Annotated in this window: 43 protein-coding genes, 1 tRNA gene and 2 pseudogenes (1 of these 46 running past the window's edge); 17 read left to right on the forward strand and 29 right to left on the reverse strand. The window is 72.5% G+C overall.

Going from position 1 to position 57,671, the window contains the following annotated elements; genetic code table 11:
• Positions 1–206: 206 nt before the first annotated feature.
• Entirely contained in the window at positions 207–395 is a 189-nt protein-coding gene (locus ABT232_RS20065; protein WP_351841687.1) for a hypothetical protein, read from the reverse strand.
• A 267-nt stretch (positions 396–662) separates the two neighbouring features.
• The gene (locus ABT232_RS20070) at positions 663–1,277 is read right to left on the reverse strand and encodes a TetR/AcrR family transcriptional regulator (RefSeq protein WP_351841689.1); all 615 of its coding nucleotides are present in this window, start codon (positions 1,275–1,277) and stop codon (positions 663–665) included.
• 171 nt (positions 1,278–1,448) lie between these two features.
• On the opposite strand from ABT232_RS20070, the gene ABT232_RS20075 reads away from it, so the two are divergent.
• Both ABT232_RS20075 and ABT232_RS20080 read left to right on the forward strand, forming a co-directional pair.
• Positions 1,449–2,381, forward strand: a complete 933-nt coding sequence (locus ABT232_RS20075; protein ID WP_351841691.1) for an alpha/beta fold hydrolase — start codon at positions 1,449–1,451, stop codon at positions 2,379–2,381.
• A gap of 100 nt (positions 2,382–2,481) precedes the next feature.
• Positions 2,482–3,720 (forward strand): PP2C family protein-serine/threonine phosphatase, encoded by a 1,239-nt coding sequence (locus ABT232_RS20080; RefSeq protein ID WP_351841693.1) that lies wholly within the window; start codon positions 2,482–2,484, stop codon positions 3,718–3,720.
• 57 nt (positions 3,721–3,777) lie between these two features.
• On the opposite strand, the gene ABT232_RS20085 is transcribed toward ABT232_RS20080, so the two are convergent.
• The 18 genes and pseudogenes from ABT232_RS20085 to ABT232_RS20170 all read right to left on the reverse strand — a co-directional run bounded on the left by ABT232_RS20085 (position 3,778) and on the right by ABT232_RS20170 (position 24,552).
• Positions 3,778–3,862, reverse strand: a tRNA-Leu gene (locus ABT232_RS20085).
• Positions 3,833–4,450, reverse strand: a complete 618-nt coding sequence (locus ABT232_RS20090; protein ID WP_351841695.1) for a MarR family winged helix-turn-helix transcriptional regulator — start codon at positions 4,448–4,450, stop codon at positions 3,833–3,835. Before ABT232_RS20090 ends, ABT232_RS20085 begins: the two co-directional genes overlap by 30 nt.
• Before the next feature lie 87 nt (positions 4,451–4,537).
• Positions 4,538–5,588, reverse strand: a pseudogene (locus tag ABT232_RS20095) (aldehyde dehydrogenase family protein); the annotation flags it as partial.
• Positions 5,589–5,658: 70 nt separating this feature from the next.
• Positions 5,659–6,717 carry a sugar phosphate isomerase/epimerase family protein gene (locus ABT232_RS20100; protein WP_351841697.1) on the reverse strand — a complete coding sequence of 353 codons (1,059 nt, stop codon included), beginning with the start codon at positions 6,715–6,717 and terminating at the stop codon, positions 5,659–5,661.
• Between the two features lie 60 nt (positions 6,718–6,777).
• The gene (locus ABT232_RS20105) at positions 6,778–8,178 is read right to left on the reverse strand and encodes an alkaline phosphatase family protein (RefSeq protein WP_351841699.1); all 1,401 of its coding nucleotides are present in this window, start codon (positions 8,176–8,178) and stop codon (positions 6,778–6,780) included.
• The gene (eboE, locus tag ABT232_RS20110; RefSeq protein WP_351841701.1) at positions 8,175–9,344 is read right to left on the reverse strand and encodes a metabolite traffic protein EboE; all 1,170 of its coding nucleotides are present in this window, start codon (positions 9,342–9,344) and stop codon (positions 8,175–8,177) included. Before eboE ends, ABT232_RS20105 begins: the two co-directional genes overlap by 4 nt.
• 3 nt (positions 9,345–9,347) lie before the next feature.
• On the reverse strand, positions 9,348–10,196 hold the full coding sequence (locus ABT232_RS20115; protein WP_351841703.1) for a TatD family hydrolase: 849 nt from the start codon (positions 10,194–10,196) through the stop codon (positions 9,348–9,350).
• A complete protein-coding gene (locus ABT232_RS20120) occupies positions 10,196–10,900 on the reverse strand; it encodes an EboA domain-containing protein (protein WP_351841705.1) in 705 nt (234 codons plus the stop codon). Before ABT232_RS20120 ends, ABT232_RS20115 begins: the two co-directional genes overlap by 1 nt.
• Positions 10,897–11,790: a sugar phosphate isomerase/epimerase family protein gene (locus tag ABT232_RS20125; protein WP_351841707.1), complete on the reverse strand. Its 894-nt coding sequence runs from the start codon at positions 11,788–11,790 to the stop codon at positions 10,897–10,899. The genes ABT232_RS20120 and ABT232_RS20125 overlap by 4 nt, the downstream gene beginning before the upstream one ends.
• Positions 11,787–12,662 carry an SCO3242 family prenyltransferase gene (locus tag ABT232_RS20130; RefSeq protein ID WP_351841906.1) on the reverse strand — a complete coding sequence of 292 codons (876 nt, stop codon included), beginning with the start codon at positions 12,660–12,662 and terminating at the stop codon, positions 11,787–11,789. The genes ABT232_RS20125 and ABT232_RS20130 overlap by 4 nt, the downstream gene beginning before the upstream one ends.
• 377 nt (positions 12,663–13,039) lie before the next feature.
• The gene (locus ABT232_RS20135; RefSeq protein WP_351841709.1) at positions 13,040–14,218 is read right to left on the reverse strand and encodes an inositol-3-phosphate synthase; all 1,179 of its coding nucleotides are present in this window, start codon (positions 14,216–14,218) and stop codon (positions 13,040–13,042) included.
• Between the two features lie 226 nt (positions 14,219–14,444).
• Positions 14,445–16,958, reverse strand: a complete 2,514-nt coding sequence (locus tag ABT232_RS20140) for a PQQ-dependent sugar dehydrogenase (RefSeq protein WP_351841711.1) — start codon at positions 16,956–16,958, stop codon at positions 14,445–14,447.
• Positions 16,959–17,080: 122 nt separating this feature from the next.
• Positions 17,081–18,079, reverse strand: a complete 999-nt coding sequence (locus tag ABT232_RS20145) for a sugar phosphate isomerase/epimerase family protein (protein WP_351841713.1) — start codon at positions 18,077–18,079, stop codon at positions 17,081–17,083.
• Between the two features lie 15 nt (positions 18,080–18,094).
• Complete coding sequence (locus ABT232_RS20150; protein WP_351841715.1) at positions 18,095–19,303, reverse strand: Gfo/Idh/MocA family protein; 1,209 nt, start codon at positions 19,301–19,303, stop codon at positions 18,095–18,097.
• Positions 19,304–19,379: 76 nt separating this feature from the next.
• Positions 19,380–20,426 (reverse strand): substrate-binding domain-containing protein, encoded by a 1,047-nt coding sequence (locus ABT232_RS20155; protein WP_351841717.1) that lies wholly within the window; start codon positions 20,424–20,426, stop codon positions 19,380–19,382.
• Positions 20,427–20,443: 17 nt separating this feature from the next.
• The gene (locus tag ABT232_RS20160; protein ID WP_351841719.1) at positions 20,444–21,460 is read right to left on the reverse strand and encodes an ABC transporter permease; all 1,017 of its coding nucleotides are present in this window, start codon (positions 21,458–21,460) and stop codon (positions 20,444–20,446) included.
• A complete protein-coding gene (locus tag ABT232_RS20165; RefSeq protein WP_351841721.1) occupies positions 21,457–22,974 on the reverse strand; it encodes a sugar ABC transporter ATP-binding protein in 1,518 nt (505 codons plus the stop codon). Before ABT232_RS20165 ends, ABT232_RS20160 begins: the two co-directional genes overlap by 4 nt.
• A 396-nt stretch (positions 22,975–23,370) precedes the next feature.
• Entirely contained in the window at positions 23,371–24,552 is a 1,182-nt protein-coding gene (locus tag ABT232_RS20170; RefSeq protein ID WP_351841723.1) for an ROK family transcriptional regulator, read from the reverse strand.
• Between the two features lie 229 nt (positions 24,553–24,781).
• Between ABT232_RS20170 and ABT232_RS20175 the strand changes: the two genes are divergently transcribed.
• Positions 24,782–25,609 carry an NAD(P)H-binding protein gene (locus ABT232_RS20175; RefSeq protein WP_351841725.1) on the forward strand — a complete coding sequence of 276 codons (828 nt, stop codon included), beginning with the start codon at positions 24,782–24,784 and terminating at the stop codon, positions 25,607–25,609.
• Positions 25,610–25,630: 21 nt separating this feature from the next.
• Here ABT232_RS20175 and ABT232_RS20180 read toward each other — a convergent pair whose 3' ends face one another.
• Positions 25,631–26,314, reverse strand: coding sequence for a GntR family transcriptional regulator (locus ABT232_RS20180; RefSeq protein WP_351841727.1), 684 nt, complete (start codon positions 26,312–26,314; stop codon positions 25,631–25,633).
• A gap of 238 nt (positions 26,315–26,552) precedes the next feature.
• Positions 26,553–27,500: a beta-ketoacyl-ACP synthase III gene (locus ABT232_RS20185; RefSeq protein ID WP_351841729.1), complete on the reverse strand. Its 948-nt coding sequence runs from the start codon at positions 27,498–27,500 to the stop codon at positions 26,553–26,555.
• A 331-nt stretch (positions 27,501–27,831) separates the two neighbouring features.
• Between ABT232_RS20185 and ABT232_RS20190 the strand changes: the two are divergent.
• From ABT232_RS20190 to ABT232_RS20200, 3 genes and pseudogenes are all read left to right on the forward strand, one after another.
• A pseudogene (locus ABT232_RS20190) lies at positions 27,832–28,220 on the forward strand (4Fe-4S dicluster domain-containing protein); the annotation flags it as partial.
• 21 nt (positions 28,221–28,241) lie between these two features.
• Positions 28,242–29,090 (forward strand): formate dehydrogenase accessory sulfurtransferase FdhD, encoded by an 849-nt coding sequence (gene fdhD / locus ABT232_RS20195; RefSeq protein ID WP_351841731.1) that lies wholly within the window; start codon positions 28,242–28,244, stop codon positions 29,088–29,090.
• A 231-nt stretch (positions 29,091–29,321) separates the two neighbouring features.
• Positions 29,322–31,196 carry an exo-alpha-sialidase gene (locus tag ABT232_RS20200; RefSeq protein ID WP_351841733.1) on the forward strand — a complete coding sequence of 625 codons (1,875 nt, stop codon included), beginning with the start codon at positions 29,322–29,324 and terminating at the stop codon, positions 31,194–31,196.
• A gap of 216 nt (positions 31,197–31,412) precedes the next feature.
• On the opposite strand, the gene ABT232_RS20205 is transcribed toward ABT232_RS20200, so the two are convergent.
• Positions 31,413–32,468: a bile acid:sodium symporter family protein gene (locus ABT232_RS20205; RefSeq protein ID WP_351841734.1), complete on the reverse strand. Its 1,056-nt coding sequence runs from the start codon at positions 32,466–32,468 to the stop codon at positions 31,413–31,415.
• Between the two features lie 144 nt (positions 32,469–32,612).
• Here ABT232_RS20205 and ABT232_RS20210 point away from each other — a divergent pair, with 144 nt between their 5' ends.
• From ABT232_RS20210 to ABT232_RS20220, 3 genes are all read left to right on the forward strand, one after another.
• On the forward strand, positions 32,613–33,476 hold the full coding sequence (locus ABT232_RS20210; RefSeq protein ID WP_351841736.1) for a LysR substrate-binding domain-containing protein: 864 nt from the start codon (positions 32,613–32,615) through the stop codon (positions 33,474–33,476).
• Between the two features lie 231 nt (positions 33,477–33,707).
• Complete coding sequence (locus tag ABT232_RS20215; RefSeq protein WP_351841738.1) at positions 33,708–35,534, forward strand: AMP-dependent synthetase/ligase; 1,827 nt, start codon at positions 33,708–33,710, stop codon at positions 35,532–35,534.
• Positions 35,535–35,650: 116 nt separating this feature from the next.
• Positions 35,651–36,487 (forward strand): aldo/keto reductase, encoded by an 837-nt coding sequence (locus ABT232_RS20220; protein ID WP_351841740.1) that lies wholly within the window; start codon positions 35,651–35,653, stop codon positions 36,485–36,487.
• A gap of 108 nt (positions 36,488–36,595) precedes the next feature.
• On the opposite strand, the gene ABT232_RS20225 is transcribed toward ABT232_RS20220, so the two are convergent.
• Together ABT232_RS20225 and ABT232_RS20230 are read right to left on the reverse strand one after the other, a co-directional pair.
• Positions 36,596–37,504, reverse strand: a complete 909-nt coding sequence (locus ABT232_RS20225) for a class I SAM-dependent methyltransferase (protein WP_351841742.1) — start codon at positions 37,502–37,504, stop codon at positions 36,596–36,598.
• Between the two features lie 190 nt (positions 37,505–37,694).
• Positions 37,695–39,428 (reverse strand): glycoside hydrolase family 6 protein, encoded by a 1,734-nt coding sequence (locus tag ABT232_RS20230; protein WP_351841744.1) that lies wholly within the window; start codon positions 39,426–39,428, stop codon positions 37,695–37,697.
• A gap of 444 nt (positions 39,429–39,872) precedes the next feature.
• On the opposite strand from ABT232_RS20230, the gene ABT232_RS20235 reads away from it, so the two are divergent.
• On the forward strand, positions 39,873–42,788 hold the full coding sequence (locus tag ABT232_RS20235) for a glycoside hydrolase family 48 protein (RefSeq protein ID WP_351841746.1): 2,916 nt from the start codon (positions 39,873–39,875) through the stop codon (positions 42,786–42,788).
• Between the two features lie 150 nt (positions 42,789–42,938).
• On the forward strand, positions 42,939–45,611 hold the full coding sequence (locus ABT232_RS20240) for a cellulose binding domain-containing protein (protein ID WP_351841748.1): 2,673 nt from the start codon (positions 42,939–42,941) through the stop codon (positions 45,609–45,611).
• 55 nt (positions 45,612–45,666) lie between these two features.
• On the opposite strand, the gene ABT232_RS20245 is transcribed toward ABT232_RS20240, so the two are convergent.
• Genes ABT232_RS20245 through ABT232_RS20255 form a run of 3 tightly spaced genes read right to left on the reverse strand, consistent with a single transcriptional unit; the run spans position 45,667 to position 48,726 of the window.
• Positions 45,667–47,571 carry a rhamnogalacturonan lyase gene (locus tag ABT232_RS20245; RefSeq protein WP_450871941.1) on the reverse strand — a complete coding sequence of 635 codons (1,905 nt, stop codon included), beginning with the start codon at positions 47,569–47,571 and terminating at the stop codon, positions 45,667–45,669.
• Positions 47,572–47,630: 59 nt separating this feature from the next.
• Positions 47,631–48,413: a class I SAM-dependent methyltransferase gene (locus ABT232_RS20250; protein ID WP_351841750.1), complete on the reverse strand. Its 783-nt coding sequence runs from the start codon at positions 48,411–48,413 to the stop codon at positions 47,631–47,633.
• A gap of 7 nt (positions 48,414–48,420) precedes the next feature.
• Complete coding sequence (locus ABT232_RS20255) at positions 48,421–48,726, reverse strand: 4a-hydroxytetrahydrobiopterin dehydratase (protein WP_351841752.1); 306 nt, start codon at positions 48,724–48,726, stop codon at positions 48,421–48,423.
• Positions 48,727–48,883: 157 nt separating this feature from the next.
• Between ABT232_RS20255 and ABT232_RS20260 the strand changes: the two genes are divergently transcribed.
• Positions 48,884–49,723, forward strand: coding sequence for a helix-turn-helix domain-containing protein (locus tag ABT232_RS20260; protein ID WP_351841754.1), 840 nt, complete (start codon positions 48,884–48,886; stop codon positions 49,721–49,723).
• On the opposite strand, the gene ABT232_RS20265 is transcribed toward ABT232_RS20260, so the two are convergent.
• Positions 49,705–50,130 carry a hypothetical protein gene (locus ABT232_RS20265; protein WP_351841756.1) on the reverse strand — a complete coding sequence of 142 codons (426 nt, stop codon included), beginning with the start codon at positions 50,128–50,130 and terminating at the stop codon, positions 49,705–49,707. The two genes, ABT232_RS20260 and ABT232_RS20265, sit on opposite strands and share 19 nt — an antisense overlap.
• Positions 50,131–50,382: 252 nt before the next feature.
• On the opposite strand from ABT232_RS20265, the gene ABT232_RS20270 reads away from it, so the two are divergent.
• The 5 genes from ABT232_RS20270 to narJ form a co-directional block, all read left to right on the forward strand.
• Positions 50,383–51,246: a Sco1979 family transcriptional regulator gene (locus tag ABT232_RS20270; protein ID WP_351841758.1), complete on the forward strand. Its 864-nt coding sequence runs from the start codon at positions 50,383–50,385 to the stop codon at positions 51,244–51,246.
• Positions 51,247–51,277: 31 nt separating this feature from the next.
• On the forward strand, positions 51,278–52,093 hold the full coding sequence (locus ABT232_RS20275) for an SAM-dependent methyltransferase (protein WP_351841760.1): 816 nt from the start codon (positions 51,278–51,280) through the stop codon (positions 52,091–52,093).
• A 78-nt stretch (positions 52,094–52,171) separates the two neighbouring features.
• Positions 52,172–55,867: a nitrate reductase subunit alpha gene (locus tag ABT232_RS20280; protein ID WP_351841762.1), complete on the forward strand. Its 3,696-nt coding sequence runs from the start codon at positions 52,172–52,174 to the stop codon at positions 55,865–55,867.
• Positions 55,867–57,462: a nitrate reductase subunit beta gene (gene narH / locus ABT232_RS20285; protein WP_351841764.1), complete on the forward strand. Its 1,596-nt coding sequence runs from the start codon at positions 55,867–55,869 to the stop codon at positions 57,460–57,462. The genes ABT232_RS20280 and narH overlap by 1 nt, the downstream gene beginning before the upstream one ends.
• Positions 57,462–57,671: the start of a nitrate reductase molybdenum cofactor assembly chaperone gene (narJ, locus tag ABT232_RS20290; RefSeq protein WP_351841766.1), read on the forward strand. It continues 285 nt past the right edge of the window; the window shows 210 of its 495 coding nt (coding positions 1–210); it begins with the start codon at positions 57,462–57,464; its stop codon lies off the right edge, out of view. The genes narH and narJ overlap by 1 nt, the downstream gene beginning before the upstream one ends.

Consider the following 57,671-nt stretch of genomic DNA (forward strand, 5'->3'; position numbering starts at 1 on the left):
CGCCCAAACACCCCCCCCCCCCCCCCCCCGGGCCGGCGGTGGGGGGGGCCGGGGGGGGGGGGCGCGCCCCCCCCCCCCCCCCCCCCCCGGGGGGGGGCCCCCCCCCCCGGGGGCCCCCCCCCCACGCCGGATGCGAGGTCCTGCACCGCGCCCTGCAAGAGGGCCGTAGTGCCAGACTGCTCCATTCAACTGCTCCCCTGGCTAGCTCAGCCCTTCTTGGGGCGAGGGGTCGGCGGCGAGAGAAGCAGCTTGATCGCGCCGCCGTCCAGCGCGAGGGCGGCACACTCCCGACTGTCGCGGTAGACACCGTCGGGCTCGGTGGGGTCGAGCGCCGCCTCGATGTCGGCGGCCTGGATCCCGATGACTTCCTCGGTGGCCTTTTCGATGGAAGGCATAAGCAACATCTCCCTTGACTCGCTGAACACCTTCACCCCCCAAGTTGACCGTATGGGGACAAATCATGCAAAAACCCCAATAAAAACATGATTCAGTTGTTCAACCACTCACCGGGAAGCTGACACCGAACAGGCATACGAATCAGGCCCGCACTTCATCACGCGCGCTCGCACGCCGAGTTCGCGCCGATGAGCGGGCACTCAACCGCCTTACAAGAAGGGCGATTTGGCTTGAGGGCCGCTCAACTCAACCGCTGATCCGATGAGTCACGGCCGCAACCGCGCCGTCAGCCCCTCGAAGTAACTGCGGTGCACTGCGGCCAGATCCACCTGCTCGGGGTCCAACAGCCAGAGCAGATGGGCCCCTTCGAGGAAGGCGGCGGTCTCCGCGGCCAGGACCGCCGGGTCCAGGTCCGCGCGGGCCGAGCCGTCGGCCGCGGCGCGGGTGAACAGGGAGACCAGGTGGGCGCGCAGGGCCCGGCCGCGGTCACGGAACCAGGTGTGCAGCGCGGCGCCGGGCTCCAGGTTCTCCGCGGTGAGCGTGGTGTGCAGGGCGGTCAACTGGCGTTCGGCGGCGGCCGTGTGCTCGGCGTCCCGGACGAACCAGCCGAAGGCCTCCTCCAGGGTGGGCTCGGACTCCGGTGTCGCGGACAGCCGTTCCAGGGCGCGCCGGTCGGCCTCCTGGAGGACGGCCCGCACGAGTCCGTCCTTGCTGCCGAAGTGGTGGATCAGCGCGGAGGGCGTGACACCGGCCCGCTCGGCGACGGCGGCCACTCCGGTGCCGCGCACCCCCTGCCGCGCGAACAGGTCGATCGCGGCGTCGACCATGGCGCGGCGTCGCTCCACGCCCCGCTTCTGCACCTGCCCCTTGACTCCGGCCACGGGCTCAGAGTGCCCGGCGGAGGGCCGGGGCGTCCAACTCGTCGGGCGCCGCGGGAGACAGCCGCGACGGCAGCAGCCACCACGCCGGGCGGAGACAGGTCGGCCGCGGAGGACGACCGGCCGAGGGAAAACCGGTGCGGACCGGAGACCGAGCCATTATCTTGAACGACCATGCAGGAAAATAATCTGGCGCACGAGTATCTGACCAGCCGCGAGCGGATCGTCCCCGTCGACGGCCTCGAACTGTGGGCGGAGGACTTCGGCGCCGCCGGCCACCCGGCGGTGCTGCTGGTGATGGGCGCGCAGGCACAGGGCGTGCAGTGGAACGACGGCATCGTCCGCCGTCTGGTCGACGCGGGCCGCCGGGTCATCCGCTACGACCACCGCGACACCGGACGCTCGTCCGTCGTCGACTTCGCCACGCGGCCGTACACCGTCGCCGACATGGCCTCCGACGCGCTCGCCGTCCTGGACGCGTTCGACGTCGAACGGGCCCACCTGGTCGGCGCGTCCCTCGGCGGCGTCATCGCCCAGCGGCTGGCCGTCACCCACCCGCACCGGGTGCTGACCCTGACGAGCCTGTCGTCCCAGCCCCTGGGCACGGACACGGTGGCGATCCTGCAGCGGGTGATGGCGGGCCTGCCGCCGCTGCCGGGCGAGCTGCCGCCGCCCAGCCCCGAGTTGCTCACCGCGCTCGTCTCCACCTTCCCCGATCCGGAGGCGGGCCTGGAGGAGTACCTCGCCACCCGGCTGCCGCTCTGGCGGGTGCTGCACGGACCGGTGCTGCCGTTCGACGAGGAGGAGTACCGCGCGATGGAGCGCCGGGTGTACGAGCGGGCCCGTGATCCGCGCTCCGGCCTCAACCACACCCACGCCGGGGCCGCCGGCTCGGGCTCCACCGCCGAGCTGGCCTCCGTCACCGCACCCACGCTGGTGCTGCACGGCACCGAGGACCCGATGTTCCCGCCGCCGCACGCCGAGGCCACCGCCGCCGCCGTCCCCGGCGCCCGCCTGGTCATGATCGAGGGCATGGGCCACACCCTGCCCACGGCCCTCGACGGCCGGCTGGCCGACGAGATCCTGCGTCACACGGCGGCCGCCTGAGACCCCGGCCCCCCGGCGCGGCGGTGCCTGGGGGCCAGGTGGCCCGTCTGCTCCTATCGTGGAACGACACAGTGATGTTCGGCGCCGAGGCGGGCAGGTCATGACGGAACCGCAGATCGACTATGCGGCGGTCTTCCGGGCCCTGCCCGGCATGGTGGCCCTGCTCACCCCGGACCTGGTGTACGCCGACGCCAACGACGACTTCGTACAGCTGTCCGGACGCTCCCGCGAGCAGTTGGTGGGCCGCTACATCTTCGACGTCTTCCCCGAGAACCCCGACGACGCGGCGGGCGGCGGCATGCGGGAGACCGAGGCGTCGATGCTGCGGGTGGTGGCCACCGGCGAGCGGGACACCATGGCGCTGCTCCGCTACGACATCGAGGACCCGAAACGGCCCGGCTTGTGGCACGTGCACTTCTGGAGCCCGGTCAACGCGCCGGTCGTGGACGCCGACGGGCGGGTCACCCTGATCGTGCACCGGGTGGAGGAGGTCACCGAGCTGATCCGCGCCTTCGGCGGACCGGGCGGCGACAGCAGCCGCGCTCGCGCGCTGGAGGCCGAGCTCTACACCCGCGCCCGCGAGCTCCAGGAGGTCAACGAACGGCTGCGCACGGCCCACGCCCGGGAACGCGAGGTCGCGCTCGCCCTCCAGGCGGCCCTGCTGCCGGCCCCCCGGCCCGTGGCGCACCACCGGGCCGCCGTCCGCTACCAGCCGGCTCTCGGCGGACTGAACGTGTGCGGCGACTGGTACGACCTGATGGAGCTGCCCGGCGAGCGCGACCGCATCTCCGTCGCCGTCGGTGACGTGGTCGGCCACGGCCTCGCGGCCGCCTGCGTGATGGGCCAGCTCCGCAGCGCGCTGAGCGCGGCGGCGCTCGTCGCCGACGGTCCGGCCCAGGCCCTGGAGGCCCTCGGCCTGTACGCCCGCTCCGTCGACGGTGCCGAGTCCACCACCGCGGTGACCGCCTTCATCGACTGGGACGACCACACCATCACCTACAGCAGCGCGGGCCATCCGCCGCCCGCCCTGCTCCATCCGGACGGCCGGGTGACCTTCCTCGACCAGGCCACCGACCCGCCGCTCGGCGCCCGCCCCGATCACGCGCCCCGACCGCAGACCACCACGACCTTCACCGAGGGCACCACGCTGGTGCTGTACACCGACGGTCTGATCGAGCGCCGTACCGAGGACATCGATGTCGGCCTGGCCCGGCTCACCGACGCCCTCGCCCGCCACCGGCACGGCGACCCGGAGGCCCTGGCGGACGCACTCCTCGCCGACCTCCTGGAGCCCAGCGGCGACACCGACGACACCGCCCTCGTCGTCATCCGGCTGTGAGCCGCGACAACGCGAAACGGTGGCCGGGATCTCTCCCGACCACCGTCACGTGATCTGTGTCCGAGGGGGGACTTGAACCCCCACGCCCGATAAAGGGCACTAGCACCTCAAGCTAGCGCGTCTGCCATTCCGCCACCCGGACCAGGTGTCTGCCGCCTTGCGGGGGTGTTCCCCGCGGCGACAGGCACAACAATACCAAGGTTTCGGAGCGCCTTTCACCTGCGTATCTGCACCTCAGGTGAGGCCCTGCGGGCTCGTCACGACAGGTGATGCCGCTGTCACTCGGCGGTGACGGCGTCCTCCGCGACCGCAGACGCAGGGCGCGGACCAGCGTCGACGCGGTCTCGGCGTCCAGCGGGGCGAGGAACCGGTGTTCCGCCGCCCGGCGGGCCGCTTCGGCGCGCAGCAGACAGTCCCGGCCCCGCGGTGTCGGCTCGACGATGTTCCTGCGCCGGTCGCGCGGGTCGCGCCGCCGCTCGACCAGCCCTTGATCCTCCAGTCCGTCGAGCAGCGCCGCCGTCGTCGTACGGTCGACGCCGAGCCGTCCGGCCGCCTCGGCCTGGGACAGCTCCTCGCCCGCGGCGAACACGCCGAGGACGGCCAGCTCGTGATGGTCCACTCCTTGTGCCGCCAGTGCCTCGGCCGAGGCGCGGGCCAGCTTGGCCCGGGCCTGTTCGAGGAGGCGGCCCAGGCGGGGTTCCGGGGGCGGGTGATGTCTGCCGGTGAGCATGCGCCGACTGTAACGAGAACCTGACGGTGTGTGGCGCCGAGGCCGGGCGGACCCTCGCCGGGAGCTTGGGGCCCGTCCGGCGCCGGGTCACGGCATCAGGTGGCGGTCCGGGAAGTTGCCGGGCAGCCGCTCCCCCGCCGGGCCCCGGGTCACCGCGCGGACCAGCAGCTCGTCGCCGGCGAACGCACCGCGCCAGGACCCGCCGAAGCCGCCGGACAGTTCGTCGCGGTCGCCGCGGGAGCGGGGGGTGCCGTGGCCGACGTTGAACGCGCGGATCTGCGGCGCCAGGCGGTCGTAGGTCGCCCGGTCGTCGGTGGACAGGGTGGCGACGAGCGCGCCGTTGGAGGCGTTCATGGCGGCCGGCAGCTCCGACCTCGGTGATGTGCCGTTTGCCGAGGTCGGCGACGGCCGTGGCGACGGCGGCACCGGTGTCGCGGCCGCCGACGAAGGAGACACAGCCGATCTCGGGCGCCCGCACCAGCGCCTCGGACAGCTCGCCGCCGCTGCCGCTGACCAGGGTGACGGGCAGTCCCTCGCGCGCGGCGAGCGCCGAGGCCAGGGTGAGGCAGGCGACCCCGCCGTCGGTCGGGGTCTTGGCGATGACGGCGTTGCCCGCGAGCGACTGGACCAGCAGGGCGTGCACGAGCACGCTCATCGGATAGGTCCAGCCGGCGATGTTGGACACCGGGCCGTCGAGCGGGGCCCGGCCGGTGAGCATCGGCTCGATGCCGTCGACGTACCAGCGCACTCCGTCGATGGCCCGGTCCACGTCCGCCCGGGCGAGCCGCCACGGCTTGCCGATCTCCCGGGCGAGCGGCAGCGCGAGGAGTTCGCGGTGCTCGGCGAGGGCGTCGAGGGTGGCGGCGACGCGGGCCCGGCGTTCGGCGAGCGGGACGTGCCGCCACGCCCGGTGCTGGTCGAGGGCGGCGCGTACGGCCTGGTGGGCGGTGGCCGCGTCCAGGCGTGGCGGGCCCGCCACGGGGGTGCCGTCGACGGGGGTGGTGGCGGGCAGGGGGCGGCCGTCCGCCTGCCAGGAGGCGTTCCAGAGGTTGAGGACGCGGTCGTCCCGGAACGCCTCGGGGGCGACGGTGAGGCAGCGTTGCCAGGCGTCGGCCCAGGAGGTGCCGGATTTGAGGGTGGGGAGGAAAGGGCCCGGCCCGGAGCCACGGCTCCGGGCCGGGCCCTTTCCGGCGCGCGGGCGCTCTCGGTCAGCACTTCTCCCGCAGCGAGTGCAGGTGCTCGCTGGACTTGCGGGCGAAGGCGAAGGACTCGACGGGGTTGTCGTGCTCGGCCTGCCAGTGGTGGGCGAACCGCTCGCCGCGCAGTCGGGTGACGGCGGACAGGAACCGCTGGTAGTCGATGTCGCCGTCACCGACGTCGGTCATGCGGTAGCCGTACTGCGTCGACGGGTCGTTCACGCCGTCCTTGACGTGGAACAGCGGGTAGCGGTGCGGCTGCCTGAGCACGTAGTCGAGGGGTTCGAACGGCGCGGGCGTGCCGTCGGGGCGCCTGCCGAAGCGGAACTGGCCGACGTAGGCCCAGAAGATGTCCATCTCCAGGAACACCAGGTCCGGGTCGGTCTCGGCGAGCAGTACGTCGTAGAGGCGGATGTGCGGTTTGTCGGTGGCGAAGGAGAACTCCTCGGAGTGGTTGTGCTGGTAGAACTTGATGCCGCGCGCCCTGGCCGCCGCGCCGTAGGTGTTGAAGTCCTCGGCGGCGCGCTTCCAGGCGTCGACGGTGGAGCCGTAGCGGAACGGGCCGGCGGCGGTGCCGATGTGCTTCAGGCCCAGCGCCTCGGCGTCGTCGAGGACCTTGGTGAGGTTGGTGGCGAAGGTGTAGGCGTTCGGGTCGTCGGAGTAGTAGCCGACGTGGCTGCCGATCGGGTTCAGGCCGTGGTCGCGGGCCAGCCGCTTGAGCTGGGCGAGGGTGATGGGGCCGGCCGAGCCCTGGGTGTAGCCGGCGAACTCGACCTCGTCGTAGCCGTACCGCTCCAGCTCGGCGAAGACGGGGGCGAAGCCGAGGGTGGAGACCTTGTCGCGGAGGCTGTAGAGCTGGATGCCGAGCCGGCCGGGCGGCAGCACGGGACGGCCGCGGCCGGGTGCTCCGGCGGTGGCCCGGGTGCCCGCCGTGGCGGCGGGGGCGGCGGTGGCGGGGCCGGCCGCGGCGCCGAGCAGGGCGGCGGCGGTGGTGCCGGCGGCGACGCCGAGCATGCCGCGTCTGCTGAGGCGGTGGGAGAGTTCGGGGTCCGGCTGGGAGAAGCGGCTCATGCCTGGAACTCCTCTGGGTCGAGGGCCGTTGTCAGGGGTGGGTGCTTCACTGGTGACAGGTCAGGAGAGACCGGCCAGATCGAGCAGCAGTGCTTTCACATCGGTGGCCGCGACGCGGTCGCCGACAGCGCGGGGGGTGGAGCAGATGAGGAGCGGACCGTCGTCGTCGCTCGCCGGGAGGCGGCCGTGGCTGCCCCGGACAGGTGACGGATCCAGAGGCACGACCGCCATCCGGTAGCGCAGGCCCAGCTTCTTGCGGGCCAGGGCCGTCGCCGCCTTCACCTTGACGTAGGGGTCGAGGGGATCCATGAAGAGTTCGACCGGGTCGTAGCCGGGTTTGCGGTGGATCTCGACGAGCTGCGCGAAGTCGGGCGCGCGGGCGTCGTCGAGCCAGTAGTAGTACGTGAACCAGGCGTCCGGCTCCGCCACGGCGACGAGTTCGCCGGAGCGCGGATGGTCGAGGTGGTGGGTCTTCTTGCCCTCGTCGTCGAGGAGCAGATCGATGCCCGGCAGATCGGTGAGCGCCGCGCGGGTCGCCGCCAGGTCCTCGGGGCGGCGGACGTAGACGTGGGCGATCTGGTGGTCGGCGACGGCGAAGGCGCGGGACGCCATCGGGTCGAGGTACTCCATGCCGTCCTGGGTGTGCACCTCCAGCAGTCCGGCGCGGCGCAGCGCCCGGTTGATGTCGACCGGCCGGGACACGCGGGTGATGCCGTACTCGGAGAGCGCGACGACGGTACGGCCCTCGGCACGGGCGTCGTCCAGCAGCGGGGCCAGCGCCGCGTCCAGGTCGGCGGCGGCCCGCAGGGAGCGCGGGTCGTCGGGGCCGAAGCGCTGGAGGTCGTAGTCGAGGTGAGGGAGGTAGCAGAGGGTCAGATCGGGGCGGCGGGTGCGCTGGATGTGCCGGGTGGCGTCGATGATCCAGCGGCTGGAGACGAGGTCCGCGCCCGGGCCCCAGAAGTGGAAGAGCGGGAAGGTGCCGAACGTGTCGGTCAGTTCGTCGTGCAGGTCGGCCGGCCGGGTGTAGCAGTCGGGTTCCTTGCGGCCGTCGGCGTAGTAGACCGGGCGGGGGGTGACGGTGATGTCGGTGTCGGCGCCCATGGCGTACCACCAGCAGATGTTGGCGACCGTGTAGCCGGGGTGGGCGCGGCGGGCGGCGTCCCAGAGCTTGTCGCCGGCGACCAGTCCGTTGTGCTGGCGCCACAGCAGGACGTCGCCCAGCTCGCGGAAGTACCAGCCGTTGCCGACGATGCCGTGCTCCGCGGGTGTGGTGCCGGTGAGGAAGGTGGACTGCGCGGCGCAGGTGACGGCGGGCAGGACGGTGCCCAGGGACGCCTGGGAGCCGGACCGGGCGAGGGACTTCAGGTGAGGCATGTGGTCCAGGAGCCGGGGGGTGAGGCCGACGACGTCGAGGACGAGGAGCGGGGTGGGGCTCGCCGGAGTGGGCTCGGGCTCGGTCACGGCAGCTCCTTCAGGCCGAGGTCGGTGAGGAGGTCACGGGCGAGGGTGAGTTCGGCGGCGATGCCGTCGGCGAGCTGGGCGCGGCCGCGGGGACGCAGCTCGGGCGGGAGGGCCTGCCAGGTGTAGGTCTCGACCTCCAGATGGCGGGTGAGCGGGCGGGGGCCGCCGACCAGCCCGGCGAGGGCGGTCTTCAGGACGGGGAGGGTCGAGGTGAGCGGTGCGGCGGGGGCGGCGTGCAGCGGGACGTGGAAGTGGGCGCGCCAGGGGCCGCCGTCCGGCAGGGCCTCGCCCTTCAGGGCCTCGCCGAGGTCGTCGGTGCCGCGCAGCCCGGCGGCGGTCGAGGTGCGCGTCTGGTGCAGGAAGCGAGGTTCGTCGAAGGCGGCGAGCGCCGCGCGGACCTCGGGGAGATGGGGGTGTTCGGCGTGCAGGGCGGCGGAGAGCTGCGACTTGACGACGGGGACGCCGGCCCGGTCGAGGGCGTCCAGGGCGGTGTGCGGGTCCTCGAAGGAGGTGGCGAGATGACAGGTGTCGACGCAGATCCCGATGCGGGGGTGGGCGATCGCGGTGAGCGGGGCGATCGCGTCGCCGGTGGTCTCCACGACACAGCCGGGCTCCGGTTCCAGGCCGACCCGCAGCGAGCGGCCGGTCAGTTCGGCCAGGGCGTCCAGGCGTTCGCCGAGGGTGGTCAGGGCGGCGCGGGCCGCGGCGGCCCGCTCGTCGTCGACGGCGGTGCGCCAGGCGAGCGGCAGGGTGGAGACGCTGCCCTCGGTGACGTCGTCGGGGAGCAGTCCGGCGAGCACCCGGGCCAGGGCGGTGGTGTGCTCCAGACGTTCCGGGTCGGCCCAGTCGGGCCGGTAGACGCGGTACTTGACCTCTCCGGCGCCGAACCCCTCGTAGGGGAAGCCGTTGAGGGTGACGACCTCCAGGCCGCGCCGGTCCAGTTCGGTGCGCAGGGCGCGCAGCGCGGACGGGTCGGCGACCAGGGCGCGGGCGGCGTCCCGGGCGAGCCACAGACCGATGCCGAGGCGGTCGCGGCCGAGGCGGCGGCGGACCGGTTCGCAGTGGTCGCGCAGCTGGGCGAGGACGCCGTCGAGGGTCTCGGCCGGGTGGACGTTGGTGCAGTAGGCGAGGTGGACGACGGAACCGTCGGGGTGGCGGAAGCGCATCGCTCACTCCCCGCCGCGCAGCACGGAGTTGCCCTCGTGGGTGGGACCGGTCGCGGTGACGTCGAGGGCCAGCCGGCCGCTCTGCCCGTAGAAGGCGACGGGGTTGCGCCACAGCACCCGGTCGACGTCGTCCTCGGTGAAGCCCTCGGCGAGCATCAGGTCGCCGACCTTGCGGGTCTTCAGCGGGTCGCTCCTGCCCCAGTCCGCGGCGGAGTTCACCAGCACCCGCTCGGGGCCGTGGGCGCGCAGCAGGGCGACCATCCGTTCCTCGTCCATCTTGGTGTCGGGGTAGACGGAGAAGCCGAGCCAGCAGCCGCTGTCCCTGGCCTCCTTGACGGTGGTCTCGTTGAGGTGGTCCAGCAGTACCCGCTCCGGGGGCAGGGCGGACTCGCGGACCGCGTCGAGGGTGCGGCGCAGCCCGGACAGCTTGTCGCGGTGCGGGGTGTGCACCAGGGCGGGCAGTCCGTGGTCGGCGGCGAGCTGGAGCTGCGCGGCCAGAGCGGTGTCCTCGGCCGGGGTCATGGAGTCGTAGCCGATCTCGCCGACGGCGACGACCTGGTCCTTGACGAGATAGCGGGGCAGTTCGTCGAGGACGGGCCGGCAGCGCGGGTCGTTCGCCTCCTTCGGGTTGAGGGCGAGCGTGCAGTGGTGGGCGATGCCGTACTGCGCGGCGCGGAACGGCTCCCAGCCGAGGAGGGAGTCGAAGTAGTCGAGGAAGGTGGCGGGCGAGGTGCGGGGCTGGCCGAGCCAGAAGGAGGGTTCGACGACGGCGCGGACACCGGCGGCGTACATGGCCTCGTAGTCGTCGGTGGTCCGGGAGGTCATGTGGATGTGGGGGTCGAAGATGCGCATCAGGACTCCTTGCCGTGGGGGACGTCCGTTCCGTGCGACGCGGGTGGGGGCGGTGTCTCGGTCAGGGCCAGCACGCGGCGCAGGTCCTCGGGCACGGGACGGCCCGCGGCGGTGCGCTCGGCGGCGTAGTCGTCGAGCATGCGGCCGAGTTCGGTGTCGGCGCGGGCGCGGCGCTCCAGGCCGGCGACCTCGTCGACGGACACTCCGGTGAACAGGCACTTGAGGACGGCGTGCCGCCAGGCGTGGGTGTCGAGGTGGCGGGCGGCGTACGGGCCGACGGCGGCGGCGAGGAGCCGGGTGTCGTTGGTGCGCAGCGCGTCCTCGACCAGCGGCAACGCGTCCGGGCCGGGCACCAGGTGGGGCAGGGCGTGCAGGACGGCGCGGCGTTCGGCGGCGGTGCCCTGGACGTAGACGCGGCGCAGTGCGGCCGGGTCGGCGCGGGCGGCGCGCAGGATCAGCATCCGGGCGGCGTCGGCGTGCGCGGCGCCGCAGCGGCGGCCGGCCTCGGCGAGCCGCAGCTCCCACACCGAGACCGGGCCGTGCGCGCCGGGGTGGGCGGCGGCCTCGGCGAGCGCCTGGTCGAGCCAGGCGCGGGCGGCTCCGGAGAGCTCGGCCCGCAGCCGGGCGTGGAGGTCGTCCAGCGGGGTGCGGGCGAGGACGGTGCCCGTGGTCGGACCGCCCGGGTCGGGCTGTGGCTGGGTCATGGGGTGCTCCCTCGTGGGGTTCGCGCCGCGTGACGGAGGAACGGCAGGGACAGCTCGGCGAAGTGCGGGCCCGCGTGCGAGTGGCGGGGCAGTTCGACGACGGTGAGCCCTTGGTAGCCGGTGGCCGCCAGGGCCGCGAGGACGGGCGGGAAGTCGATCTCGCCGTCCCCGAAGGGAAGGTGTTCGTGGACGCCGCGGCGCATGTCCTCGATCTGCACATGTCGCAGCCAGGGCGCCGCGGCGCGGACGCAGTCGGCGGGAGGGAGCGGTTCGAGGCACTGGCAGTGGCCGATGTCGAGGGTGAGGCCGAGCGGTGCGGGGTCGCCGAGGATGCCGCGCAGGTGGTGGAAGTCGGCGAGCGTGGCGAGGAGGTGCCCGGGTTCGGGTTCGACGGCGAGCGGGACGCCCGAGGAGGCGGCCGCGTCCAGGACGGGGCCGAGGCCGTCGGCCAGGCGTTTCCACGCCGTGTCCGCATCCGTTCCGGCCGGCACGATCCCGCTGAAGCAGTGCACGGCGTGCGCGCCGAGGTCGGCGGCGACCCGGACGGCCCGCAGCAGCAGGTCGACGCGGCGGGCCCGGTCGTCGGGGTCCGGGTCCAGCAGGGAGGGGCCGTGCTTGCGGCGCGGGTCGAGGACGTAGCGGGCGCCGGTCTCCACGGTGGCGGTCAGCCCGAGCGCGTCCAGGCGCCGGGCGACGTGGCGGGTGCGGGTGCCGAGGCCGGGGGCGAGCGGGTCGAGGTGCATGTGGTCGAGGGTCAGGCCGACGCCGTCGTAGCCGAGGTCGGCGAGGAGGGAAAGGGCGTCGTCGAGCCGGAGGTCGGCGAGGCCGTTGGTGCCGTAGCCGAAGCGGAGCGCGGCGCGGGGGTCGGGGGCCGGGGGGCGGGGGTTCATGTGATGCTCACCTTCTTCGCGTACGTCCGTCCGATCGGTGCGAGAGCGGCGATGGCGAGCGCGGTGACGCGGGCTCCGGAGCGGGCGGCGAGCGCGGCCTGGAGCGGGATGGTGGCGCGGATGCCGCCGCCGACGGCGCGTTGGGTGAGCGGGGGTGAGGGGTTGAGGAGGGCATGCAGATACGGGCGCCCGGCGGTCGCGGCGTATCCGGCGGCGAGTGCGGTGCGCAGTACGGCGGTCCGCCCGGTGGCGGTGCGCCGTTGTGCGGGGCGGCCGGTGAGGAGCCGGGTCAGCAGTGCGGAGGTGGCGAGCGCGGCGAGGGGGGCCAGGGAGGAACCGCCCTGGGTCTCCCGGCGGGACACGGTCGTCACGGCGAGGGTGTGGGTGCCGAGGAGCGCGGCGGACGGGAGCGCGGGCCGGGTGCGACCGCCGGTGGCGGCGGCTCCGAGGAGCAGGTCGAGGCCCCGGGCGGCGGCCATGGCCACCGGTCCGGCCGGGGTGGGCTTCAGGGCGAGGTCGTACGACCAGACCGTGGCGGCGAGGGGTGCGGCGACGGCCAGTGCGGGCCGCCCGGCGCGGGCGGCGAGGGCGAGTCCGGCGCCGGTGAGGGCGCAGGCCGCGCCGAGGGCCGCCGCCGGCCGCACGCGACCGGACGGGAGGGGCCGGTGCGGGCGCTCCCGGGCGTCCTCCACGCGGTCCGCCCAGTCGTTGAGGGCCATGCCCGCCTCGTACAGGCAGAGGGAGGAGCCGATGGCGAGCAGGGTGCGGGCGCCGGGGCGCGCACCGGTCGCGGCGGCACCGGCCAGGGCGTCGCCGGGGACGGTGAAGAGGGCGGGCAGTCGCAGGAGTTCGGCCCAGGCACGAGCGCTCACCCGGGACGTGTCCCGGACCGGGCCCTCGGCATCGGCGGTACGGGCAGGACCCTCGTAACCCGCGCCCCCGGTCGCCGCCCCCACTCCTCCCTGCCGCGCACGCACGTCGACGCTCTCGCCCGCGCGCACGCCCGCGCGCACGCCCGCGCTCTCGCCCGCGCTCGTGTCGGCGCTCTCGCCCGCGCGCACGTCCGCGTTCTCGTCGGCGCTCGTGCCCGCCCTCACCCCCGCGGTCCCGTCGGCGCTCGTGCCCGCCCTCACCTCCGCGCTCTCGCCCGCGCTCATGTCGGCGCTCTCGAACGCGCGCACGTCCGCGTTCTCGTCGGCGCTCGTGCCCGCCCCCACCTCCGCGTTGTCGTCGGCGTTCACCTCCGCGCTCACGCCCGCTCCCCCGTCACGTCCCGCGAGGCGGTCCGCAGCCGGTCCGCGAATCCGAGCAGTGCCGCGTACTGCTCCCCCAGGGACGACGGCCCGTCGCCCACCGGGTCCTTGAAGTAGAAGCCGAGTTCGCCGAGCGGGCCGGACAGGCCGGCCTCGTGGGCGCGGGCGAGGAGGCGGGCGAGGTCCAGGACGAGCGGGGCGGCGAGCGCGGAGTCGCAGCCCTGCCAGATGGTCTGGAGGATCATGCGGGAGCCGAGGAAGCCGTCGAAGGCGATGTGGTCCCAGGCGGTCTTCCAGTCGCCGAGGGCGGGCACGTCGTCGATGTGCACCTCGCCCTCGGGCGCGGCACCGAGCGTGTCGGCCAGCACCCGTTCCTTGCCGGCGTTCTTCGCGGCGGCGGCGGCCGGGTCGGCGAGGGCGGCGCCGTCGCCGCCGCCCAGCAGGTTGGTGCCGGACCAGGCCCGCACCGCGAGCGCCCGCTGGGCGAACATCGGCCCGAGCACGGAGCGCAGCAGCGTCTGCCCGGTCTTGCCGTCGCGGCCCGCGTACGGCACCGAGGCGGCGGCCGCCTCGGTGGCGAGGGCCGGGTGGTGCAGGCCGGTGGAGGGGGTGAAGTTGACGTAGGGGCAGCCCGCGCGCAGGGCCGCCGCCGCGTACAGGGAGCTGGCGGGCAGTTCGGTGCCGGTGGGCGCCGGTTCGGTGGAGGCGACGTTCACCACGACCGCCCGCGCCAGCCCGCACCGCCGGATGAAGTCCCGTATGTCGGCGGCCAGGTCGGCGATGAGGTCGTCCGTGCCGCGGGCCGCCGGTTCGTGCGGGCCCCGGGCGAGACCGTCACGCTCCGGGGCCGGGCCGCCCGGTCTGATCTCGGCGTCCGCGGCGGCCAGTTCGGCGGCGACGGCGGACGGCAGGCCGGGTGGCAGGACGCCGCCGGCGGCCAGTGCCTCGGCGCGCTTGGGCAGCGGGCAGTCGACGACGTCGTGGCCGCCGAAGACGAGCGACGACAGGGGTGGCAGACCGCAGTCCTCGAAGGGCGGGGTCTCGGTGACCATGCCCGTCGGTGGGTGCAGTCCCGCCGTGACGGCGGCGCAGCCCGCGACGACGGTGGTGGCGACGGACCCGCGGGCCCCGATCAGCCAGACGCCGACGCGCGGCTGGGCAACGGACGCGGACATGGGCAGCCTCCTTGTCACCGAGATGTGGCCGGATGTCGTCTGCGCGGAGGGGCGGAGGACGGCGGGCGGGGGTCCGGCGTCCCCCGCCCGCCGCCGTTCAGTCGCCCTGCGAGCGCGGTGCGGCGCTCGCGGGCGGATCCTCGGCGGGCTCCCGCTCGCCGTCCCGGCCGTCCCGCTCGCCGCGGCCGGCGGCCGCTCGTGCGGTGGAGCGCATCGTTGCCTCCTGTCAGCCGGTGGTGAAGGTGAAGTCGTCCACGTCGAACAGCGCACCGGTGCCACTGCCCTTGAAGACGAGGTGGAGCGTGGTGGTGCCGCGCGGGGCGCGGGACAGGGACGCGCTCACGTCCTGGAAGGTGTCCCAGCCGCCCGTCACCGGCACGGTGGCCCTGCCGAGCAGGGTGCCGGTCGAGGAGCCCGCGCGGATCTCCAGGGTGCCGCCCGCGCCGCCGGAGGAGACGCGCGCGGTGACGCTCTTGGCGTTGCTCAGCGCGTACGGCGTGAAGGAGATCCAGTCGCCGTTGTGGATGTCGCCGACGGTGCGGCCGCCGTGCGCGGTGTCCTTGGTGATGACCGAGACGCCGGAGCCGTTGCCGAAGTGCTCGGCCTGGCGGTGCCGCGGCTGGACGACGTTCTGGTCGTGGGTGGTGAGCGCGGCCTGGCCGCCGCCTCCGCCGTCGGTGTACTCGGCGTCGACGACACCGAAGATGTTGGCGTCCTCGTCGTGGCCCCCGTCGGCGCTGGTCCGGAGCGTGCCGGTGCAGCCGTTGGCCGAGGTCAGCGGGTGGCCGTGGGAGTCGTGGCCGAGGACGAAGGTGACCTTGACCTTGGCGCAGTCGATCGCGGTGCCGTCCTCGGGGTCGGTGACCCTCACCGTGAACGGGATGTCGTCGCCGAAGCTGAACAGCCGGCCGTCCCTCGGTGTCTCCAGCACCACGGTGGGCGCGGTGTTGCCGACGACGATCCGCACGCTCGCACTGCCGGTGCGGCCGGTGGGGTCCTCGGCGGTCACGGTCGCGGTGTAGGTGCCGTTCTCGCGGTAGCGGTGCGTGGGGGCGGCCTCGGTGGAGGTGGTGCCGTCGCCGAAGTCCCAGCGGTAGGTCAGGGCGTCGCCGTCCTGGTCGGTGGAGCCCTCGGAGGAGAAGCGGACCCTCAGCGGGGCCTGTCCGGAGGTGCGACTGGCGGTGGCCTGGGCGACGGGCGAGTGGCCGTCGGTGGCGTTCTCGATGCGGTAGAGCGCCGAGTGCTCGTCGCCGCCGAACCAGGCGGTGCCGTAGTCGAGGACGTAGAGCGCGCCGTCCGGGCCGAAGGACATGTCCATGATCTGGGTACCGGTCCACGGTATGTCGGCGATCGTATTCACCGTACCGTCGGCGGTGTGGTCGATCCGCTTGATCCAGCGGCGGCCGAACTCACCGGCGAAGAAGTCGCCGTCGTACGCCTCCGGGAACTTCACCGGCGAGTCGAGCGCGGGGTCGTAGTGGTAGACCGGGCCGCCCATCGGGGACTCGGAGCCGGAGCCGAACTCGGGGACCGATCCGCCGTCGTAGGGGATCCACGCGGCCTGGGCCGGGGGCAGGTCGGTCAGGCCGGTGTTGTTCGGCGAGGTGTTCCTCGGGGCCGCGCAGTCGAAGGCGGCGCCGGAGGTGCCGGTGGCGAAGTCGTGGTCGACGTAGGCGTCGTTGTCGCCGGTGCAGTAGGGCCAGCCGTAGTTGCCGGGGCCGGTGACGCGGGCGAACTCGACCTGGCCGGCCGGTCCGCGCGCCGGGTCGGCGGCGCCGGCGTCGGGTCCGTAGTCGCCGACGTACAGGATCCCGGTCTCCTTGTCGACGCTGAACCGGAACGGGTTGCGGAAGCCCATCGCGTAGATCTCGGGCCGCGTGCGGTCGGTGCCGGGCGCGAACAGGTTGCCGTCGGGGATCGCGTACGAGCCGTCGGCGTTCACCTTGATGCGCAGGATCTTGCCGCGCAGGTCGTTGGTGTTGCCGGAGGAGCGCTGGGCGTCGAAGGCCGGGTTGCGGTTCGCGCGCTCGTCGATCGGGGTGAAGCCGTCCGACTGGAACGGGTTGGTGTCGTCGCCGGTCGACAGGTACAGGTTGCCGGCCGCGTCGAAGTCGATGTCGCCGCCGACGTGGCAGCAGGTGCCGCGGGAGGCGGGCACGTCGAGGATCTTCTTCTCGCTGGCCGTGTCGAGGGTGCCGTCGGCCTTCAGGACGAACCGGGAGAGGCGGTTGACGCCGTCGAAGGGCGCGAAGTCGGCGGCGGTGCCGGTCTCGGGGGCGTCGCCCGCGGGGGTGTTCAGCGGGGGCGCGTAGTAGAGATAGATGAAACGGTTCTCCGCGAAGCCCGGGTCGACGCCGATGCCCTGGAGGCCCTCCTCGTCGTGCGCGTACACGTCGAGCTTTCCGGCCAGTGTGGTGTTGCCCGCCGCGTCGGTGAGGCGGAGTTCGCCGTCGCGTGAGGTGTGCAGCACCGAGCGGTCGGGGAGCACGGCGAGCGACATGGGCTCGCCGACCTCCGCCTCGCCCTTGGCGAGGGTGACCTGCTGGAAGTCCTCGGCCGCCACGGCCTCCCGGTCGGCCGTGGCGGCGCCGGCCTGCGGTGCCGTGAAGGTGAGGGAGGCACCCGCCAGCAACGCGCCGCCGAGGAGGGCGACGGCTCTGCGCAGGGCGGGGTGGCGTCGTCTGCGGGTGTCGGTCAGGTCGGGGCCGGTGGTGGGGGCGGTCCGGTCGTTCCCGTGCACGAATGGCCTCCATAGGGGGCTGGTTGTACGGGCGGGTGCGTACGCCGGGATGCGCCGTCATCCCGGAGTGCCGTGCGGTGCGTTCCGGCGCCGGTCGGCGGTGGGGGCGCCGACCGGGTCCGTCAGTTGCCGAACGCCGCGTCGAAGGAGGCCGACGGCGGCTCGAAGTCGTACGCCTTGAGGCGGTTCAGTGCCTCCGGGGCGCCCTGGAGGCGGTCCATGCCGGCGTCCTCCCACTCGACGGACACCGGGCCCCGGTAGTCGATGGAGCGCAGCATCCGGAAGACGTCCTCCCACGGGACGTCGCCGTGGCCGGCCGAGACGAAGTCCCAGCCGCGCCGGGGGTCGCCCCAGGGCAGGTGCGAGCCGAGGCGGCCGTTGCGGCCGTCGAGGCGCTTGCGGGCCTCCTTGCAGTCGACGTGGTAGATCCGGTCGCGGAAGTCCCACAGGAAGCCGACCGGGTCGAGGTCCTGCCACACGAAGTGCGAGGGGTCGAAGTTGAGGCCGAAGGCCGGTCGGCGGTCGATCGCGTCCAGGGTGCGGACGGTCGTCCAGTAGTCGTAGGCGATCTCGCTGGGGTGCACCTCGTGCGCGAACCGCACTCCTTGCGCGTCGAAGACGTCGAGGATCGGGTTCCAGCGCTCGGCGAAGTCCTCGTAACCGCGCTCGATCATCGACTCGGAGGCCGGCGGGAACATCGCGACCAGGTGCCAGATCGCCGAGCCGGTGAACCCGATGACGGTGTCGACGCCGAACGCGGCCGCGGCCCGCGCGGTGTCGGCGATCCGTGCCGCCGCCCGCCGCCGTACCCCTTCCGGGTCGCCGTCGCCCCAGATGTCGGCCGGCAGGATCGCCCGGTGGCGTTCGTCGATGATGGCGTCGCAGACCGCCTGGCCCACCAGGTGGTTGGAGACCGCCCAGCACTTCAGCCCGTACTTGTCGAGCAGCTGGTGCCGGGAGGCCAGGTACGACGGGTCGCTCAGCGCCTTGTCGACCTCGAAGTGGTCGCCCCAGCAGGCGAGTTCGAGGCCGTCGTAGCCGAAGTCTCGGGCGAGGCGGCAGACCTCCTCCAGCGGGAGGTCGGCCCACTGACCGGTGAAGAGCGTGAACCTGCGCGGCATACGGCTGTCTCCTCCTCAGGCGGCGATCGGGGTGTAGACGGAGTTCTTCTCGGCGCTCTCCTCCACCGCGGCGAGGACCCGCTGGACCTGGAGTCCGTCGGCGAAGGAGGGGTCGGGGCGGCGGCCCTCGGCGACGGCGTGGACGAGGTCGCGGGCCTGGTGGACGAAGGAATGCTCGTAGCCGAGGCCGTGGCCCGGCGGCCACCAGGCGTCCACGTAGGGGTGGTCGGGCTCGGTGACCAGGATGCGGCGGAAGCCGGCGTGCGCGCCGGGCTCGGTGCCGTCGTGGAACCACAGCTCGTTCAGCCGCTCCAGGTCGAAGGCGAGCGAGCCGTGCTCGCCGTTGAGTTCCAGGCGCAGCGCGTTCTTGCGGCCGGTGGCGTACCGGGTGGCCTCGAAGGAGGCGAGCGCGCCGGAGGCGAAGCGGCCGGTGAACACGGCGGCGTCGTCGACGGTGACGGTCCCGGTGCCGCCGGACGCGACGGCGGCCAGGCCCGAGGTGGGACCGCCGGGCAGCGGCCGCTGCCGTACGAACGTCTCGGTGAGCGCGGAGACCCCGGCCAGCGGCTCCCCCGCCAGGTACTGGGCCAGATCGACGATGTGCGCGCCCAGGTCGCCGAGCGAGCCGGAGCCGGCCTGTTCCCTGCGCAGCCGCCAGGTGAGCGGAAACGCCGGGTCGACCAGCCAGTCCTGGAGGTACGACACCCGCACGTGCCGCAGGGTGCCGAGGCGGCCCTCGGCGACCATCCGCCGGGCCAGCGCGGTGGCGGGCAGCCGGCGGTAGTTGAAGCCGACCATCGCCAGCAGGCCCCACCGCTCGGCCTCGAGAGCGGCCCGCGTCATCGCCTCGGCCTCCTCGACCGAGTTCGCGAGGGGCTTCTCGCACAGGACGTGCTTGCCGGCCGCGAGCGCGGCGAGCGCGATCTCGGCGTGGCTGTCGCCGGGGGTGCAGATGTCGACGAGGTCGACGTCGTCCCGGGCGATCAGTGCCCGCCAGTCGGTCTCGGCGGACGCCCAGCCGTGCCGGTCGGCCGCCGCGCGCACCGCGTTCGCGTCCCGTCCGCAGATCGCGGCCAGCACCGGGCGCCGGGGCAGGTCGAAGACACGGCCCGCGGTGCGCCAGCCCTGGGAGTGGGCGGCGCCCATGAAGGCGTAGCCGACCATGCCGATGCGCAGCGGGGGCTTGCCGGCTTCCGGCGGTGCGGACTGCTCCGGCTCTTCCATGCAGATGTCCTCCTCGTCTGGTGGGCCGCCGCGGGGGCGGCCCGGGCCGTGCGCGGTGGGGGTGCGGCAGGACGCCTCACTCGAAGCCGGTGGGCATGTACTGGTCGACGTTGGTCTTGTCGACGACGGCGGAGTAGAGCGTGAGGGAGGCCGGGATCTCGAACTCGGCGAGTCCTCCGACGCCCTTGCCCTGGCCGAGCGCGCGGGCGAGGTCGATCGCCGACGCGGCCATGGTGGGCGGGTAGAGGACGGTCGCCTTCAGGACGCCGTCGTCCTGCTCGATGGCCTGGAAGGCGGAGAGCGCGCCGGCGCCGCCGACCATCAGGAAGTCGTCGCGTCCGGCCTGCTCGATGGCGCGCAGGGCGCCCACGCCCTGGTCGTCGTCGTGGTTCCACAGGGCGTCGAACTTCGACTGCGCCTGGAGCAGCTGGGCCATCTTGGCCTGGCCGGACTCGACGGTGAACTCGGCGGCCTGGCGGGCCACCTTCTTGATGTTGGGGTAGTTCTTCAGGGCGTCGTCGAAGCCCTGGGTGCGCTGCTTGGTCAGCTCCAGGTTGTCGAGCCCGGCGAGTTCGATGACGCGGGCGTCCGGCTTGTCCTTGAGCTTCTCGCCGATGTAGTGGCCGGCGTTGAGGCCCATGCCGTAGTTGTCGCCGCCGATCCAGCAGCGGTACGCCTGCGGGGTGTTGAAGACGCGGTCGAGGTTGATCACCGGGATGCCGGCCCGCATCGCCTTGAGTCCGACCTGGGTGAGGGCCTTGCCGTCGGCGGGCAGGATCACCAGGACGTCGACCTTCTTGTTGATCAGGGTCTCGATCTGGCCGATCTGCTGGGCGGTGTCGTTGGACCCCTCGGTGATCTCCAGGGTGACGTCCTGGTACTTCTCGGCGCGGCTCTTGGCGTTCTCGTTGATCGCGTTGAGCCAGCCGTGGTCGGCCTGCGGGCCGGCGAAGCCGATGGTGACCTGCTTGCCGGGCTGGTCGTCGGCGGCGGGCTGGTTGCTCGCGGCCTGCTTGTCGTTGTCGTCGTCGGACTCGTTGCTCGTGCAACCTGCGAGGAAGGCACCGGCGGAGACCGCGGCGGTCCCGAAGAGCAGTCCTCTGCGACTGGGGAGGTGCGACATGGTGGTGAACCCTTTCCTCAGGTCGTGCTTGCGGTACGGCGCTGGACCAGCACGGCGGCGACGATGATCGCGCCCTTGGCGATCTGCTGGACGTCGCTCTGCAGGTTGTTCAGGGCGAAGATGTTGGTGATCGTGGTGAAGATCAGGACGCCGAGCACGGACCCGGTGATGGTGCCGCGACCCCCGGTGAGCAGGGTTCCGCCGATGATCGCGGCGGCGATGGCGTCGAGTTCGTAGAGGTTGCCGTTGGTGTTCTGGCCGGAGCCGGACAGGATGATCAGCAGGAAGGCGGCGATGCCGCAGCACAGTCCGGACAGCAGGTAGAGGTAGAGCCGCTGGCGGCGGACGTCGATGCCGGCGAGGCGGGCGGCCTCCGCGTTGCCGCCGACGGCGACCGTGCGGCGGCCGAAGGTGGTGCGGTTCAGCAGCAGCCAGCCGGCGATCGTCACGACCGCGAAGACCAGCACCAGCGGCGGGACGCCGAGGATGTACGCGTCGCGTTCGCCGAGGTCCAGGATCCCGTCGACGGTGACGATCTGGGTCCTGCCGTCGGTGATCTGGAGCGCCAGTCCGCGCGCGGAGGCCAGCATGGCGAGCGTGGCGATGAACGGGACGATCGCGCCGTAGGCGACCAGCAGTCCGTTCACCAGGCCGCAGCCGAGGCCGACCAGGACCGAGGTCAGCAGGATGCCGCCGAAGCCGAAGTCCTGGGTGGCGACCGTGGTCGCCCACACGGAGGCGAGGGCGACGATCGCGCCGACCGACAGATCGATGCCCCCGGAGATGATCACGAAGGTCATGCCGACGGTGACGACGCCGATCACCGACGCCTGGGTGAGGACGAGTTGCAGGTTGCGGGTGTCGAGGAACTCGTCGGGCTTGGTGACGCCGCCGATGACGACGAGCACGGCGAGCACGCCCAGCAGGGAGAGCGTGCGCAGGTCGGCGCGGAACGCCACGGTGCGCCAGGCGGGGAGCGGGGCCGGCGGCGCCTTGTCGGTGGCGCCCCGCGGCGGGGAGACGGGCTGCGTCATGTCGCCGGGCTTCCTTCCATCACGAGGTCGAGTACGCGGTGTTCGTCGAGATCGGCGGCGGGCGCGGTGTGGACGACCCGGCCCTCGCGCAGCACCAGCACACGGTCGGCGAGGCCCAGCACCTCGGGGACCTCGCTGGAGACGAGGAGCACGGCGAGGCCTTCGTCCGCCAGCCGGCGCACGACCGCGTACAGTTCGGCGCGGGCACCGACGTCGACCCCGCGGGTGGGTTCGTCGAGCAGCAGCACCTTGCAGCCGCGCAGCAGCCAGCGCGCCAGGACGGCCTTCTGCTGGTTGCCGCCGGACAGGGTGCGGACGGGTACGGCCGGGTTGTCGGGCCGCAGCGACAGCTCGCGGGTGGCGGCCCGCGCGGCGGTCAGCTCGGCGGTCCGGTCGATCCAGCCGGCCCGGGAGAACCGGGACATCGAGGAGACCGAGACGTTGCGGGTGACGGACTCCAGCAGGAGCAGGGCCTGCGCCTTGCGCTCCTCGGGAGCGAGGCCGAGGCCGGCGCGGACGGCCGCGCGGACACTGCCGGCCCGCAACGGCCGTCCTTCGACCAGCACCTGACCGGCTGTCGGCTTCCGTGCGCCGTAGACGGTCTCCAGGATCTCGGATCTCCCCGACCCGACCAGCCCGGCCAGCCCCACGATCTCCCCGGCGTGCACGGTCAGGTCGAGCGGCTCGAACTCACCGGCCCGCGCCAGCCCCCGCACCTCCAGCACCGGCGTGCCGGGCACCGGTCCGGCCTGCCGCTCGGGGAAGACGTACTCCACGTTCCGGCCGGTCATCATCGCCACGACGTCCCGGGTCGGCGTCGTCTTCGCGGGCAGTCCGCCCGCCACCGCCCGTCCGTCCTTCAGCACGGTCACCCGGTCGCCGATCCGGCGGATCTCCTCCAGCCGGTGCGAGATGTAGACCACGGCCACGCCGTCGGCCGTCAGATCGCCGACGATCCGGAACAGGTTGTCGACCTCGTCCGGGTCGAGCGCGGCGGACGGCTCGTCCATCACGATCAGCCGCACCTCGTGGGAGAGCGCCCGCGCCATGGACACGATCTGCTGCTGCGCCGCCGACAGCTCTCCCACCAGGCGGGCCGGGTCGATCTCGGGGTGGCCGAGGCGCTTGAGCAGCCGGGCGGTCGAGTCGCGGGCGGCGCCGCGCCGTACGACGAAGCCGGCGGTCGTCGGTTCATGGCCCAGGTGGACGTTCTCGGCCACCGACAGGTGCTCCACCAGGTCGAGTTCCTGGTAGATGGTGGCGATGCCGAGGCGCATGGCGGCGATCGGGGAGCGCAGCGTGACCGGCTCGCCGCGCCAGCGGATGGTCCCGCCGTCGGGCTGGTGGGCGCCCGCCAGGACCTTGATGAGGGTGGACTTCCCGGCCCCGTTCTGGCCGAGCAGGCAGTGCACCTCACCGGCCTGGACGTCGAGGTCGACGCCGTCCAGGGCACGGACTCCGGGGAACGACTTGGTGATGCCGGACATGCTGAGCAGCGGTGGTTCTGGTGCCATGTGGGTTCCCCTCGGCGGGCGTGCGGGCCGGTGTCAGGGCGGTCCCCTCCGCGTGCGGCGGGTCGGGGCAGGCGTTCTCGGGCAGGACGGATCGCGGCGTGGCGTGGCGTGACGGATTCGGGCGTGGCGAAGTCGGGCGTGACGGGTTCGGCGTGGCGAAGTCGGGCGTGGCGCATCCGGGCATGGCGGATCGCGACCGGACGCGGCGTCGTGGGCCGTGGTGTCGGGGTTGTGGGCGTGGCGGGCTGTGCGGAGGCGCTGTACGGGAGGGCGGTGCCGACGGCTCGGGGTGTGCGCGAGGTGTCGTGCTACTCGGGTGCGGTGTGACGTGTCGTGCGGCTCGGTACGGCGGTGCTGCGCGAGTGAGAGCAGGTACTGCGCGGTGCAGAGCAGGTACTACGCGGGTGAGAACAGGTGGTCGCTGATGAGGCGGGCCGCGCCGATGACTCCGGCGGTGGGGCCCAACTCGCCCAGCACGATGGGGAGGTTGCCGGTCGCGAGCGGCAGCGACTGGCGGTAGACCTGGGTGCGGATCGCGGCGAGCAGGGTGTGGCCGAGGCCGGTCACCCCACCCCCGATCACCACGAGGCCGGGGTTGAAGAAGCTGACCAGTCCGGCGATGACCTGGCCGGTGCGGGTGCCGCCCTCGCGGATCAGATCGAGGCTGAGGGCGTCTCCCGCGGCGGCCGCGGCGGCGACGTCGACGGCGCTGAGCGAGCCGTTCGCCTCCAGGCGGGCGGCGAGTTCGGCGGACTGCCCGAGCTGGGCGGCCTCCAGCGCGTCACGGGCCAGCGCGGCACCGCTGAAGTGGGCCTCCAGGCAGCCCCGGTTGCCGCAGGCGCACGGCCGGCCGTCGAACACGGCCTGGATGTGGCCGATGTCGCCGGCGCTGCCCGTCGTACCGCGGTGGACGGCACCGCCGACGACGATGCCGCAGCCGATACCGGTGCCGATCTTGACGCAGAGGAAGTCGCCCACGGAACGGGCGACGCCCGCGTGCTGCTCCCCCATCGCCATCAGGTTCACATCGTTGTCGACCATGACCGGGCAGCCGAGTTCCTGGCTCAGCGCCTCCCGTACCGGGAAGCCGTCCCAGCCCGGCATGATCGGGGGCGCCACCGGGATGCCCTCCGGGAAGCGCACGGGGCCGGGGACGCCGATACCGGCGCCGTCGAAGCCCTCGGCGAGACCGGAGGCCCTCAACTTCGCCGCCATGGCGAGGACTTGCTCGAAGACGGCGACCGGCCCCTCGCGTACCTCCATGGGCTGGGTGATGTGGCCCAGGATCTCCAGTTCGGCGTTGGTGACGGCCACGTCGATGGAGGTGGCGCCGATGTCGACGCCGAGGAAGCGCAGACCGGGGGCGAGCCGGATGTTGTGGGAGCGGCGGCCGCCGCGCGAGGCGGCGAGTCCGTCGGCCACGACCAGGCCCGTCTCCAGCAGCCGGTCCACCTCCACGGCCAGCTTGGACCGTGACAGGTCGACCTGATCGCCCAGCTGCGCCCGGGAGTTGGGCCCGCCGTCGCGCAGCAGCTTCAGCAGTCTGGCCTGGTGGGCGTTGGCGGGTCGTGCGGTCATGCGTCTCACGTGCCCCTCCCCGCCTCGTTCCGGCCATCGCTGTCGGGCTTTCGAGGGGAACGTAGCAGTGGCTGCCGGAGGTGGGAAGAAGTCGCGCAGGAATTACCGCCGCCTTTTTCCACTCACAGGACAAAGGCGGGTGGGTCGTTGGTTCCGAGGGGCGTCACGCCGAGGATGAGGGCACGATCCCGGGCCGACGGCGGCCCGGGCGCCGCGAGAGGACACGTTCGTGATCTTGGTGACGGGTGCCACGGGGAACGTCGGCGCGCCGCTGGTCCGGGCGCTGGCGGAGGCCGGCGAGCCGGTGCGGGCGATGAACCGGTCAGGCCGGGCCGACGGGCTGCCGGCGGGTGTGTCGGCCGTGGCGGGCGATCTGGACCGGCCGGAGACGGTCCGCGGCGCGCTGGACGGCGTACGGGCGGTGTTCCTGATGCCCGGATACGCCGGTCAGCGGCAGATCCTGGCCGACGCGCGGGCCGCCGGCGTGGAGCGGGTGGTCATGCTGTCCGGCGGGTCGGCGGGCACCGGCAACACGGGCAACGCGGTCGCCGGCCATCTGATCGCCGCCGAGGAGTCGGTCCGCGCCTCGGGGCTGGAGTGGACCTTCCTGCGGGCGCGGAGCTTCATGTCGAACGCGCTGCGGCTGGCCGGCCAGATCGCCGCGGGCGACGAGGTACGGGTGCCGTTCCCGGACGTCCGCACCGCCGACGTCGACCCCTACGACATCGCGCGGTGTGCCCTGCACGCCCTGCTCTCGCGGGAGTACGGCGGTCGCGCCCTGGAGCTGACCGGCCCCGAGGCGCTGCTGCCCGCCGACCGGGTGCGCATCCTCGGCGAGGTGCTGGGCCGCGAGCTGCGCACGATCGGACTGGACCACGAGGAGGCCCGCGTCGCCTTGGAGGCGCGGATGCCGAAGCCGTACGTCGACGCGTTCTTCGACTTCTTCGTCGACGGTTCCCTGGACGAGTCGGTGGTGCATCCGACGGTGCGGGAGGTCACGGGCCGGGCGCCGCGCACCTTCGAGGAGTGGGCGCGGGCGCACGCGGACGCGTTCTGATCACCTTTTTGTCGAGCGAGGTCAGGGCTGCCGGCCGGGGCGGGCGTGGTACGACCGCCGGGTGTGCTCCGTGTGCTCCCGCATCAGCCGGGTGGCGTCCTGCTCGTCGCCGGCCGCGATCGCGCCGATCAGCTCCCGGTGCTCGATCCAGGACTGGCCGCCCCGCTGCCGGGCGACCGGGGTGTGGTACCAGCGCACCCGGCGGTCGACCTGCGCGGCGAGTTCGGCGAGGACCGCGTTGCCGGCCAGCTCCATGATCTTGGCGTGGAAGCGGGCGTTGAGGGCCACGGCGGCGTCCATGTCGTCGCGGGCGACGGCCTGCATGCCCTGGCCCAGGATCTCGTCCAGGGCGTCGACGCCCTCGCGGGTGGCGTTCGCGGCGGCGAGCCGGGCCGCCTCGGCCTCCAGCAGCGTCCGCACGGTCAGCAGCTGGTCGGCCTCCTCCTCGGTGGGCTCGTGCACGAACGCGCCCTGGGCCGGGCGCAGATCGACCCAGCCCTCGGTGTTCAGCCGTTGCAGCGCCTCGCGCACCGGCTGGCGGGAGACGCCGAGGTGTCCGGCGAGTTCGCTCTCCACCAGGTGCTGGCCGGGCTGGAGGGCGCGGGTGGTGATGAGTTCCAGCAGCGCCTCGTAGACCCGGTCGCGCAGCGGGCCGGGCCGCTCCAGCTTGGGCACAGCTCCCTGCGGCAGTCCTGTCGACAACATCGGTAGGTCCCCCTCCTCGGCAGGGCCCTGCACGGCGGCCGTGACGACACCGGGAGCAGCGGCCGTAAAGACACCGGAAAGCCAGTGGAAAGACGGTATCAATTGTCTTTCGTCTACAGTCTACGGTGCACAAACGTCAGGGGAACGGCGAGTTGGCCCCACCCCTGTCGGCCCGTCACACCGTCACGCCATCGCACGGTCCTGCCGTCACACCATCACGCCGTCACACTGCCCGCCCTCACGGGCACCGGACGACCTGCCCCGCGTACGACAGGTTGCCGCCGAAGCCGAACAGCAGCACCGGATCCCCGGTGGTCACGGCACCGCGTTCGACCAGCTTGGAGAAGGCGAGGGGGATGCTGGCGGCCGAGGTGTTCCCCGAATCGGTGACATCGCGCGCGATCACCGCGTTGACGGCGCCCAGCCGCTGGGCGAGGGGTTCGATGATGCGCAGGTTGGCCTGGTGCAGCACGACCGCGGCCAGGTCCTCGGGGGCCAGTCCGGCGCGCTCGCACGCCGCGCGGGCCAGCGGCGGCAGCTGGGTCGTCGCCCAGCGGTAGACGCTCTGCCCCTCCTGCGCGAACCGCGCGGGCGTGCCCTCGATGCGGACGGCGTGCCCCATCTCGGGCACCGATCCCCACAGCACCGGACCGATGCCGGGCTCCTCGCCCGGGGCGCAGGACTCCACGACGGCGGCCCCGGCCCCGTCGCCGACGAGCACGCAGGTGGTGCGGTCGGTCCAGTCGGTCACGTCGGACATCTTGTCCGCGCCGATCACCAGGGCCCGGGTCGCCGCACCGGCGCGCAGGGTGTGGTCGGCGGTCGCCAGGGCGTGGGTGAAGCCGGCGCACACCACGTTGACGTCCATCGCGGCGGGCCCCGGGATGCCGATCCGGGCGGCGACCCGGGCGGCCATGTTCGGCGAGCGGTCTATGGCCGTCGAGGTGGCGACGAGCACCAGGTCGATGTCGCCGGGGGCGAGTCCCGCTGCCGCGAGGGCCTTGGCGGCGGCGTGCGCGGCCAGCTCGTCGACGGGCTCGTCGGGGCCGGCGATGTGCCGGGTCCGGATGCCGACCCGGGAGCTGATCCACTCGTCGCTGGTGTCGACCAGAGCCGCCAGGTCCTCGTTGGTCAGGACCTTGGCGGGCTGGTAGTGGCCGACGGCGGTGATGCGCGAGCCGTTCATGGAAGGTGGTCCCCCTCGTGCCTCGGGTAGCGGGGTTCACCAGTCTGATCAGGTACTCACGGGTACGACGGCAGGTGAAGTCACAGGAAACCGGCGCCCGGCTTGTCGGCTTCCTCAGACGTCGGACGTCCGACCGATCACGTCCGACCGATCACCGCGACCTGGCCGGTGGCTGCGCGGACCCTTGCTGACCAAATCTCCATACTGTAGACAATATTTCGTCGACACACTTCAGTCTTCCCGACTCGCCTCCCCACTCGCCCTCCCACGGGCCTCCCCGACAGGCCTCACCTCCGCCGGTACTCCCTCGACCGAACGGAGCGTTCCCACGTGCGTGGACGCCTGTGGCGACCAGTGGCAGAACACGTTCGCAATCTCTGTTTCCGGCCGCGGCTTCGACGCCCGGATCGCGGTGGAGCACGACGCGCCGCTGACCGACTCGGCCTGCGTGTATTGCGGCAATTGCATCGAGGTGTGCCCGACCGGGGCGCTGTCGTTCAAGTCGGAGTTCGACATGCGGGCGGCGGGCACCTGGAACGAATCGGTACAGACCGAGCGACGACGGTGTGCGCCTACTGCGGTGTGGGCTGCAACCTCACCCTCCACGTGCAGGACAATGAGATCGTGAAGGTCACCTCGCCGCACGACAACCCGGTGACCCACGGCAATCTCTGCATCAAGGGCCGTTTCGGCTACCAGCACGTCCAGAGCCGGGACTGATCGGGACACGGGACAGGGACAATGGGACGAGTCACGGAACGACGCAAGGTGATCCGCATCCGCGACGGGGTGGCCTCGTCCCGCCCTGACACGCTCGTCGCCGAGGAGCCGCTGGAGATCCGCCTCGACGGCAGACCGCTCGCCATCACCATGCGGACGCCGGGCGACGACTTCGCGCTCGCCGCGGGGTTCCTGGTGAGCGAGGGCGTGCTGGCGACCGCGGACGATCTGCGGAACATCGTGTACTGCGCGGGCGCGACCGCCGACGGCTCGAACACCTACAACGTGGTCGACGTGAAGACCTCGCCCGGCGTGATCATCCCCGACATCACGCTGGAGCGGAACGTCTACACGACCTCCTCCTGCGGCCTGTGCGGCAAGGCGAGCCTCGACGCGGTCCGCACCACGGCCCGCTGGCCGATCGCCGACACCCCGGCGCTGCGGATCGACCCGGAGCTGCTGGCGAGCCTCCCCGACCGGCTGCGGGCGGCCCAGCGAGTCTTCGACCGGACCGGCGGGCTGCACGCGGCGGCCCTGTTCACCGAGGAGGGGGAGCTGGTGGACATACGGGAGGACGTGGGCCGGCACAACGCGGTGGACAAGCTGGTCGGCCGCGCCCTGCAGAACGGCGAGCTGCCGCTGTCCAGGACGATCCTGCTGGTCTCGGGCCGGGCCTCGTTCGAGCTGGCGCAGAAGGCGGTGATGGCGGGCATCCCGGTGCTCGCGGCGGTCTCCGCGCCGTCCTCGCTGGCCGTCGACCTGGCCGCCGAGACGGGTCTGACGCTGGTGGGCTTCCTGCGGGGCAGCTCCATGAACGTGTACGCGGGTGAGCACCGGCTCGCCCTGCGGGCCGCGGCCGCCCAGGGCTGACCGGCTCCCCGCGACACGGCGGCGGGGCCCCGACCGGCGGGGAGCGCCCCCTGCGCCGCAGGGGCCCCGCCTCGGCCCGTACACCCTTCCTGACACACCATCAGGTCCTGGCGTACCTCCGACCCGGTGACCGGACGGCGGTTGCGGGTGTCGGTGGTCCCGGCTGTTTCACGGCCCCTCGTACGTTGGACGGCGAATGTCCGGACAGCCCCATGAAGGGCCGATCGCACCATGCCGCTGCCAGGTCTTCGCACCCGTCCGAGAGCCACCCTCACCGCGGTCGCCGTCCTGACGGCGACCGCGCTGTTCCCGCACCCCGCCTCCGCGCACGCCCAACAGCGGCCGCACACACCGCTGTTCGAGCAGCAAGTGCTCTTCGAGCCCTCGCGGGACCCCGGTTACGCCTGCTTCCGTATCCCGGCGCTGGCGCGGACCGCCTCGGGCACGCTGCTGGCGTTCGCCGAGGGGCGGGTGCTGAACTGCGGTGACGCGGCCGACATCGACATCGTCCTCAAGCGCTCCACCGACGGCGGCCGCACCTGGGGGCCGCTCCAGGTCGTCACCGAGGGCGGCGGCGACACGCACGGCAACCCGGCGCCGGTCGTGGACCTGACGACGGGCCGGATCCTGCTGGCCCAGACGCACAACACGGGCCGCTCCGACGACGCCAACTGCCAGGTGCCCTGCGACCGCACCCCGCACCTCCAGCACAGCGACGACGACGGCCGTACCTGGTCCGCGCCGCGCCCGCTCGGCCCGCGGATCCTGCCGCCGGACTGGAACTCCTGGTACGCCACCGGCCCGGGGCACGGCATCCAGCTCACCCGCGGTGCCCACGCCGGGCGGCTGGTGTTCGGCGTCAACGCCGAGACCTTCGACGGCAACCGGGTCACGGCCGGTCACGCCGCGCTGATGGTCAGCGACGACGGCGGCGACCACTGGCGGATCGGCGCGACCGACACCTGGCCCGTCGCCGCCGACGGCACCTTCCGCCAGCGGCCCTCCGAACTGACGATGACGGAACGCGCCGACGGCGCCGTCCTGGTCGGCGGCCGCGAACAGGAGGGCACCGACCTCGGCCACCGGACCCAGGCCGTCAGCAGCGACGGCGGAGACACCTACGACGCGCCCTTCGAGGCCCTGCCGGAGCTGGCCACCCCGCAGGTCCAGGGCGCCCTGCTCACCCTCGGCTCCCGCACCCTGCTGTCCGCCCCGGCCGATCCCGACCGCCGCCGCACCATGATGATCCGCTCCTCCTCCGACGGCGGCGCCACCTGGGACAGCGTGGACCGCGGCACGGTCGTCACCACGGACTGGTCCGGCTACTCCGACCTCGCGGCCCTCGCCCCGGACACCGCCGGCCTGCTGTACGAGGCCGGAGCCGTGGACGCCCGCGACGAGATCCGCTTCGCCCGCTTCACCGAGGACCGGCTCACCCCGCCCCGGGACGCCGACCCGGTCACCCCCGATCTGGCCCCGCGGGCCGGACCCGCCTCCGTCCTCGGCGGTGCCGCGCCCGTCGACGGGGTCAGGGGCGGAGCGCTGGCCCTCGACGGCGCCGACGACGCCGTACGCGTGGGCCACCGGCCCGAACTCGCCCTCGGCACCGGTGACTTCACCGTCTCCCTGTGGTTCCGCCACACCGCCGCGACGGGCGAGCAGCCGCTGTTCTCGATGGGCGGCGCCGGCCGCTCCCAGCCGCGGATCCAGCTCTGGTCCGAGCCCGCCGAGGACCGGCTGCGGGGCCTGATCACCGTACGGGAGGGCGCCACGACCGTCCGCACGGCCACCGTGACCGCGGCCGGCGCGCGGGCCGACGGCCGCTGGCACCATCTGGTGCTGCGGCGCGGCGACGGCCGGCTCACACTCTCCGTCGACGGCACGGCGGCGGACACGGCCGACGTGGCGGGCTCGCTGAGCCGCACCTCGGTGTTCGGAGTGCACATCGGGCAGCGCATGGACGGCCGGGCGCACTTCAGCGGCGCGATCGACGAGGTGCGGGTGTGGGATCGGGCGCTGGACTTGGCCGCGCCGGGCGCGCCGGTGGCTCCGTCCGCGGGCACGGTGCTGTGGCTGCCCATGGACCGGGTGGGTGCGAGCCGCTGACGTCCCGGAGCGTGCCCGAGGACGGACCCGGCGGACGCGATGCACTCGATGAACACGACGCACGCGATCGACGCGATCGACGCGATCGAGGACTCGATGGACTCGGCGGTCGCGGCAGCGGCGGGAGACACGCGCGGGGGCGGCGGACGGGCGCGGGGCGGGCGGTGGCCGGGATCGGTCTGCTGCTGGTGCCGGCCCTCGCGGCCTCCGCGCGGCTCAGCGGGAACGCGGGCCCGTACCGACCGCGGTTCGCGGACCTGAGGCTGCGCGCGCGTCGCTGAGCTCGCCGGACTCCTCGTCGTCGACGGGGTCGTGGGAGCGGCGTTTGGCGATCACCGCGCAGACCATGAGCTGCATCTGGTGGAAGAGCATCAGCGGCAGCACGGCCAGCGAGGCGTGCGCGCCGAACAGCACACTGGCCATGGGCAGGCCGGCGGCGAGGGACTTCTTCGACCCGGCGAACTGGATGGTGATCCGGTCCGCGCGCCCGAAGCCGAGCGCCTTGGCGCCGTACCAGGTCGCGGTGAGCATCACGGCCAGCAGCACGGCCTCCACGGCGAGCAGTCCGCCGAGCCGGGCGGGGCTCACCTGGTGCCAGATGCCCTGGACCACGCCCTCGCTGAACGCGGTGTAGACGACGAGCAGGATGGAGCCGCGGTCGACGTGGCCGAGGACCTTCTTGTGGCGGGCGACGAAGCCGCCGATCCAGCGGCGCAGCACCTGTCCGGCGAGGAACGGCACGAGCAGCTGGAGCACGATCTTCAGCACCGAGTCCGCGGAGAACCCGCCGGTGCCGCCGCCGAGCAGCGAGGCGGCGAGCAGCGGGGTGGCGACGATGCCGGCGAGCGAGGAGAAGGAGCCGGCGCAGATCGCGGCGGGCACGTTGCCGCGGGCGATGGAGGTGAAGGCGATCGAGGACTGGATCGTGGACGGGACGAGGGTGAGGAAGAGCAGGCCCTGCCACAGGGAGTGGGTGAGCACCACCGGCACCAGTCCGCGGGCGGCCAGGCCGAGCAGCGGGAAGATGACGAAGGTGCAGGCCAGGACGGTGAGGTGGAGCCGCCAGTGCTTCAGTCCGTCGAGCGCCTCCCGGGTGGAGAGCCGGGTGCCGTAGAGGAAGAAGAGGAAGGCGATGGCGGCGGTGGAGGCGCCGGAGACGATGTCGGCGGCCGCGCCGCGGGCGGGGAGGAGCGCCGCGAGGCCCACCGTCCCGAGCAGCATCAGGATGTACGGGTCGATAGGCGGCCGACTCGGCCATCGCAGGCGTTTCACGATGCTCCACACGGATCGCGGACAGGTGCTCCGGGGTCGAGACGTCCCCTCTCCATCCTGCTCCTCCGCCCGCCGATCGGGAATCCGGCATACCACTCTGACTGTCATCACGGATCGCGATGACCGCGCGCTATCCTCGGCGGCATGTACGACCCGTCCCACCTTCGTACCTTTCTGGCGGTGGCGCAGACCCTGAGCTTCACGCAGGCCGCGCGGCGGCTGGGGCTGCGCCAGTCGACGGCCAGCCAGCATGTGCGGAAGCTGGAGGACGCCACCGGGCGGCAGTTGTTCAGCCGGGACACCCACTCCGTGGAGCTGACCGAGGACGGCGAGGCGATGCTGGGCTTCGCCCGGCGGATCCTGGAGGTGCACGAGCAGGCGACGGCGTTCTTCACCGGCACCCGGCTGCGGGGCAGGCTGCGGTTCGGCGCCTCGGAGGACTTCGTGCTGACCCGGCTGCCGGAGATCCTGGAGGGCTTCCGGCACGACCATCCCGAGGTCGACCTGGAGCTGACGGTCGAGCTGTCGGGCACCCTGCACGAGCGGCTGGCGGCCGGGAAGCTGGACCTGATGCTGGCCAAGCGGCGGCCGGAGGACCCGCGCGGTGAGCTGGTCTGGCACGACCGGCTGGTGTGGATCGGCGCCGACCGGCTGCGCCTCGACCCGGACCGCCCGGTCCCGCTGATCGTCTATCCGCCGCCGGGCATCACCCGCGCGCTGGCGATGGAGGCGCTGGAGCGGCAGGGCCGGCCCTGGCGGATCGTGTGCACCAGCGGCGGGCTCAACGGTCTGATCGCGGCGGCCCGGGCCGGGCTCGGGGTGATGGCGCACTCGCGGGGTCTGATCCCGCCGGGGCTGGTCCGGGTGCCGGACCGGTTCGGTCTGCCGGAGCTCGGACGGGTCGACTTCGTGCTGGTGCACGGCGTCCGCCGGACGCCCGCGCAGAGCGCGGCGGACGCGCTGGCGGCGGCGATCCTGGCGGGCGGGGACCGGCTGCACCGGCGGTGAGCGGCTTCGTACAGATTCCGTGGAGATTACGGCACGAAACTTACTCCGCCGTCAGGAATGTGCCCGGCCCTTCCCCATGTGCACCCTTTTCTCCCTCGCCGACCAGCGTGAACCTGAGCTCCGCTCGCCTTCGGCACCCCTCCCGTCCGGACTCTGCGTGGGGTAGCTTTCACCGCCTGTGCGGGGCGTCAGCGTCACCGGGAGCCGTCACGGAGAGCGGGGGGAGCGGGTTTGCGCGAGTTCACCAGCCCGCCGTCGGCGCTGCCTCCCCCCGTGGGCGGCCTGGCCGACGCCGTGTACGGCAACGCCGAGGAGGACCCCCGGCACCTCGCGCTCGGCCGCAAGGACGACAGCGGGCGGTGGCGGGACGTCACGGCCGCCGAGTTCCGCGACGAGGTGCTCGCCCTCGCCAAGGGCCTGCTCGCCCGCGGCGTCCGCTTCGGCGACCGGGTAGCGATCATGTCCCGTACCCGCTACGAGTGGACGCTGTTCGACTTCGCGCTCTGGTCGGTCGGCGCGCAGGTGGTGCCGGTCTACCCGACCTCCTCGGCCGAGCAGTGCTACTGGATGCTGTACGACGCGGAGGTGACGGCCGCGATCGTGGAGCACGAGGACCACGCGATGACGATCGCCACCGTCATCGACCGGCTGCCGCGTCTGAAGCATCTGTGGCAGCTGGACGCGGGCGCGGTGGCGGAGCTGTACGACGCCGGGGCGCACCTGGACGACGAGGTGGTCCACCGGCACCGCAAGGCGGTCACCCCGGAGACGGTCGCGACCGTCATCTACACCTCGGGCACCACGGGCCGTCCCAAGGGATGCGTCCTCTCGCACGGCAACTTCATGTTCGAGGCGGACACCGTGGTCGAGCGCTGGGCGCCGGTGTTCCAGTCCCGCAAGGGCGAGGAGGTCGCCACCCTGCTCTTCCTGCCGCTCGCCCACGTGTTCGGCCGGATGGTGCAGGTCGCCGCGGTCCGGGGCCGGGTCCGCTTCGGCCACCAGCCGCAGCTGAACGCCGCCGCCCTGCTGCCCGACCTGGCCGCCTTCCGGCCGACCTTCTTCCTCGCGGTGCCGTACATCTTCGAGAAGGTCTTCAACGCCGCCCGCCGCAAGGCCGAACGCGAGGGCCGCGCGGGGGCGTTCGAGAAGGCCGTCGACGTCGCGGTGCGGTACGCGGACGCGATGGAGGCGAAGGCCTGGGGCGTCGGGCCCGGACCGTCGGCGGGCCTGCGGATGCAGCACCAGCTCTTCGACAAGCTCGTCTACGCCAGGATGCGCGAGGCGATGGGCGGCCGGGTGCGGCACGCGATGTCGGGCGGCTCGGCGATGGACCGCCGGCTCGGGCTGTTCTTCGCGGGCGCGGGCGTGCACATCTACGAGGGGTACGGGCTGACCGAGTCCACGGCCGCCGCCACCGCCAACCCGCCCGAGCGCACCCGCTACGGCACGGTCGGCCGGCCCATCCCCGGCGTGACCGTGCACACCGCCGACGACGGCGAGATCTGGCTGCGCGGCGGCAACGTCTTCCAGGGCTACCTCAACAACGCCAAGGCCACCGACGAGGCCGTGCACGACGGCTGGCTGGCCACCGGCGACCTGGGCTTCCTGGACGAGGACGGCTATCTCACCATCACCGGCCGCAAGAAGGAGATCCTGGTCACCTCGGGCGGCAAGAGCGTCTCCCCCGGCCCGCTGGAGGAACGCGTCCGGGACCATCCGCTGGTCTCGCAGTGCATCGTCGTCGGCAACGACCGCCCGTTCGTCGCCGCCCTGATCACCCTCGACCAGGAGGCGGTGGAGCACTGGCTGCTGATGCGCAACAAGCCGCGGATGACCGCGGCGGCGCTGGTGCGCGACGCGGACCTGGAGGCGGAGGTGCGGCGCGCGGTGGTCGCCGCGAACACCCTGGTGTCGCAGGCCGAGTCGATCCGCACCTTCCGGATCCTCGCCCAGCCCTTCACCGAGGAGCACGGCTTGCTCACCCCGTCGCTCAAGCTCAAGCGCAGGGCCATCGAGAAGGCCTACGCGAACGAGGTGGACGCCCTGTACCACACCTGAGCCGGCGCCCGCCCGGCAGACCGCCGAGGGCGGATTTGCCCGTCAGGAATGCATCGCGGCCCGTGATCGTTGACGATGGGAGTACCACCTGACGACAACCGAAGGATCAAGAGCTCGTGAGCAGCAAGGTCCCCCCGATCATCCTCAACAACGGCGTCGAGATGCCCCAGCTGGGCTTCGGCGTCTGGCAGGTGCCGGACGACGAGGCGGCGCAGGCGGTCACCACCGCGCTGGAGGCCGGGTACCGGAGCATCGACACAGCGGCGATCTACGGCAACGAAGAGGGCACCGGCAAGGCTCTCGCCGACTCGGGCATCGCGCGCGAGGAACTCTTCATCACCACCAAGCTGTGGAACAGCGACCAGGGGTACGACTCCACTCTGCGCGCCTTCGACCTCTCCCTGTCGAAGCTGGGTCTGGACTACGTGGACCTGTACCTCATCCACTGGCCGATGCCGTCCCGGGGTACGTACGTCGACACCTACAAGGCGTTCGAGAAGCTGCACGCCGACGGCCGGATCAAGGCGATCGGTGTCTCCAACTTCCTGCCGGAGCACCTGGAGCGGCTGATCGGCGAGACGTCCGTCGTCCCGGCGGTCAACCAGATCGAGCTGCACCCCCACCTTCAGCAGCACGCCTCGCGTGAGTACCACGCGGAGCACGGCATCGCCACCGAGGCCTGGTCCCCGCTCGGCCAGGGCAAGGGCCTGCTGGAGGTGCCGGCGATCGTCGCCATCGCGCGCAAGCACGGCCGCACCCCGGCCCAGATCGTCCTGCGCTGGCACCTCCAGCTGGGCAACGTGGTCATCCCCAAGTCGGTGACCCCGTCCCGGATCGGGGAGAACATCGACGTCTTCGACTTCAGCCTGGACGACGAGGACCTGGCGGCGATCAGCGCGCTGAACGAGGACCGGCGGATCGGCCCCGACCCGGCCGTCTTCGGCACGGACTGACCCGCCCGACCGTACCGACGCCGCGCCCCGGGACCTCGGCGGTCCCGGGGCGCGCTGTCGTCCGGGCCGCCCGGCCGGCCGTGCGACGCCGGTGCGACCGGCCTCGGGTCACAGGGACTTGGTCGCCGTGTACACGGTCTGCGCGGCGAGCACGAAGACATCGGGGCGGTGGTGCACGCTCGCCTTGTCGTCGGGGTCGAGCAGCCGGTCGAGGGCGGCGCGGTCGGTGGCGTCGAGCTGGTCGCCGAGGGAGTCGCGGGTGCGGGACAGCGTGGCGGCGACGTAGGCGCGGGCCCGGTCGGTGGTCGGAGCGGGCAGATCGAGCAGGAAGCTGCGGGTGTGCGGGTGACCGAGGCCCGCGGCGGCGAGCAGCGCCGGCCAGTCCTCCCGCTCCTCGACGCTGCCGGGCAGCCCCGAACGCATCTCGGCGAACCACTCCTGCTCCAGCGCCTCCAGCCGGGCCTGGAGTCCCGGACGGCCGAAGCCGAGGTCGCGCGGCAGGAACCGGGCGGACAGCCCGCCCTCCAGGACGGCGAGCGTGCCGCCGGGCGCGAGCCGGTCGGCGAAGGCGGCGAGCGCGGCCCGCTGGTCGCCGAGGTGGTGCAGGCTGTGGCTGGCCCACAGCAGGTCGGCGGGGTAGTCGAGCTCGTCGAGGACGCCGGGCAGGTCACCGGCGAGGGTGCCGAACCGGTCGGCGACACCGAGTCGCCCGGCGCGGGCGCGGGCCCGCTCCAGCAGCGGTTCGGACCCGTCGACGGCGACCACCCGGGCGCCGGGAAAGGTCTCGGCGAGCAGACAGGAGACGACGCCGGGCCCGCTGCCCGCGTCGACGACGAGCCCGGGGTCGGTCTGCTGCTTGGCCAGCCAGGCCAGGGCCCGCTCGTACAGCGGGGTGAACAGCTCGGCCTGGGCCTCCAGCAGCGGGGCCAGCTCCGTCCAGTCGACGTCGGTGTGGTCGTGGTGGTGACGGCCGTGCGACTCGCCGTCGCCGTGCGGGTGATCGTGGTGGTGCGCCATGGGGTCAGCCTCTCCTCCGGGTGCGGTCAGGGTGCGCCGACGCACCGCGAGGGAGCCAGTCGTGTTGCCGGTACGGCAAATTCCAGGGTGTGGCGTTTCCGGTACGGGGCCCGCCGGGCCCGGCCTCCGAGGGCCGGACCCGGCGGGCCGGTTCACCGCGGCGTCAGGACACCGCGGTGCGCCGCCCTCGCTACGACAGCGGCGGGTAGGCGTTCTGCATCAGCTGCTGGAACTGCGCCGAGAACCACTGACCGGACAGCGGCGCGTCCGGCAGGGCGCCCGACATGCTGTTGCCGTTGCGGGCGTTGCCGGTGTACGTCGGGTCGCACATCCGGTCGAAGCCCTTGCCCTCGTTGTTCGGGATCTCCTTGCTGGCGCCGTCGGACTCACCCGGGGGCTTCATCCAGACGTAGGCGTCGATACCCGGCTCGGGCGAGGCCTTCGGGCGCTCGCCGAGGCCGGCTCCGGACTGGTTGCACCAGTTGCCGAGGTGGATGCGGCGGTCGTAGCGGCCTCCGTTGACGTAGGTGTCGACGTTGGTGGTGGCGCCGGGACCGGTGGGCCGCTGGGTGCCGCCCCAGCCGTTGCGGGAGGTGTCGATGAGCATGCCCAGCTTGGTGTCGAAGCCGATCGAGACCAGCTTGTCGCGCATCGCCTGGGCGTAGGACAGCTCGTCGGTGTAACGGTTCCAGTCGACCCACTTGGACTGGCGCACGGAGACCCCGTTCACCGTGTCCGTGATCTTGAAGTTGTTCTCCTTCAGGGCGCTGTAGTTGGCGGTGTTGACGATGAAGCCGTGCACGTCGGCGACGGTCGCGCCCTCGGTGGTGGCGGCGGTCTTGAACATCTCGGCGGAGGCGCCGAAGTTGTCGTCCCAGCCGAGCCAGCCGTGGTGGCCGGCGTCGATGTAGTTGTAGACGTTGCCGATGTCGCCGAACTTGTTCAGGGCGTAGCCGACGCCCTTCTGGTAGTTGCCGTTGGCCTTCATCACGTCGCAGTTGGGCGTGGCGGTGGGCCGGCCCGAGACGTTGGTGACGAGGTTGGGCAGCGAGTCGATCTCGACGGTGGTGACGATGCGCAGATCCGCGTACTTGGAGTCGGCGAGGATCGCGGCGATCGGGTCGATGTACTGCGTCTTGTACTTGTCGATCTCCGTCGGGCCCAGTTCGCCGTTGGAGGCGAGGGCCGCGCAGTCACGGCCGGGCAGGTTGTAGATGACCAGCTGGACGACGAGTTCGCCGGAGCCCTTCTGCTCCAGTGCCTCGTCGAGGTGGTCGCGCAGGCCCATGCCGCCGTTCACGCCGTTGATCGCGGCGATCCGGTCCAGCCAGACACCGGTGGGCTGGTTGGCGATGCGGCTGCCGCCCGGCTCGGCGGCGGCCTTCGCCGACCACTCCGGGTTCACGTACACCTTGGCGCCGGTGTACGGGTTGTCGACCTTGCCGTCCGGGTCGGTGGGCGGGTCCGTCGGGTCCGGCGGATCGGTCGGGCCGCCACCGCCGTCGACGTTGCAGGTCACGCCGTCGAGGGTGAAGGTGGCGGGGATCGCGTTGGTGCCGCTGTAGGTGCCCTGGAAGCCGAAGCTGGCCGAACCGCCGGTGGCGAGCTGGCCGTTGTAGCTCTCGTTGGCGGCGGTGACGGCGGTCCCGCTCTGGGTGACCTTGGCGTTCCAGGCGCTGGTGACCTTCTGGTTGCCGGCGTACGACCACTTCACCGACCAACCGGACTTCGCGGCGCCGTTGTTGGTGACGGTGACGGCGGCGGTGAAACCGGTGTCCCACTGGTTCTGCACCTTGTAGTCGACGGTGCAGGGCGCGGCGGCGGTGCCGATGTCGTCGGGGATCGCGGCCATCGCGGTCCCGGTCGCACCGCCCACGAGCGCCAGTGCGGCGAGCAGTGCTGTTCTGGTTCGGGTACGGCTCATCAGTGCGGGTTCCTCTTCTCGGACTTCTCGGTGCGGGTGCCGCCGGGCCTCACGGGGGCACGGCGGAGGGCGCGTCGGCGAGGTGCGTCAACGCGAACGAGAGGGGAGCGGGCGCAGCGGGGGCCTCACGGAGGCGGTACGGCTGTGCCGAAGAGTAAAAGACCTGAAGGCGGGGGGTGTCGCATGAGCGAGTCCTTGCAGCTCGGGGGTGCCCGGACGGACACGCCGACTGGCGGAATCGCTCCCACTGGTGATGGCGAAGGTAGCGCCAAGTGACGGTGAAGAACAGAGTGTTGCCTGAGTTTTCCTCCGACGCGTCTGTCGAATCTTTTCGACTCTTCAAGTGTCTTGACCGGAACTTGCCCCGTCCTCACTATGGGAGCGCTCCCACTGGTTCAAGCCTTGACTTTCCGAGCCGCAGTTGTCGCAGGGAGGAACCAGCTCATGCCCCCCAGAACCAGACGCCGCGCAGCGCGGCGGTTATGGACCGCCGTACTGGCGGCCCTCGCGGTGCCTCTGTCGATGCTGGCCGCCAATCCGACCCCCGCGCAGGCAGCGGCCTTGCAGTGCAGCGTGGACTACAAGACCAATGACTGGGGTTCCGGCTTCACCGCGGAGCTGACGCTCACCAACCGCGGTACGGACCCGATCAACGGCTGGACGCTGACGTACTCCTACGGCGGCAACCAGAAGCTGACCAACGGCTGGAACGGCACCTGGTCGCAGTCCGGCCAGGCGATCACGGTGAAGAACGCCTCGTACAACGGGACCGTCGCGGCCGGCGCGGCCGTGTCGACCGGGGCCCAGTTCACCTACAGCGGCGGCAACGCCGCACCGACCGCCTTCGCGGTCAACGGCACCACCTGCGCCGGCGCCCACCAGCCGCCGGTCACCGTGCTGACCAGCCCCGCTCCGGGCGCGGTCTACACCCAGGGCGCCGCGGTACCGCTCGCGGCCACCGCGGCGGCGGCGGACAACGCCACCATCAGCAAGGTCGAGTTCTACGACGACACGACCCTGCTGGGCACGGACACCACCGCGCCCTACACGCTCTCGGCCTCTGGATTGACCGTGGGCAGTCATTCGCTGGTGGCGAAGGCCTACGACAGCCTGGGCGCCTCGGCGTCCTCCACACCGGTCGGCATCACGGTCGCCTCGGGACCGGCCGTGGTCGCCAGTCCGACGCAACTGCCGGTCCAGCAGGGCAAGTCCGGCACGTACGAGGTACGGCTGTCGACCCAGCCGTCCGCGAACGTCACCGTCACCACGACCCGCGCCTCTGGCAACTCGGGCCTTTCGGTGACCGGCGGCGGCACGCTGACCTTCACCCCGTCGAACTGGAACACGCCGCAGAAGGTGACCGTCACCGCCGACTCCTCCGGGACCGGCGCGGCCGTCTTCGAGTCGGCGGCGACCGGGCACTCCAAGGCGTCCGTGACGGTCACCCAGATCGCCGCGACCAAGCAGTACGACGCCCGCTTCCTGGAGCTGTACGGCAAGATCACCGACCCGGCGAACGGCTACTTCTCCCCCGAGGGCATCCCCTACCACTCGGTGGAGACGCTGATCGTCGAGGCCCCGGACCACGGCCACGAGACCACCTCCGAGGCGTACAGCTATCTGCTGTGGCTCCAGGCCATGTACGGCAAGGTGACCGGCGACTGGACCAAGTTCAACGGCGCCTGGGAGATCATGGAGAAGTACATGATTCCCACCAAGGCCGACCAGCCGACGAACTCCTCCTACAACGCCTCCAAGCCGGCGACCTACGCCCCCGAGTACGACACCCCGAACGAGTACCCGTCCAAGCTCGACACGGGCGTCTCGGTCGGCCCGGACCCGATCGCGAGTGAGCTGAAGTCCGCGTACGGCACGGACGAGGTCTACGGCATGCACTGGATCCAGGACGTCGACAACGTCTACGGATACGGCAACTCGCCCGGCAAGTGCGAGGCGGGGCCGGCCGACACCGGACCGTCGTACATCAACACCTTCCAGCGCGGCCCGCAGGAGTCGGTCTGGGAGACGGTCCCGCAGCCGACCTGCGACGCCTTCAAGTACGGCGGCAAGAACGGCTACCTGGACCTGTTCACCGGTGACGCCTCCTACGCCAAGCAGTGGAAGTTCACCAACGCCCCGGACGCCGACGCGCGCGCCGTGCAGGTCGCGTACTGGGCGGACATCTGGGCCGAGCAGCAGGGCAAGGGCTCCCAGGTGTCGGCCACCGTCGCCAAGGCGGCGAAGATGGGCGACTACCTGCGCTACGCGATGTACGACAAGTACTTCAAGAAGGTCGGCAACTGCGTGGGTCCGACCACCTGCCCGGCGGGCACCGGCAAGGACTCCTCGCACTACCTGCTGTCGTGGTACTACGCCTGGGGCGGCGCCGTCGACACCTCGGCGGGCTGGGCCTGGCGCATCGGCTCCTCCCACGCGCACGGCGGCTACCAGAACCCGCTCGCCGCGCACGCCCTGGCCAACTACCCGGACCTGAAGCCGAAGTCGGCGACGGGCCAGGCGGACTGGGCCAAGTCCCTCGACCGGCAGCTGGAGTTCTACCGCTGGCTTCAGTCGTCGGAGGGTGCCATCGCGGGCGGCGCGACCAACAGCTGGGCGGGCCGGTACGCGACCCCGCCGGCCGGTACGCCGACCTTCTACGGCATGTACTACGACGAGAAGCCCGTCTACCACGACCCGCCGTCCAACCAGTGGTTCGGCTTCCAGGCGTGGTCGATGGAGCGGGTCGCCGAGTACTACCAGCAGACGGGCGACGCGGACGCCAAGGTCGTCCTCGACAAGTGGGTGGACTGGGCGCTGTCCAAGACCACCGTCAACCCGGACGGCTCCTTCCTCATCCCCTCCACCCTCCAGTGGTCGGGCAAGCCCGACACCTGGAACGCGTCGAGCCCCGGCTCCAACACCGGCCTGCACGTCACCGTCGCCGACTACACCAACGACGTCGGTGTGGCGGCCTCGTACGCCAAGACGCTGACGTACTACGCCGACCGCTCCGGTGACACCGAGGCGGCACGGGTGGCGAAGGCGCTGCTGGACGGCATGTGGGACAAGAACCAGGACGCGCTCGGCATCGCCGTCCCGGAGACCCGCACCGACTACAGCCGCTTCAACGACAAGGTGTACATCCCGAGCGGCTGGACCGGCACCATGCCGAACGGCGACACGATCAACTCCTCCTCGACCTTCTCCTCGATCCGCTCGTTCTACAAGAACGACCCGTCCTGGTCGAAGATCGAGAGCTATCTCGCGGGCGGTGCCGCGCCCACGTTCACGTATCACCGGTTCTGGGCCCAGGTGGACATCGCCACCGCCATGGGCTCTTACGCGGAGCTCCTCGAATAAGTCCCCGCTGAACGCTCCGCGTGCCCGGGCCCCGTCACCTGACGGCGGGGCCCACCAGGCCGGGCGGTCCCCACCCGCACGGGGGGCCGCCCGGCCGTCGCACGTTCCCCACCGGAAGACCCCCACCGCAGCAGGAAGGACCTCCCCACCGTGCGAAGAACCCGCATCCTCACGGCCGTGCTGGCGCTCGCGGCCGGCCTGCTCGCCGGCGCCCCGCCCGCGCTGGCCGCCGAACCCGTGGAACGGCCGGTGCCGGCGATCGCCGCCGACACCTACACCTGGAAGAACGCCCGCATCGACGGCGGCGGTTTCGTCCCCGGCATCGTCTTCAACCGCTCCGAGAAGGACCTGGCCTACGCCCGCACCGACATCGGCGGCGCCTACCGCTGGCAGGAGTCGACCAAGACCTGGACACCGCTGCTGGACCACATCGGCTGGGACGACTGGGGCCACACCGGCGTGGTCAGCCTCGCCTCCGACGCGGTGGACCCGGACAAGGTGTACGCGGCCGTCGGCACGTACACCAACAGCTGGGACCCCGGGAACGGGGCGGTGCTGCGCTCCGCCGACCGGGGCGCCAGCTGGCAGAAGGCGGACCTGCCGTTCAAGCTGGGCGGCAACATGCCGGGCCGCGGCATGGGCGAGCGGCTGGCCGTCGACCCGAACCGCAACAGCGTGCTGTACCTCGGCGCGCCCAGCGGCAAGGGCCTGTGGCGGTCGACGGACTCCGGGGCCACCTGGTCGCAGGTCGCGAACTTCCCCAACGTCGGCAACTACGCGCAGGACCCCAGCGACACCTCCGGGTACTCCAGTGACAACCAGGGCATCGTCTGGGTCACCTTCGACGAGTCCACCGGCACCGCCGGCACCGCCACGAAGACGATCTACGTCGGGGTGGCGGACAAGGAGAACGCGGTCTACCGCTCGACGGACGCGGGCGCGACCTGGCAGCGGCTGGCCGGGCAGCCGACGGGCTACCTCGCGCACAAGGGCGTGCTGGACACCGTCAACGGTCATCTGTACCTCGCGTACAGCGACAAGGGCGGTCCGTACGACGGCGGCAAGGGCCGACTGTGGCGCTACGCCACCGCGACCGGCACCTGGACCGACATCAGCCCGGTCGCCGAGGCGGACACCTACTACGGCTTCAGCGGCCTCACGGTCGACCGGCAGGACCCGGGCACGGTGATGGCCACGGCGTACAGCTCCTGGTGGCCGGACACGCAGCTCTTCCGCTCCACGGACAGCGGCGCCACCTGGACCAAGGCGTGGGACTACACCTCGTACCCCAACCGTGAGAACCGGTACACCATGGACGTCTCGTCCTCGCCGTGGCTGACCTGGGGCGCCAACCCGTCACCGCCCGAGCAGACCCCGAAGCTCGGCTGGATGACCGAGGCGCTGGAGATCGACCCGTTCGACTCCGACCGGATGATGTACGGCACCGGCGCGACGATCTACGGCACCGAGAACCTCACGAACTGGGACGGCGGGGGCAAGTTCGCCATCACGCCGATGGTGCGGGGACTGGAGGAGACGGCCGTCAACGACCTCGCCTCTCCCCCGTCGGGCGCCCCGCTGCTCAGCGCCCTCGGTGACATCGGCGGCTTCCGGCACACGGACCTCACCAAGGTCCCGGCGATGATGTACACCTCCCCCAACTTCACCTCCACCACCAGCCTGGACTACGCCGAGTCCCACCCGAACACGGTGGTCCGGGTGGGCAACCTCGACTCCGGCCCGCACGTCGCGTTCTCCACCGACAACGGCGCCAACTGGTTCGCCGGGACCGATCCGTCGGGCGTGAGCGGCGGCGGCACGGTCGCGGCGGCGGCCGACGGCAGCCGGTTCGTGTGGAGCCCGCAGGGCGCGGGCGTCCACCACACCACCGGCTTCGGCTCGTCCTGGTCGGCCTCGTCCGGCATCCCGGCGGGCGCGATCGTGGAGTCCGACCGCGTCGATCCGAAGACCTTCTACGGCTTCAAGTCCGGGAAGTTCTACGTCAGCACGGACGGCGGCGCCACCTTCACGGCGTCCGCCGCGGCGAACCTGCCCGGCGGGGACAGCGTGCGCTTCAAGGCGCTGCCCGGCACCAAGGGCGACGTGTGGCTGGCGGGCGGCGCGAGCGACGGCGCGTACGGACTGTGGCACTCCACGGACGGCGGCGCCACTTTCACCAAGCTGTCCGGTGTCCAGCAGGCCGACACCATCGGCTTCGGGAAGGCGGCGGCCGGCGCCTCGTACCAGACGCTCTACACCAGCGCGAAGATCGGCGGGGTGCGCGGCATCTTCCGTTCCACGGACAAGGGCGCGACCTGGACCCGGATCAACGACGACGCCCACCAGTGGGGCTGGACCGGCGCGGCCATCACCGGCGACCCGCGGGTGTACGGCCGGGTGTACATCGCCACCAACGGCCGCGGGGTGATCTACGGCGACTCCTCGGACACCGGGGGCGGTGACGGCGGCGGTGGCGGCACCGACCCGACGCCGACGCCGACCGGCGCCTGCGCGGTGACGTACAAGATCACCAACCAGTGGTCGGGCGGCTTCCAGGCGGATGTGCAGCTCGCCAACACCGGCAGCGCCGCCTGGAACGGCTGGTCGCTGACCTGGACGTTCCCGAACGGCCAGACCGTCTCCCAGATGTGGAACGCCCAGCACTCCCAGTCGGGAGCCTCGGTGACGGCGAAGAACGTCGGCTGGAACGGCGGCGTGGCCGCGGGTTCGTCGGTGGCGTTCGGCTTCACCGGCAGCTGGACGGGCACGAACGGCAGGCCGACCGCCTTCAAGGTCGGTGACCAGTCCTGCGCGGTGAGCTGAGAGCGGAGGGGCGCGCGTCCTGCCGACGCGCGCCCCTCTTCGTCACGGTCGGCCGTCAGGGTGCGTAGACCGCCGGACGGGGTGCCGTGGCCATGCCGTTGCCCAGGAAGTAGCTCGGGTGCGGCGGCTGGTTGTAGGCGGTGTTCTGCCAGGCCAGGCCGGTGCGGTACATCGTGTCGTGCAGCAGGGTCGTGATCTTCGTGCCGGTCTCGTACGGCGTGGAGTAGATGCGCAGGGCCTTGTTGTCGCTGGTGCGCCAGACGACCTCCTCGCGCCAGTCGCCGAGGATGTCGCCGGAGAGCGCCGGCGTGGCCTTGGTGCCGTTGTTGGACGCCACCCCGGAAGGTGTCAGCAGGCGGGTGTCGGCGGAGGTGCCGTACTTGTCGATCCGGGTGCCGTCGAGGAGCTCGCGGACCGTGTCCCCGTCCCACCAGGAGAGGAAGTTGACGGCGGACGGCTCGCGGCCCTTGGTGGCGCCGGCCTCGTCGCGGATGTTCGTGTCGGACGCCGACCAGACCTCCGCGCCGTCGTTCCCGGCGTACACGTCCCCGGCCACACCGCGTCCGTTGTCGCAGCAGGCGGCGAGCTTCCAGCGGATCTGCCCGTTCGCCGGGTTCAGATACAGCTCGGCGGGCTGGGCGGTGGACTCGGAGACCTTGAAGTACTCCAGGCCCGCGGTGGACGGGTCGAGGTCGCCGAGGTGCTGGGCGTCGCCGTGTCCGGTCCTGGCGGTCCACAGGCCGTTGCCGTTGTCGTCGACGGCCATCGAGCCGTAGACGATCTCGTCCTTGCCGTCGTTGTCGACGTCCCCGACGGACAGGCTGTGCGAGCCCTGGCCGTCGTAGCCCTTGCCGCTGTTGGTGGAGGAGCTGGTGTCGAAGGTCCAGCGGCGGGTGAAGGCGCCGCCTCGCCAGTCCCAGGCGGCGATGACGGAGCGCGTGTAGTAGCCGCGCGCCATGATCAGCGAGGGCCGGGCGCCGTCCAGGTAGGCGGTGCCGGCGAGGAAGCGGTCGACGCGGTTGCCGTAGGAGTCGCCCCAGGAGGAGACGGTGCCGCGGGTCGGGACGTAGTCGACGGTGCCCATCGCCTTGCCGGTCTGCCCGTTGAACATGGTCAGGTACTCGGGTCCGGACAGCACGTAGCCGCTGGAGTTGCGGTGGTCGGCCGAGGAGCTGCCGATCACCGCGCCGGTGCCGTCGACCGTGCCGTCGGCGGTCTTCATGGCGACCTCGGCCTTGCCGTCGCCGTCGTAGTCGTACACCTGGAACTGGGTGTAGTGGGCGCCGGAGCGGATGTTGCGGCCGAGGTCGATCCGCCACAGCCGGGTCCCGTCCAGCCGTATGCCGTCGACGATCGTGTTGCCGGTGTATCCCGACTGCGAGTTGTCCTTGGCGTTGGTGGGCTGCCACTTGAGGACGAACTCCAGCGCGCCGTCGCCGTCGAGGTCGCCGACGGAGGCGTCGTTGGCCTCGTAGGTGTAGGCGACGCCGTCGGGCGAGGTGCCGCCGGCCGGCGGGCTGAGCGGGACGTCCTTGTAGCCGGTGCGCAGTTGCACGGCGTGCACGGAGTCGGCCTGCTCGACGCCGTTCACGATCGCGCGGACCGTGTAGTCGGCCTGGGCGGGCGCTCCGGAGTGGAAGTAGTTGGTGGAGCCGGTGATCGGGGTCGCGTTGACCTTCGTACCGGCCCGGTACACGTTGAAGGAGACGCTGTCCGGGTCGGTGCCCAGCCAGCGCCAGCTGACCAGGTTGCCGGTGTCGGTGTGGACGCTGACGACGCCCCGGTCCAGGGCCTCGACCTGCCGGGCGGTGGCCGCCTCGGCGGTGTCGGGGCCGAGGGCGGTCAGCCCGGCGCCGAGCAGTGTGGCGGCGACGGCGAGACCGGACGCGGCGGCCGCGCGGCGTCTGCGGTGCGGGCGCCGGCGGGGGTGGGGGTCGGAGTGCGGGTGCGGGTGCTTCACGTGGCGTGCCTCCCGGGGAGGACGGACGGGTTGTGCCCGTCAGTCGCCGCCGGTCGGCGTCAGGTTGCCGCCGTGTGCCGCTGTTCGGGAAGAGCCGGCCGGGCCGGCTTGCGGAACGCCCGCAAGGTGAACCACGGGTCGGGTCGCGGGCGGTCCTGGTCGGGCAGCGCGGCCAGGCGTTCGGCGAAGGCGCCGGCGCGCGGGTCGCCGGGCGGCAGCGTGACGAACCAGCCGCGGTGCAGGTCGGCGATGGTCCGGCGGGGGCTGCGGCCCTGTCCGCGGCCGGGGAAGCGGACCTCGCCGGCCGGGAGCAGGCCGTGTGCGGCGGCGTACGCCGCCACGGCCGCCGGCGCGTCCGCGGCACGGGTGCGCGGACGCGAGGCGAGGACGGCGTCGATGTCGCTGCCGACGTTGTGGGCGGCGGCCTTGTCGACGGTGGTGACGTAGACACCGCCCGGACGCAGCACACGCGCGCACTCGCCGACGACGGCCCGGACGTCGGCGGGGTCGGACAGCAGATGCAGCAGCCACACACTGACCACCGCGTCGAACCGGCCGTCGGGGAAGGGCAGCCGGCGGGCGTCGGCGCGCAGGATCGCGCCGGGCAGGCGGGCGGCGGCCCGGCGGACCATCTCGTCGGTGAGGTCGACACCGGTCACCCGCAGCCCGTCCCGGGCCGCCGCGAGCCGCCGGGTGACGATGCCGGTGCCGCAGGCGAGGTCGAGCAGGCTGCGCGCGTGCGGCGGGACCAGCCCGAGGACGCCGTCGGCGGCGGCCTCGGCCCGTGGTTCGCCGCCGCGTGAGGCGTCGTAGCGCTCGGCCTCCTGGTTGTAGTCGAGCACCGCGCCCTCAGTTCGCGCCGTGCGCCGGGGCGAGAGCGGCCACTTCGCGGGCCAGTTCCAGGTCGGCGGCGGTGACCTTGCCGCCGGCGCTGTGCGTGGTGACCGTCAGGCCGACGGTGTGGTAGCCGAGGGTGAGGTCGGAGTGGTGGTTCAGCTCGTCCTGCACCCGCGCGATGTGCATCACCAGGGCGGCGGCCGCGAGGTGCGAGCCGAGCCGGTAGGTGCGGGTGAGGCGGTCCTCCTCCAGCCGCCAGCCCGGCAGCCCGGCCAGACGGTCCTCGATCTCCTGCGGTGACAGCGGTTCGGCGGCCATGACCTCGCTCCTTCTCCGGCCTGCTGCGGCCTGCTGCGGCCTGCTCCGGGGCGTCCCCGTCCAGCGTGCCACAGGAACGCCGTCGCGGCCCTGGTCAGGCGGGCTCCGCGGGCCGGTCCCGGTCACCCGCGGCCGCTCGTCGACTACCGTCCTCCCCATGACCCTTTCGCCGTCCCCGACCGCCGCGCCCGCCGTGCCCGCGACCGCCCGCGCCGACCAGGGTGTCGGCCCGCTGCTGCGGGCCTGGCGGGAGCGGCGGCGGATCAGCCAGCTGGAGCTGGCGCTGCGCGCCGGGTCCTCCGCCCGGCACATCAGCTTCATCGAGACGGGCCGCTCCCGGCCGAGCGAGGAGATGGTGCTGCGGCTGGCGGAGCATCTGGAGGTGCCGGTGCGCGAGCGCAACGCGCTGCTGCTGGCGGCGGGTCACGCGCCGCGCTATCCGGAGACGCCGCTGGACGACCCGGCGCTGGGGGCGCTGCGGGCCGGCATGGAGCGGCTGATCCGGGGCTACGAGCCGTATCCGGCGCTGGTGGTGGACGCGACGTACAACGTGGTGGCCGCGAACCGGGGCATCCTGATGCTGCTGGACGAGCTGGACGAGGCGCTGCTGGCACCACCGTTGAACGCGATGCGGCTGACGCTGCACCCGCGCGGTCTTGCGCCGCGGATCCGCAATCTGCGGGAGTGGCGCGGGCATCTGCTGGCGCAGATGGAGCGGCAGATCGCGCTGCACCGCTCGGCGCCGCTGCGGGCGCTGTACGAGGAGGTCGCGGCGTATCCGGTGCCGGAGTCGGCCCCGGGCGCCGAACCCGAGGAGCCGGTCCCCTACTTCGCGCTGCCGTTGCAGATCGAGCACGAGGGCCGGGTGCTGTCGTTCATCTCGTCGATCTCCACGTTCAACACGCCGATGGACGTGACCGTCGCCGAGCTGGCCATCGAGACGCTGCTCCCGGCCGACCCGGCGACGGTCAAGTACCTTCAGGAGCTGGTGTCCTGACGTGCCTTCAGTGCCATGTGCTGGAGGGCGGCGAAGCCGGCCACGGTGAACGCCTGGAGCACGGTCCACACCGCGCCCGTGGTGCTCGGGGACAGCCACAGGGCGAGGGCGAGGAGGCTGAGGACGGCCCAGGCCAGGTTGGCCTCCACCACCACGCGCACCGGCAGCGCGGCCGGGTGGGCGCGGGAGGCGAGCAGTCCGACGGCGGCCGCGTAGAGGGCGAGGAACGCGCCGACGGCGAGCAGCAGGTCCGGGTCGACGCCGAGCAGGTCGCCGAGCGGGCCGGAGGCGGCGAGGTAGGCCACGGCGTTGCCGCCGGTGACGACCGCGTCGAGGGCGAGGAAGCGGCGCAGCATGGTGCGCGGGTCGGAGGTGCGGGCGAGCGCGGCGAGCTGGGTGGCGGACATGGCGGATCGGCCTCCGGCGAGGTGGGCGGGACGGGGACCCGGGCCCCGGAGCGGAGTGCGCCGCCCCGGAACCCGGTACGCCAACGATGGCCCTGGGCAGGGGTCCTGGTCGATTACCCGGGAGGTAATGGGCCGCGCGCGGCTCGGCCTCACCCGTCTCACATGGCAAGCAGCTCCTCTCCGACCCCGTGAGAGTGCGGCCGGAACATGACAGACTGGCCAGGTACTTTCGGCGCGTAGGGGAGGCGTGGCGTGAGTGAGCGGCGACCCGCGCCCACGGTGGGCCAGGTGGTGCTCGGCAAGCGGCTCCAGGAGCTGCGCGAGGCGGCCGGCCTGAGCCGGGAGGACGCCGCGCGCGTGCTGCGGGTGGCCCAGGCGACCGTGCGCCGGATGGAGATGGCCGAGGTCGCGCTGAAGATCCCGTACGTGCAGCTGCTGCTCGACGCGTACGGGGTGCCCGAGGGCGAGGTCGAGGCGTTCGTCGCGCTGGCCGAGGAGGCGAACCAGCCGGGCTGGTGGCAGCGGTTCCACGATGTGCTGCCGGACTGGTTCAGCCTGTTCGTCAGCCTGGAGGGCGCCGCCCGGATGATCCGCTCCTACGAACCGCACTTCGTGCCGGGCCTGCTCCAGACCGAGGAGTACGCGCGGGCCGTGCTGGAGGCGGGGACGATCGGGCAGACGGACCGGGCGACGCTGGAGCGGCACGTGGCGCTGCGGATGACCCGGCAGGAGCTGCTGCGCCGCGCGAACCCGCCCCACCTGTGGGTGATCATGGACGAGACGGTGCTGCGACGCCCGGTGAGCACCCGCCCCGAGGTGATGCGGGGCCAGCTGGACCGGCTGCTGGAGGCCGCCGAGAGCGACCGGATCACCCTCCAGGTCGCCGAGTTCGCCACCGGCCCGCATCCGGGGACGTACGCGCCGTTCGCGCTGTTCCGGTTCGCCGAGCCGGAGCTGCCGGACATGGTGTTCACCGAGTATCTGACGGGCGCGCTGTACCTCGACTCCCGCCGGGAGGTCTCCGCGCATCTGGAGGTCCTCGACCACATGACCGCGCACGCCGCGTCGGCGCAGCGCACCCGGAAGATCCTGCGCGACCACCGCGGGGACTTCTGAGCAGTACCCGGACCCTAGGAGACGACAGCGCATGACCGCATCGGACGCCGTACCCGCCCGTGTCGACACCAGCCGGCCGCACCCGGCACGGGTGTACGACTGGTGGCTCGGCGGCAAGGACAACTACCCGGTGGACGAGGAGCTGGCCCGCCGGATCCTCGCCGTGGACGGCTCGGTGGTGCGCGGGGCGCGCGCCAACCGCCGGTTCATGCACCGGGCGGTGCGCACGGTGGCCGAGGCGGGCGTCCGCCAGTTCCTGGACATCGGCACCGGCATCCCCACCGAGCCCAATCTGCACCAGGTGGTGCAGAAGATCGCCCCGGAGTGCCGCGTCGTGTACGCGGACAACGACCCGATCGTGCTGCGGCACGCCGAGGCGCTGCTCCACGGCTCCGCCGAGGGCGCCACGGACTACGTGCACGCCGACGTACGGGACGTCGACACCCTGCTGGAGCGGGCGGCCGCCACCCTGGACCTCGGGCAGCCGGTGGCGCTGTCGCTGGTGGCGCTCACCCACTACCTGGACGCCGACCCGGACGGCGACGACGTCCACGCGCTGCTCGCCCGGTACGTCGACGCGCTGGCCCCGGGCAGCCATCTGATCCTCTCCCAGACCACCGCGGACCTGAACCCGGAGGCGATGGCGAAGGCCGCGGAGCACTTCCGGCGCACCGGCACCCCGTTCCACCCCCGCCCCCTGGCCGAGTTCTCCCGCTTCTTCGAGGGCCTGGAGCTGCTGGGCCCCGGGGTGATCCCGGTGCACGGCTGGCGGCCGGAGCCGGAGGACGTGGCCGCGCAGGCGGAGGGCATCGTGCCGGTGTACGCGGGGGTCGCCCGCAAGCCCTGACCCGAACGGCCGCCGTGAGCGGGTGCGCTCCCCTGCTCGCCCCTAGGTTCGAAGGACCTGGCGAGCAAGGGAGCGCACGTGACGGACACGCGGACACCCCCCGCCGAACCGGGCGCGGCGCTGCTGCGCGCCGGGCGGTTCTTCCGGCCGGGGACGCCCGCGCCCGATCTGCACAGCGTGCGGCTGACGGGCGGCCGTGAGGCGGACGCGTTCTACCGGGACCGGTGGAGCCACGACAAGGTGGTGAACTCCACCCACGGGGTGAACTGCACCGGGTCGTGCCGGTGGAAGGTGTACGTCAAGGACGGGATCATCACCTGGGAGACCCAGCAGACGGACTACCCGTCGGTGGGCCCGGACCGGCCGGAGTACGAGCCGCGCGGGTGCCCGCGGGGCGCCGCGTTCTCCTGGTACACGTACTCCCCCACCCGGGTCCGTTTCCCGTATGTGCGGGGTGTGCTGCTGGAGATGTACCGGGAGGCGAAGGCGCGGCTGAAGGACCCGGTGCTGGCCTGGGCGGACATCCAGGGCGACCCGGAGCGCCGGCGCCGCTACCAGCGGGCGCGCGGCAAGGGCGGGCTGGTGCGGGCGGACTGGGACGAGGCGGTGGAGCTGGTCGCCGCGGCACATGTGCACACCATCAAGACCTACGGCCCGGACCGGATCGCGGGCTTCTCCCCCATCCCGGCGATGTCGATGGTGTCGCACGCGGCGGGCGCCCGCTTCCACTCGCTGATCGGCGCGCCGATGCTGTCGTTCTACGACTGGTACGCCGACCTGCCGGTCGCCTCGCCGCAGGTGTTCGGCGACCAGACGGACGTCCCGGAGTCGGGTGACTGGTGGGACGCGGCGTATCTGATGATGTGGGGTTCGAACGTCCCGGTGACCCGCACCCCGGACGCGCACTGGATGGCGGAGGCCCGCTACCGGGGTCAGAAGGTCGTGGTGGTCTCGCCGGACTACGCGGACAACACCAAGTTCGCCGACGAGTGGCTGCACCCGCACCCGGGCACGGACGGCGCGCTGGCGCTGGCGATGGGGCATGTGGTCCTCAAGGAGTTCTTCGTCGACCGGCGGACGCCGTTCTTCGCCGACTACGTGCGGAAGTTCACCGATCTGCCGTTCCTGGTGACGCTGCGGGAGAAGGACGGCGCTCTGGTGCCGGGGAAGTTCCTGCGCGCCTCGGACCTGGGTCGGAGCGACGAGGGCGCGGAGTGGAAGACCGTGGTGCTGGACGGGGCGAGCGGGCGGGCCGTGGTGCCGAACGGCTCGCTGGGCTTCCGCTGGACGGAGTCCGGCAAGGGCCGCTGGAACCTCGAACTCGGTGACATCGAACCGCAGTTGAGCCTCGCCGACCACGAGGTGTCGTCGGGTGTGGAAGTGCTGCTGCCGCGGTTCGACACCGAGGGCGGGGAGCATGGGCAGGGGCGGGGCGAGGTGCTGCGGCGCGGGGTGCCGGCCGCCCGGCTGGACGGCCCGTCCGGCCCCCTGGTGACGACTGTCTACGATCTGCTGCTGGCACAGTACGGTGTACGGCGTCCCGGCCTCCCCGGCGACTGGCCCGCCTCCTACGAGGACGCCGACGCGCCCGGCACCCCCGCCTGGCAGGAGACGCACACCTCGGTCCCCGCCGCGCAGTGCGTCAAGATCGCACGGGAGTTCGCCCGCACCGCCGAGCGGTCCAAGGGCCGCTGCATGATCCTCATGGGCGCCGGCACCAACCACTGGTTCCACTCCGAGACGATCTACCGCGCCTTCCTCGCCCTGCTCCAGCTCACCGGCTGCCAGGGCCGCAACGGCGGCGGCTGGGCGCACTACGTGGGCCAGGAGAAGTGCCGGCCGGCCACCGGCTGGGCGACGCTGGCCGCCGCCTCCGACTGGTCGCGCCCGCCGCGCCAGATGATCGGCACCGCCTACTGGTTCCTCAACACCGACCAGTGGCGCTACGACCGCTTCACCGCCGACGTGCTCGCCTCACCGCTCGGCGACGGCGGCCTCGCGGGGATGACGGGCGCGGACTGTGTGGCGCTGTCGGCGCGCTCCGGCTGGATGCCGTCGTACCCGACGTTCGACCGCAGTCCGCTGGAGCTGGGCGAGGCGTTCGGCGACCCGGTGGCGAAGGCGGTCGCCGAACTGCGCGCCGGGACACTGAGGTTCGCCTGCGAGGACCCGGACGCGCCGGAGAACTGGCCGCGCGTGCTCACCCTGTGGCGGGCGAACCTGCTGGGCTCCTCCGCCAAGGGCGCCGAGTACTTCACCAAGCACCTGCTGGGCACCCACTCCTCGCTGCGGGCCGAGGAGGCACCCGAGGAGGTGCGCCCGCGGGACGTGACGTGGCACGAGCGGGCACCCGAGGGCAAGCTCGACCTGCTGCTGTCGCTGGACTTCCGGCAGACCTCCTCCACGCTGCTCTCCGACGTGGTGCTGCCCGCCGCCACCTGGTACGAGAAGCACGACCTGTCCTCCACCGACATGCACCCCTACGTGCACTCCTTCACCCCGGCGGTGGACCCGCCCTGGCAGGCGCGCACCGACTTCGACACCTTCAAGGCGATCGCGGACCGGCTCAGCGAACTCGCCGTCGATCACCTGGGTGTGCGCAAGGACCTGGTGGCCGCGCCGCTCCAGCACGACACCCCGGGTGAGATCGCCCAGCCGGGCGGGGTGGTGCGGGACTGGAAGCGCGGCGAGTGCGATCCGGTGCCCGGCGAGACGATGCCGAACCTGACCGTCGTGGAGCGCGACTACACCGCGATCGGCGCGAAGTTCGCCGCGCTCGGCCCGCTGGTGGAGCGGCTGGGACTGCCCGCGAAGGGCATCGCGCTGCGGCCGGACGAGGAGGTGGAGCACCTGCGCGCGCTGAACGGGACGGTGCGCGGCGGCCCCGCCGACGGCCGGCCCGCCCTGGACACGGCGGTGAAGGCGGCGAACACCATCCTCGCCCTGTCCGGCACCACCAACGGCCGGCTCGCCACCCAGGGGTTCCGCACCCTTGAGGAGCGCACCGGGCAGGAGATGGCGCAGCTGGCGGCCGAGCACGAGGGCAAGCGGATCACCTACGCGGACACCCAGGCGGCACCGGTGCCGGTGATCACCTCGCCGGAGTGGTCCGGCAGCGAGGCCGGCGGCCGCCGGTACACGGCGTTCACGCTCAACACCGAGCACGCCAAACCCTGGCACACCCTCACCGGCCGTCAGCACTTCTTCCTCGACCACGACTGGATGCACGAGCTGGGCGAGGCGCTGCCCGTCTACCGCCCGCCGCTCGACATGAACCGCCTCTTCGGCGAACCCCGCCTCGGCCCGGACGGCCAGCGGGAGGTGACGGTCCGTTACCTCACCCCGCACAACAAGTGGTCCATCCACTCCGAGTACCAGGACAACCTGTTCATGCTCGCGCTGTCCCGGGGCGGCCCGACCGTCTGGATGTCCCCGCGGGACGCCGACGCGATCGGCGTGCGGGACAACGACTGGATCGAGGCGGTCAACCGCAACGGCGTGGTCGTCGCCCGCGCGATCGTCTCGCACCGCATGCCCGCCGGCACCGTCTACCTGCACCACGCGCAGGAGCGCACGATCGCCGTGCCGAAGTCCGAGACGACCGGGATGCGCGGCGGCATCCACAACTCACTCACCCGCCTGATCATGAAGCCGACCCATCTGGTCGGCGGCTACGCCCAGCTGTCCTGGGCGTTCAACTACCTGGGCCCGACGGGCAACCAGCGCGACGAGGTGACGGTGATCCGCCGCCGCGGCCAGGAGGTCGAGTACTGATGCGTCCGATGGCCCAGATCGCCATGGTGATGAACCTCGACAAGTGCATCGGCTGCCACACCTGCTCGGTGACCTGCAAACAGGCATGGACCAACCGGCGGGGCATGGAGTACGTCTGGTTCAACAACGTCGAGACCCGTCCCGGCCAGGGCTATCCGCGCCGCTACGAGGACCAGGAGAAGTGGCGCGGCGGCTGGGAGCTGAACCGGCGCGGCGCGCTGAAGCTGAAGGCGGGCGGCCGGGTGAAGAAGCTCGCGGGCATCTTCTCCAACCCGAGACTGCCGGAGATCAAGGACTACTACGAGCCCTGGACGTACGACTACCGCAACCTCACCGACGCCCCGCTCGGCGACGACTACCCGGTGTCCCGGCCCGTCTCGCAGATCGACGGCAAGCCGATGAAGATCGAGTGGTCGTCGAACTGGGACGACAACCTGGCCGGCGCCCCCGCCTACGGCGACCTCGACCCGATGGTGGAACGCACCCGCCGGGAGGCCGAGGACAAGGTCCGGTTCGCGTTCGAGCAGACCTTCATGTTCTATCTGCCGCGCATCTGCGAGCACTGCCTGAACCCGTCCTGCGTCGCCTCCTGCCCGTCGGGGGCGATGTACAAGCGGGCGGAGGACGGCATCGTCCTGGTCGACCAGGACCAGTGCCGGGGCTGGCGGATGTGCGTGACCGGCTGCCCCTACAAGAAGGTGTACTTCAACCACCGCACCGGCAAGGCCGAGAAGTGCACCCTCTGCTATCCGCGGATCGAGGTCGGGCTGCCGACGGTCTGCTCGGAGACCTGCGTGGGCCGGCTGCGCTACCTCGGGGTGATCCTCTACGACGCCGACAAGGTGACGGCGGCCGCGTCGGTGCCCGACGACAAGGAGCTGTACCGCGCCCAGCTGGACGTCTTCCTCGACCCCGAGGACCCCGAGGTGCGGCGCGCCGCGGAGGCGGCGGGCATCCCGCACGACTGGCTGGAGGCGGCCCGCCGCTCCCCCGTGCACGCGCTGATCAGCAGGTACCGGGTGGCGCTGCCGCTGCATCCCGAGTACCGCACGATGCCGATGGTCTGGTACATCCCGCCGCTGTCGCCGGTGGTGGACGCGCTGGCGGAGACGGGCCACGACGGCGAGGACGCGGGCAACCTCTTCGGCGCCATCGACACGCTGCGGATCCCGCTGGAGTACCTGGCGGAGCTGTTCACCGCGGGTGACGTCGGCCCGGTGAAGGCCTCGCTGGACAAGCTCGCCGCGATGCGGTCCCACATGCGGGCGATCAACCTCGGTGAGGAACCGGACCCGCGGGTGGCCGCCGCGGTCGGCATGCGGCCCGACGAGATCGAGGAGATGTACCGGCTGCTGGCGATCGCCAAGTACGAGGAGCGGTACGTCATCCCGACGGCGGCCGTGGGCGACGCCCGCCGCCTGGAGGAGTCGGCGGTGCCCGACGCGTGCAGCCTCGACCACGCCGGAGGTCCCGGGATGGGCGGCGACGGCCCGTTCGGCCAGGACTCCGGACGCAAGCTGCTGCCGCTGGTGTCGGTGGAGAGCTTCCACATCCTGCGCCGGCGCCAGACCACGGACGACGCGGAGGAGACCTGATGCCCTCGGACGCCGTGCTGTACCAGGCGGCCGCGCTCTGCCTGACCTATCCCGACGACGACTTCCGCGCCCGGCTGCCGCTGCTGCGCGAAGCCGCGCCGCAGCTGCGGGAGTTCACCGACCACGCGGCGCTCACCCCGGCGGGCGAGCTGGCCGCGCACTATGTGCGGGTCTTCGACTTCAAGAACCGGCACAGCCTGTATCTGAGC

Source organism: Streptomyces sp. NPDC001532 (assembly GCF_040298625.1).
In the GTDB taxonomy this organism is placed as follows: Bacteria; Actinomycetota; Actinomycetes; order Streptomycetales; family Streptomycetaceae; genus Streptomyces.

What these genes read in the sequence shown, in the direction of transcription:
- ABT232_RS20065 (WP_351841687.1), bottom strand. Translation starts at nt 395, where the DNA reads ATGCCTTCCATCGAAAAGGCCACCGAGGAAGTCATCGGGATCCAGGCC.
- ABT232_RS20075 (WP_351841691.1), top strand. Translation starts at nt 1,449, where the DNA reads ATGCAGGAAAATAATCTGGCGCACGAGTATCTGACCAGCCGCGAGCGG.
- ABT232_RS20080 (WP_351841693.1), top strand. Translation starts at nt 2,482, where the DNA reads ATGACGGAACCGCAGATCGACTATGCGGCGGTCTTCCGGGCCCTGCCC.
- ABT232_RS20090 (WP_351841695.1), bottom strand. Translation starts at nt 4,450, where the DNA reads ATGCTCACCGGCAGACATCACCCGCCCCCGGAACCCCGCCTGGGCCGC.
- ABT232_RS20100 (WP_351841697.1), bottom strand. Translation starts at nt 6,717, where the DNA reads ATGAGCCGCTTCTCCCAGCCGGACCCCGAACTCTCCCACCGCCTCAGC.
- eboE (WP_351841701.1), bottom strand. Translation starts at nt 9,344, where the DNA reads ATGCGCTTCCGCCACCCCGACGGTTCCGTCGTCCACCTCGCCTACTGC.
- ABT232_RS20115 (WP_351841703.1), bottom strand. Translation starts at nt 10,196, where the DNA reads ATGCGCATCTTCGACCCCCACATCCACATGACCTCCCGGACCACCGAC.
- ABT232_RS20120 (WP_351841705.1), bottom strand. Translation starts at nt 10,900, where the DNA reads ATGACCCAGCCACAGCCCGACCCGGGCGGTCCGACCACGGGCACCGTC.
- ABT232_RS20125 (WP_351841707.1), bottom strand. Translation starts at nt 11,790, where the DNA reads ATGAACCCCCGCCCCCCGGCCCCCGACCCCCGCGCCGCGCTCCGCTTC.
- ABT232_RS20135 (WP_351841709.1), bottom strand. Translation starts at nt 14,218, where the DNA reads ATGTCCGCGTCCGTTGCCCAGCCGCGCGTCGGCGTCTGGCTGATCGGG.
- ABT232_RS20145 (WP_351841713.1), bottom strand. Translation starts at nt 18,079, where the DNA reads ATGCCGCGCAGGTTCACGCTCTTCACCGGTCAGTGGGCCGACCTCCCG.
- ABT232_RS20150 (WP_351841715.1), bottom strand. Translation starts at nt 19,303, where the DNA reads ATGGAAGAGCCGGAGCAGTCCGCACCGCCGGAAGCCGGCAAGCCCCCG.
- ABT232_RS20155 (WP_351841717.1), bottom strand. Translation starts at nt 20,426, where the DNA reads ATGTCGCACCTCCCCAGTCGCAGAGGACTGCTCTTCGGGACCGCCGCG.
- ABT232_RS20160 (WP_351841719.1), bottom strand. Translation starts at nt 21,460, where the DNA reads ATGACGCAGCCCGTCTCCCCGCCGCGGGGCGCCACCGACAAGGCGCCG.
- ABT232_RS20165 (WP_351841721.1), bottom strand. Translation starts at nt 22,974, where the DNA reads ATGGCACCAGAACCACCGCTGCTCAGCATGTCCGGCATCACCAAGTCG.
- ABT232_RS20170 (WP_351841723.1), bottom strand. Translation starts at nt 24,552, where the DNA reads ATGACCGCACGACCCGCCAACGCCCACCAGGCCAGACTGCTGAAGCTG.
- ABT232_RS20180 (WP_351841727.1), bottom strand. Translation starts at nt 26,314, where the DNA reads ATGTTGTCGACAGGACTGCCGCAGGGAGCTGTGCCCAAGCTGGAGCGG.
- ABT232_RS20185 (WP_351841729.1), bottom strand. Translation starts at nt 27,500, where the DNA reads ATGAACGGCTCGCGCATCACCGCCGTCGGCCACTACCAGCCCGCCAAG.
- fdhD (WP_351841731.1), top strand. Translation starts at nt 28,242, where the DNA reads ATGGGACGAGTCACGGAACGACGCAAGGTGATCCGCATCCGCGACGGG.
- ABT232_RS20200 (WP_351841733.1), top strand. Translation starts at nt 29,322, where the DNA reads ATGCCGCTGCCAGGTCTTCGCACCCGTCCGAGAGCCACCCTCACCGCG.
- ABT232_RS20210 (WP_351841736.1), top strand. Translation starts at nt 32,613, where the DNA reads ATGTACGACCCGTCCCACCTTCGTACCTTTCTGGCGGTGGCGCAGACC.
- ABT232_RS20225 (WP_351841742.1), bottom strand. Translation starts at nt 37,504, where the DNA reads ATGGCGCACCACCACGATCACCCGCACGGCGACGGCGAGTCGCACGGC.
- ABT232_RS20230 (WP_351841744.1), bottom strand. Translation starts at nt 39,428, where the DNA reads ATGAGCCGTACCCGAACCAGAACAGCACTGCTCGCCGCACTGGCGCTC.
- ABT232_RS20235 (WP_351841746.1), top strand. Translation starts at nt 39,873, where the DNA reads ATGCCCCCCAGAACCAGACGCCGCGCAGCGCGGCGGTTATGGACCGCC.
- ABT232_RS20255 (WP_351841752.1), bottom strand. Translation starts at nt 48,726, where the DNA reads ATGGCCGCCGAACCGCTGTCACCGCAGGAGATCGAGGACCGTCTGGCC.
- ABT232_RS20260 (WP_351841754.1), top strand. Translation starts at nt 48,884, where the DNA reads ATGACCCTTTCGCCGTCCCCGACCGCCGCGCCCGCCGTGCCCGCGACC.
- ABT232_RS20265 (WP_351841756.1), bottom strand. Translation starts at nt 50,130, where the DNA reads ATGTCCGCCACCCAGCTCGCCGCGCTCGCCCGCACCTCCGACCCGCGC.
- ABT232_RS20275 (WP_351841760.1), top strand. Translation starts at nt 51,278, where the DNA reads ATGACCGCATCGGACGCCGTACCCGCCCGTGTCGACACCAGCCGGCCG.
- narH (WP_351841764.1), top strand. Translation starts at nt 55,867, where the DNA reads ATGCGTCCGATGGCCCAGATCGCCATGGTGATGAACCTCGACAAGTGC.